General features: G+C 64.4%; 57 protein-coding genes and 1 riboswitch (2 of these 58 only partly in view). Of the genes, 31 read left to right on the top strand and 26 right to left on the bottom strand.

The window, feature by feature from the left end; genetic code table 11:
* The 3 genes in view from BM269_RS06205 to BM269_RS06195 are tightly spaced (at most 53 nt apart) and all read right to left on the bottom strand, a layout consistent with a single transcriptional unit that may run on beyond the window.
* Positions 1-1,630 carry the 5' portion of a long-chain-fatty-acid--CoA ligase gene (locus BM269_RS06205; RefSeq protein WP_090436144.1) on the bottom strand. 71 nt of this gene lie to the left of the window's left edge, so the window shows 1,630 of its 1,701 coding nt (coding positions 1-1,630); its start codon is at positions 1,628-1,630; its stop codon lies off the left edge, out of view.
* Positions 1,627-2,121 carry a winged helix-turn-helix transcriptional regulator gene (locus BM269_RS06200; RefSeq protein WP_090436143.1) on the bottom strand — a complete coding sequence of 165 codons (495 nt, stop codon included), beginning with the start codon at positions 2,119-2,121 and terminating at the stop codon, positions 1,627-1,629. Before BM269_RS06200 ends, BM269_RS06205 begins: the two co-directional genes overlap by 4 nt.
* 53 nt (positions 2,122-2,174) lie before the next feature.
* Entirely contained in the window at positions 2,175-3,485 is a 1,311-nt protein-coding gene (locus BM269_RS06195; protein WP_090436142.1) for a metal-dependent hydrolase family protein, read from the bottom strand.
* Between the two features lie 143 nt (positions 3,486-3,628).
* Between BM269_RS06195 and aqpZ the strand changes: the two genes are divergently transcribed.
* Together aqpZ and BM269_RS06185 are read left to right on the top strand one after the other, a co-directional pair.
* Positions 3,629-4,318 (top strand): aquaporin Z, encoded by a 690-nt coding sequence (gene aqpZ, locus BM269_RS06190; protein ID WP_090436141.1) that lies wholly within the window; start codon positions 3,629-3,631, stop codon positions 4,316-4,318.
* Between the two features lie 47 nt (positions 4,319-4,365).
* Positions 4,366-4,698: a cupin domain-containing protein gene (locus tag BM269_RS06185; protein ID WP_090436140.1), complete on the top strand. Its 333-nt coding sequence runs from the start codon at positions 4,366-4,368 to the stop codon at positions 4,696-4,698.
* Here BM269_RS06185 and BM269_RS06180 read toward each other — a convergent pair.
* The 5 genes from BM269_RS06180 to BM269_RS06160 all read right to left on the bottom strand — a co-directional run bounded on the left by BM269_RS06180 (position 4,679) and on the right by BM269_RS06160 (position 7,542).
* Positions 4,679-5,707, bottom strand: coding sequence for an NAD(P)H-dependent glycerol-3-phosphate dehydrogenase (locus BM269_RS06180; RefSeq protein ID WP_090436139.1), 1,029 nt, complete (start codon positions 5,705-5,707; stop codon positions 4,679-4,681). The two genes, BM269_RS06185 and BM269_RS06180, sit on opposite strands and share 20 nt — an antisense overlap.
* A gap of 5 nt (positions 5,708-5,712) precedes the next feature.
* Positions 5,713-6,159 (bottom strand): SH3 domain-containing protein, encoded by a 447-nt coding sequence (locus tag BM269_RS06175; RefSeq protein ID WP_090436138.1) that lies wholly within the window; start codon positions 6,157-6,159, stop codon positions 5,713-5,715.
* An 85-nt stretch (positions 6,160-6,244) separates the two neighbouring features.
* On the bottom strand, positions 6,245-6,736 hold the full coding sequence (gene secB, locus BM269_RS06170; RefSeq protein ID WP_090436137.1) for a protein-export chaperone SecB: 492 nt from the start codon (positions 6,734-6,736) through the stop codon (positions 6,245-6,247).
* Between the two features lie 139 nt (positions 6,737-6,875).
* Entirely contained in the window at positions 6,876-7,136 is a 261-nt protein-coding gene (gene grxC, locus BM269_RS06165; RefSeq protein ID WP_057265991.1) for a glutaredoxin 3, read from the bottom strand.
* Between the two features lie 4 nt (positions 7,137-7,140).
* Complete coding sequence (locus BM269_RS06160) at positions 7,141-7,542, bottom strand: rhodanese-like domain-containing protein (protein WP_090436293.1); 402 nt, start codon at positions 7,540-7,542, stop codon at positions 7,141-7,143.
* A 103-nt stretch (positions 7,543-7,645) separates the two neighbouring features.
* On the opposite strand from BM269_RS06160, the gene gpmA reads away from it, so the two are divergent.
* The 18 genes from gpmA to BM269_RS06070 are packed head-to-tail and all read left to right on the top strand — an operon-like array spanning position 7,646 to position 27,405.
* A complete protein-coding gene (gene gpmA, locus BM269_RS06155; RefSeq protein ID WP_090436136.1) occupies positions 7,646-8,392 on the top strand; it encodes a 2,3-diphosphoglycerate-dependent phosphoglycerate mutase in 747 nt (248 codons plus the stop codon).
* Positions 8,392-9,867, top strand: coding sequence for a murein hydrolase activator EnvC family protein (locus tag BM269_RS06150; RefSeq protein WP_373994383.1), 1,476 nt, complete (start codon positions 8,392-8,394; stop codon positions 9,865-9,867). The genes gpmA and BM269_RS06150 overlap by 1 nt, the downstream gene beginning before the upstream one ends.
* Positions 9,868-9,883: 16 nt before the next feature.
* Positions 9,884-11,293, top strand: a complete 1,410-nt coding sequence (locus tag BM269_RS06145; protein ID WP_090436135.1) for a S41 family peptidase — start codon at positions 9,884-9,886, stop codon at positions 11,291-11,293.
* Positions 11,294-12,064: a HesA/MoeB/ThiF family protein gene (locus BM269_RS06140; protein ID WP_090436134.1), complete on the top strand. Its 771-nt coding sequence runs from the start codon at positions 11,294-11,296 to the stop codon at positions 12,062-12,064.
* A gap of 15 nt (positions 12,065-12,079) precedes the next feature.
* On the top strand, positions 12,080-14,206 hold the full coding sequence (locus tag BM269_RS06135; RefSeq protein ID WP_090436133.1) for an amidohydrolase family protein: 2,127 nt from the start codon (positions 12,080-12,082) through the stop codon (positions 14,204-14,206).
* A 37-nt stretch (positions 14,207-14,243) separates the two neighbouring features.
* Entirely contained in the window at positions 14,244-14,678 is a 435-nt protein-coding gene (gene gspG / locus BM269_RS06130) for a type II secretion system major pseudopilin GspG (protein WP_090436132.1), read from the top strand.
* The gene (locus tag BM269_RS06125; RefSeq protein ID WP_229204516.1) at positions 14,602-15,156 is read left to right on the top strand and encodes a GspH/FimT family pseudopilin; all 555 of its coding nucleotides are present in this window, start codon (positions 14,602-14,604) and stop codon (positions 15,154-15,156) included. The genes gspG and BM269_RS06125 overlap by 77 nt, the downstream gene beginning before the upstream one ends.
* A 3-nt stretch (positions 15,157-15,159) precedes the next feature.
* The gene (gspI, locus tag BM269_RS06120) at positions 15,160-15,522 is read left to right on the top strand and encodes a type II secretion system minor pseudopilin GspI (RefSeq protein ID WP_090436130.1); all 363 of its coding nucleotides are present in this window, start codon (positions 15,160-15,162) and stop codon (positions 15,520-15,522) included.
* Positions 15,519-16,187, top strand: a complete 669-nt coding sequence (locus BM269_RS06115; protein ID WP_090436129.1) for a PulJ/GspJ family protein — start codon at positions 15,519-15,521, stop codon at positions 16,185-16,187. The genes gspI and BM269_RS06115 overlap by 4 nt, the downstream gene beginning before the upstream one ends.
* A complete protein-coding gene (gene gspK / locus BM269_RS06110) occupies positions 16,184-17,164 on the top strand; it encodes a type II secretion system minor pseudopilin GspK (protein ID WP_090436128.1) in 981 nt (326 codons plus the stop codon). The genes BM269_RS06115 and gspK overlap by 4 nt, the downstream gene beginning before the upstream one ends.
* Before the next feature lie 19 nt (positions 17,165-17,183).
* Complete coding sequence (gene gspL, locus BM269_RS06105) at positions 17,184-18,416, top strand: type II secretion system protein GspL (protein ID WP_090436127.1); 1,233 nt, start codon at positions 17,184-17,186, stop codon at positions 18,414-18,416.
* Entirely contained in the window at positions 18,416-18,934 is a 519-nt protein-coding gene (gene gspM / locus BM269_RS06100) for a type II secretion system protein GspM (protein ID WP_090436126.1), read from the top strand. The genes gspL and gspM overlap by 1 nt, the downstream gene beginning before the upstream one ends.
* A complete protein-coding gene (locus tag BM269_RS06095; RefSeq protein ID WP_090436125.1) occupies positions 18,931-19,704 on the top strand; it encodes a type II secretion system protein N in 774 nt (257 codons plus the stop codon). The genes gspM and BM269_RS06095 overlap by 4 nt, the downstream gene beginning before the upstream one ends.
* Positions 19,704-21,908 (top strand): type II secretion system secretin GspD, encoded by a 2,205-nt coding sequence (gspD, locus tag BM269_RS06090; protein ID WP_090436124.1) that lies wholly within the window; start codon positions 19,704-19,706, stop codon positions 21,906-21,908. The genes BM269_RS06095 and gspD overlap by 1 nt, the downstream gene beginning before the upstream one ends.
* The gene (gspE, locus tag BM269_RS06085) at positions 21,905-23,329 is read left to right on the top strand and encodes a type II secretion system ATPase GspE (protein ID WP_090436123.1); all 1,425 of its coding nucleotides are present in this window, start codon (positions 21,905-21,907) and stop codon (positions 23,327-23,329) included. The genes gspD and gspE overlap by 4 nt, the downstream gene beginning before the upstream one ends.
* Before the next feature lie 3 nt (positions 23,330-23,332).
* Positions 23,333-24,553 (top strand): type II secretion system inner membrane protein GspF, encoded by a 1,221-nt coding sequence (gspF, locus tag BM269_RS06080; RefSeq protein WP_090436122.1) that lies wholly within the window; start codon positions 23,333-23,335, stop codon positions 24,551-24,553.
* A gap of 15 nt (positions 24,554-24,568) precedes the next feature.
* On the top strand, positions 24,569-25,150 hold the full coding sequence (locus BM269_RS06075) for a type II secretion system protein N (RefSeq protein WP_090436121.1): 582 nt from the start codon (positions 24,569-24,571) through the stop codon (positions 25,148-25,150).
* Entirely contained in the window at positions 25,147-27,405 is a 2,259-nt protein-coding gene (locus tag BM269_RS06070) for a patatin-like phospholipase family protein (RefSeq protein WP_090436120.1), read from the top strand. The genes BM269_RS06075 and BM269_RS06070 overlap by 4 nt, the downstream gene beginning before the upstream one ends.
* On the opposite strand, the gene BM269_RS06065 is transcribed toward BM269_RS06070, so the two are convergent.
* From BM269_RS06065 to BM269_RS06025, 9 genes are all read right to left on the bottom strand, one after another.
* Positions 27,378-27,614 (bottom strand): hypothetical protein, encoded by a 237-nt coding sequence (locus tag BM269_RS06065; RefSeq protein ID WP_090436119.1) that lies wholly within the window; start codon positions 27,612-27,614, stop codon positions 27,378-27,380. The two genes, BM269_RS06070 and BM269_RS06065, sit on opposite strands and share 28 nt — an antisense overlap.
* 8 nt (positions 27,615-27,622) lie before the next feature.
* Positions 27,623-28,957, bottom strand: coding sequence for an ATP-dependent protease ATPase subunit HslU (gene hslU / locus BM269_RS06060; protein ID WP_090436118.1), 1,335 nt, complete (start codon positions 28,955-28,957; stop codon positions 27,623-27,625).
* Positions 28,954-29,496 carry an ATP-dependent protease subunit HslV gene (hslV, locus tag BM269_RS06055; RefSeq protein ID WP_090436117.1) on the bottom strand — a complete coding sequence of 181 codons (543 nt, stop codon included), beginning with the start codon at positions 29,494-29,496 and terminating at the stop codon, positions 28,954-28,956. Before hslV ends, hslU begins: the two co-directional genes overlap by 4 nt.
* Positions 29,497-29,559: 63 nt before the next feature.
* A complete protein-coding gene (locus BM269_RS06050) occupies positions 29,560-30,894 on the bottom strand; it encodes an STAS domain-containing protein (RefSeq protein WP_090436116.1) in 1,335 nt (444 codons plus the stop codon).
* Positions 30,895-30,998: 104 nt separating this feature from the next.
* A complete protein-coding gene (gene dksA / locus BM269_RS06045; protein ID WP_090436115.1) occupies positions 30,999-31,442 on the bottom strand; it encodes an RNA polymerase-binding protein DksA in 444 nt (147 codons plus the stop codon).
* 71 nt (positions 31,443-31,513) lie between these two features.
* The gene (locus tag BM269_RS06040) at positions 31,514-32,578 is read right to left on the bottom strand and encodes a CobW family GTP-binding protein (RefSeq protein ID WP_090436114.1); all 1,065 of its coding nucleotides are present in this window, start codon (positions 32,576-32,578) and stop codon (positions 31,514-31,516) included.
* Positions 32,579-32,670: 92 nt separating this feature from the next.
* On the bottom strand, positions 32,671-33,615 hold the full coding sequence (locus BM269_RS06035) for a tyrosine-type recombinase/integrase (protein WP_090436113.1): 945 nt from the start codon (positions 33,613-33,615) through the stop codon (positions 32,671-32,673).
* 4 nt (positions 33,616-33,619) lie between these two features.
* Positions 33,620-34,291: a DUF484 family protein gene (locus tag BM269_RS06030; protein ID WP_090436112.1), complete on the bottom strand. Its 672-nt coding sequence runs from the start codon at positions 34,289-34,291 to the stop codon at positions 33,620-33,622.
* A 99-nt stretch (positions 34,292-34,390) separates the two neighbouring features.
* Positions 34,391-35,485 carry a porin gene (locus BM269_RS06025; protein ID WP_090436111.1) on the bottom strand — a complete coding sequence of 365 codons (1,095 nt, stop codon included), beginning with the start codon at positions 35,483-35,485 and terminating at the stop codon, positions 34,391-34,393.
* A 298-nt stretch (positions 35,486-35,783) separates the two neighbouring features.
* Between BM269_RS06025 and BM269_RS06020 the strand changes: the two genes are divergently transcribed.
* The gene (locus BM269_RS06020; protein ID WP_090436110.1) at positions 35,784-37,037 is read left to right on the top strand and encodes an SEL1-like repeat protein; all 1,254 of its coding nucleotides are present in this window, start codon (positions 35,784-35,786) and stop codon (positions 37,035-37,037) included.
* Positions 37,038-37,054: 17 nt separating this feature from the next.
* On the opposite strand, the gene dapF is transcribed toward BM269_RS06020, so the two are convergent.
* Genes dapF through BM269_RS06005 form a run of 3 tightly spaced genes read right to left on the bottom strand, consistent with a single transcriptional unit; the run spans position 37,055 to position 39,668 of the window.
* Positions 37,055-37,918, bottom strand: a complete 864-nt coding sequence (gene dapF / locus BM269_RS06015) for a diaminopimelate epimerase (RefSeq protein ID WP_090436109.1) — start codon at positions 37,916-37,918, stop codon at positions 37,055-37,057.
* Positions 37,915-38,811: an LpxL/LpxP family acyltransferase gene (locus BM269_RS06010; protein WP_090436108.1), complete on the bottom strand. Its 897-nt coding sequence runs from the start codon at positions 38,809-38,811 to the stop codon at positions 37,915-37,917. Before BM269_RS06010 ends, dapF begins: the two co-directional genes overlap by 4 nt.
* The gene (locus BM269_RS06005; protein ID WP_090436107.1) at positions 38,808-39,668 is read right to left on the bottom strand and encodes a lysophospholipid acyltransferase family protein; all 861 of its coding nucleotides are present in this window, start codon (positions 39,666-39,668) and stop codon (positions 38,808-38,810) included. Before BM269_RS06005 ends, BM269_RS06010 begins: the two co-directional genes overlap by 4 nt.
* A 188-nt stretch (positions 39,669-39,856) precedes the next feature.
* On the opposite strand from BM269_RS06005, the gene metK reads away from it, so the two are divergent.
* Positions 39,857-41,020: a methionine adenosyltransferase gene (metK, locus tag BM269_RS06000; RefSeq protein ID WP_090436106.1), complete on the top strand. Its 1,164-nt coding sequence runs from the start codon at positions 39,857-39,859 to the stop codon at positions 41,018-41,020.
* Positions 41,021-41,076: 56 nt separating this feature from the next.
* On the opposite strand, the gene BM269_RS05995 is transcribed toward metK, so the two are convergent.
* Positions 41,077-41,604: a VPLPA-CTERM sorting domain-containing protein gene (locus BM269_RS05995; protein WP_090436105.1), complete on the bottom strand. Its 528-nt coding sequence runs from the start codon at positions 41,602-41,604 to the stop codon at positions 41,077-41,079.
* Positions 41,605-41,794: 190 nt separating this feature from the next.
* Positions 41,795-41,859, top strand: a riboswitch (S-adenosyl-L-homocysteine riboswitch).
* A 31-nt stretch (positions 41,860-41,890) separates the two neighbouring features.
* On the opposite strand from BM269_RS05995, the gene ahcY reads away from it, so the two are divergent.
* The 3 genes from ahcY to metF all read left to right on the top strand — a co-directional run bounded on the left by ahcY (position 41,891) and on the right by metF (position 44,567).
* On the top strand, positions 41,891-43,306 hold the full coding sequence (gene ahcY / locus BM269_RS05990) for an adenosylhomocysteinase (protein ID WP_090436104.1): 1,416 nt from the start codon (positions 41,891-41,893) through the stop codon (positions 43,304-43,306).
* 90 nt (positions 43,307-43,396) lie between these two features.
* Positions 43,397-43,747 carry a phage holin family protein gene (locus BM269_RS05985; RefSeq protein ID WP_090436103.1) on the top strand — a complete coding sequence of 117 codons (351 nt, stop codon included), beginning with the start codon at positions 43,397-43,399 and terminating at the stop codon, positions 43,745-43,747.
* Positions 43,740-44,567 (top strand): methylenetetrahydrofolate reductase [NAD(P)H], encoded by an 828-nt coding sequence (metF, locus tag BM269_RS05980; protein ID WP_090436291.1) that lies wholly within the window; start codon positions 43,740-43,742, stop codon positions 44,565-44,567. Before BM269_RS05985 ends, metF begins: the two co-directional genes overlap by 8 nt.
* Positions 44,568-44,645: 78 nt before the next feature.
* Here the strand turns inward: metF and BM269_RS05975 are convergent, their stop codons facing one another.
* Positions 44,646-45,230 carry a 5-formyltetrahydrofolate cyclo-ligase gene (locus BM269_RS05975; RefSeq protein ID WP_090436102.1) on the bottom strand — a complete coding sequence of 195 codons (585 nt, stop codon included), beginning with the start codon at positions 45,228-45,230 and terminating at the stop codon, positions 44,646-44,648.
* Between the two features lie 63 nt (positions 45,231-45,293).
* Here BM269_RS05975 and BM269_RS05970 point away from each other — a divergent pair, with 63 nt between their 5' ends.
* The 5 genes from BM269_RS05970 to BM269_RS05950 are packed head-to-tail and all read left to right on the top strand — an operon-like array spanning position 45,294 to position 50,565.
* Positions 45,294-47,234, top strand: coding sequence for a lytic transglycosylase domain-containing protein (locus tag BM269_RS05970; RefSeq protein ID WP_229204515.1), 1,941 nt, complete (start codon positions 45,294-45,296; stop codon positions 47,232-47,234).
* An 18-nt stretch (positions 47,235-47,252) separates the two neighbouring features.
* The gene (locus BM269_RS05965) at positions 47,253-47,972 is read left to right on the top strand and encodes a glutathione S-transferase family protein (RefSeq protein ID WP_090436100.1); all 720 of its coding nucleotides are present in this window, start codon (positions 47,253-47,255) and stop codon (positions 47,970-47,972) included.
* A 5-nt stretch (positions 47,973-47,977) separates the two neighbouring features.
* Entirely contained in the window at positions 47,978-49,069 is a 1,092-nt protein-coding gene (locus BM269_RS05960; RefSeq protein ID WP_090436290.1) for a tRNA nucleotidyltransferase/poly(A) polymerase-related protein, read from the top strand.
* 9 nt (positions 49,070-49,078) lie between these two features.
* Positions 49,079-49,759 (top strand): GNAT family N-acetyltransferase, encoded by a 681-nt coding sequence (locus BM269_RS05955; RefSeq protein WP_090436099.1) that lies wholly within the window; start codon positions 49,079-49,081, stop codon positions 49,757-49,759.
* Positions 49,760-49,770: 11 nt separating this feature from the next.
* Positions 49,771-50,565 carry a substrate-binding periplasmic protein gene (locus BM269_RS05950; protein ID WP_090436098.1) on the top strand — a complete coding sequence of 265 codons (795 nt, stop codon included), beginning with the start codon at positions 49,771-49,773 and terminating at the stop codon, positions 50,563-50,565.
* Here the strand turns inward: BM269_RS05950 and BM269_RS05945 are convergent.
* From BM269_RS05945 to BM269_RS05930, 4 genes are all read right to left on the bottom strand, one after another.
* Entirely contained in the window at positions 50,507-51,418 is a 912-nt protein-coding gene (locus BM269_RS05945) for a bile acid:sodium symporter family protein (RefSeq protein WP_090436097.1), read from the bottom strand. The two genes, BM269_RS05950 and BM269_RS05945, sit on opposite strands and share 59 nt — an antisense overlap.
* A 78-nt stretch (positions 51,419-51,496) precedes the next feature.
* Complete coding sequence (locus BM269_RS05940; RefSeq protein WP_090436096.1) at positions 51,497-51,844, bottom strand: hypothetical protein; 348 nt, start codon at positions 51,842-51,844, stop codon at positions 51,497-51,499.
* Positions 51,841-52,623 carry a hypothetical protein gene (locus tag BM269_RS05935; protein WP_090436095.1) on the bottom strand — a complete coding sequence of 261 codons (783 nt, stop codon included), beginning with the start codon at positions 52,621-52,623 and terminating at the stop codon, positions 51,841-51,843. Before BM269_RS05935 ends, BM269_RS05940 begins: the two co-directional genes overlap by 4 nt.
* Entirely contained in the window at positions 52,620-53,141 is a 522-nt protein-coding gene (locus BM269_RS05930; RefSeq protein ID WP_028103119.1) for an Lrp/AsnC family transcriptional regulator, read from the bottom strand. The genes BM269_RS05935 and BM269_RS05930 overlap by 4 nt, the downstream gene beginning before the upstream one ends.
* 127 nt (positions 53,142-53,268) lie before the next feature.
* On the opposite strand from BM269_RS05930, the gene hppD reads away from it, so the two are divergent.
* Positions 53,269-54,279, top strand: the 5' portion of a protein-coding gene (gene hppD / locus BM269_RS05925; RefSeq protein ID WP_090436094.1) for a 4-hydroxyphenylpyruvate dioxygenase. It continues 117 nt past the right edge of the window; only the first 1,011 of its 1,128 coding nucleotides appear in the window; its start codon is at positions 53,269-53,271; its stop codon lies beyond the right edge, outside the window.

The raw sequence follows: 54,279 nt of genomic DNA, 5'->3' as shown, positions 1-54,279 counted from the left end.
TGGGCAGGCTGTCGCGGAATTCAATGTGCTTGGGCTTTTTGTAGGCGGTCAACTGCTGCTTGCAGAAGTCCATCAACTGCTCGCTGGTGAGCAAGGTGTCCTTGCGCACGACGAACAGCTTCACGGCCTCGCCCGAGTTGGCGTCCGGCACGCCAACGCAGGCGCATTCGAGCACCATCGGATGCGCCGCCACCACGCACTCCACTTCGGTCGGATAGACGTTGAAGCCGGACACCAGGATCATGTCCTTCTTGCGGTCGACAATGCGCACATAGCCTTGTTCATCCATGATGCCGATATCGCCCGACTTGAAGTAGCCGGAAGGCGTCATCACGATGGCGGTTTCGCTTGGCCGGCGCCAGTAGCCGGCCATGACTTGCGGCCCGCGGATCGCAATCTCGCCAGGTTGGCCGAACGGCACCGGCTTGCCGTCATCGTCGAGAATCGCTACTTCGGTGGAGGGCACCGGCAAGCCGATGGTGCCGCTGAAGCCTTGCTGGTCCGGGCGGCATAGCGTGGCCGTGGGCGACGTTTCCGACAAGCCGTAGCCTTCCAGGATCGGGCTGCCGGTCAGTTTCAGCCAACGTTCGCTGACCACCTGCTGCACCGCCATGCCGCCGCCCAGCGTAATGCGCAGGCCGGAGAAGTCGACCTTGGCCAGCTCCGGCTGGTTCAACAGCGCATTGAACAGCGTATTCACGCCCGGGAAGAAGTTGACCCGATACTTGGCCAGCTCTTTCGCAAAGCCGGCCATGTCGCGCGGATTCGGCACCAGCAAGTTCATGGCGCCCCAGCGTGCGCCCATCAGCATGCAGGCGTTCAGCGCGAGGATGTGGTACAGCGGCAGCGCGCATACCGTGATGACCTGCCGGCCATCGCGCTCCTGGAGCAAGGCCGGCCCGGCCCACGCATCGTTCTGCAGCATATTGGCGATCACATTGCGGTGGGTCAGAACCGCACCTTTCGACAGCCCGGTCGTGCCGCCCGTGTACTGCAGGAAGGCGATGTCGTCATGTCCCAGGTCGGGCTTGCGCAATTCCAGCCCCGCGCCGGCGCGCAAGGCTGCGCGGAACGACACCGCATCCGGCAGGCTGAAGCCGGGCACCAGCTTCTTCACCTTGCGCACCACGAAATTCACCAGGGCGCCTTTGCCCAGGCCCAGCAGGTCACCCATGCTGGCGACCACGATGTGCTTGACCTGCGTGTGCGGCAGCACCTTCTCCAGCGTGGTAGCGAAGTTCTCGAGAATGAAAATGGCCTCCGCACCGGAGTCGGCCAACTGGTGTTCCAGCTCGCGTGCCGTATAGAGCGGATTGACGTTGACCACCGTGAAGCCTGCGCGCAGCACCGCTGCCACCGCGATCGGGTACTGCAGCACATTCGGCATCATCACCGCCACCCGCGCACCTTTCGGCAGGCCGCGCTGTTGCAGCCAGGCGGCGAGGTTGCGCGAATGGCGATCCCATTCGCGATAACCCATGGTGCTGCCCATGCAGGCGTATGCCTTGCGTTCGGAAAATCGGGAGAACGATTCTTCCAGCAGGTGCGGCAGGGAACCATACAGCTCGGGATCGATGGTGGCGGGAATGCCATCGGGGTAGGACTTCAGCCAGACTTTGTCAGCGGTCATGCAGTCTCCTCTCTTATGCGCACCAGGGCGTGCGTCTTGTCATCGGCGCCGGGGCCGGCCACCGTCTCGATCTGTTCGGGTTGCAGCGCGCGGCCATCCGCCGCGAGAATGCCGACGCCGGCCACCGGCAGTCCGGTAGTCTTTTCCACCATCGTCAGGCGTGCGCCTTGCGGGTTCGGCGCCCACTGCTCTCCCCACTGCGTCATGGCAGCCAGGATGGGGGCAAGCGCGCGGCCTTTTTCAGTCAGGCGGTAATGGACAATGCGCGCGTCGTCGGCCGAGGGCTGGCGCAACAGGATGCCGTTCTCCACCAGCTTTTCCAGCCGCCGCGCCAGGATGCTGGTGCTGATGCCCAGGTGGCGCTGGAAATCCTGGAAGCGGCTCATGCCGCAAAACGCATTGCGCAGGATGACAAAGGTCCACCACTCGCCCACCTGTTCAAGGGTTTGGGCGATGGGGCAGTTCATCTCCACGAACGAATTCTTGCTCATGGGTTGAATTTATTGCAATTACTTCGGTAACGCAAGCGAAATTTGGGCGCGTGCTATTCCTGCTTGAAGACTGTGCCGGCGGCCATCACGAACGGTACCTGCTTCAGGACTTTCACGTCCTTCAGCGGATCGCCGTTGACCGCAATAATATCGGCGGCCTTGCCCGCTTCCAGCGTGCCGGCCACGGCGGATACGCCCAGCAGGTCGGCGGCATTCACGGTGGCAGCCTTGATCGCTTCGGCCGGGCTCATGCCGAATTCCACCATGTATTCGAACTCGTCGGCATTGCGGCCATGCTTGGACACGCCCGCATCGGTGCCGAAGGCGATCTTCACGCCGTTCTTGTGCGCCAGCTTGAAGGACTTGCCGGTGATGCCGATGCGCCATTTGATCTTTTCCAGCACCGCAGGTTCGTAGGCATTCGGGTTGGCCGCCAGGCGTTCCTTGTAACCGTTCACGGTCGACATGGTGGAGACGTAGTAAGCGCCCGCTTTCAAGAACAGCTTGACGCTGCCTTCATCGAGCAAGGTTCCATGCTCGATCGAATCGGCGCCCATGGTCAGCGCCAGGTCGACCCCATCCTTGCCATGCGCGTGCACGGCGACTTTCTTGCCGTACAGGTGGGCGGTCTCGATCAGGGCCTTGGCTTCATCATCGAACATCTGCTTGTTGACGCCGGCGCCGATCTTGCTGTTCACGCCGCCGGTGGTGGCGATCTTGATCACGTCCACGCCGCGGCCGATTTGCAGGCGCACCGCTTTGCGGCATGCCTCGGCGCTATCGCACACATTGTCGGTGTGGATGGCTTCCTGCACCCAGTCGGCGTAGCCGAGGCGGCCGTCCATATGGCCGGAGGTGGTCGAGATCGGTGTGCCGGCATCGATGATGCGCGGGCCTTTGGCCCAGCCCTTTGCAATCGCGTCGCGCAGCGCCAGGGTGATGCCCTGGTCGCTGTCGCCCAGGTTGCGCACGGTGGTGAAGCCTGCGTTCAGCGTTTTGCCGGCGTTCATTTCCGCCTCGTAGGCCCAGGCCGCGGCACTGGTGGTGACACCGGCCAGCGCGCCTTCCATGCCGGCGCGGTCGGACACCAGGTGCACGTGGCTGTCGATCAGGCCCGGCAGCACGAAGCGCTGGCGCAGGTCGATCACCCTGGCGCCGGGATAGCGCTCGGCGCCGACAAAGCCGTCCAGTACGGCCTGGATCTTGCCGTCTGCCACCACCAGGGTCGAGTTGCCACGCGGCGCCTGGCCCGGTTTGTCCAGCAGGGTGCCGGCCTGGATCAGGGTTGGCGCGGCAGACGCCGCGCCGCAAGCGACGGTGAACGCTGCAGCAAGTGCGGTACGCAAGGTGAAGGAGGACGGCATGGCATTCCTATCGTGGTGAAAGTTCACAAATGTAGCACGCTGCCGGTCGTGTGTGTTCCGCATTGCAACACATTATATTGTTGTCATTTCCGCCATTTATAGTTAGTCTGTTTGTGGATTACCAACAGTCAACGGAGGTCGACATGCAAAAACTGGGTGCGGAATTCTTTGGTACGTTCTGGCTGGTATTGGGCGGTTGCGGCAGCGCGGTGCTGGCGGCGGCATTCCCCGGCGTGGGGATCGGCTTGCATGGCGTGTCGCTGGCCTTTGGCCTGACGGTGCTGACCATGGCCTTCGCCATCGGGCATATTTCGGGCTGCCACTTGAACCCGGCGGTGTCGGTCGGCCTGTGGCTGGGCGGCCGCTTTCCGGCCAAGGACTTGCCGGGCTATATCGTGGCCCAAGTACTGGGCGGTATCGCAGCAGGCGGCGTACTGTATCTGATCGCCAGCGGCAAGGCCGGCTTCGATGTCGCCGCCGGCTTCGCTTCCAACGGCTATGGCGAGCATTCGCCGGGCGGCTACAGCCTGATGGCGGCCCTGGTGACGGAAGTGGTGATGACGGCCTTCTTCCTGGTGGTGATCCTGGGTGCGACCGACCAGCGTGCGCCAGCCGGCTTCGCGCCGATTGCGATCGGCCTGTGCCTGACCCTGATCCACCTGATTTCGATCCCGGTCACCAACACCTCGGTCAACCCGGCGCGCAGCACCGGCGTGGCGCTGTATGTCGGCGGCTGGGCCGTGGCGCAGTTGTGGCTGTTCTGGGTCGCGCCGATCATCGGTGCCGGCGTCGGTGCCGGCATCTACCGCTTTATCAGCCGCGAACAGAAATAAGCCTGGCGGCGCCTGCTGCTATCATGGAAATTCTCCAGGGAGGGTATATGGCGCTACCACACGCATCATCCGGGCAAGTGGTCCGGATCAGCCGCGAGGCCGGTGAAAGCCTGTCGCAGTTTTCTTCGATTGCACTGGCCAAGACGGAACAGCTCGAATTGATCCGCATGACCGTGCCCGCGGGCCGCGCCTTGCCGGCACACGCGGTGCGCGGCCAGATCACGCTGCAATGCCTGGAAGGGGAAGTGTCCTTCGATGCCCATGGCCGCACCACCATCCTGCGTGCGGGCGAGCTGCTGTACCTGGAGGGCGGCGCGCCCCATGCACTGCAGGCGAACGCCGACTCCCTGTTGCTGCTGACTATTTTGCTGCCGGATTGAAGCTTTCGTAGCGCGGGTCGCGTGCCAGCAGGCCTTGCACCAGGTCGGCCGGGTGCAGGCCGTCGAACAGCACGCTGGCAACGGCATTCGTGATCGGCATTTCCACGCTGAGGCGGCGCGCCAGTTCGCGCACCGCTTTCGCGCAAGGCACGCCTTCGGCCACATGGCCCAGTTCATTGACCACGGTTTCCAGCGACTTGCCTTGCGCCAGGCCCAGGCCCACGCGGCGGTTGCGCGACAGGTCGCCGGTGCAGGTCAGGATCAGGTCGCCCATGCCGGTCAGTCCCATGAAGGTTTCGACATTGCCGCCCAGCGCGGTGCCGAGGCGGGTGATTTCGGCCAGGCCGCGCGTGATCAAGGCGGCGCGCGCGTTCAGGCCCAGTCCCATGCCATCGGCCACGCCGGTGGCGATGGCCAGCACATTCTTCACCGCGCCGCCCACTTCCACGCCGACGATGTCGTCGCTGGAATAGACGCGCATGGTGCCGCCATGCACGGCGCCCACCACCAGTTCGCACAGGGCGGCGTCGCCGGAGGCGATGGTCAGGGCGCAAGGCAGGCCTTTGGCGACTTCCTGCGCGAACGATGGGCCGGACAGCGCGCCGGCCGGCACGCCGTCGCCCAGCACTTCACGCACGATCTGGTGCGGCAGCATGCCGGTGTCGTATTCGAAGCCTTTGCACAGCCAGACGATGTTTGGAATCGGCTTGCCCTTGAGCGATTGCAACAGCGGGCGCAGGCCGGCGACCGGGCAGGCAGCGATCAGCAGGCCATCCTGGCCGGCATGGGCCACGGCGGCGTCGAAATCGGCACTGACCTGCAGCGCAGGCGGGAAAGGGTAGCCTTTCAGGTAGTGGGTGTTGTCGCGGGCGGCCGCCATTTCGGCCATGGCGGCGCCATCGCGTCCCCACAGCACCACGTCGTGGCGGGCGGCGACCGCGATGGCGACTGCCGTGCCCCAGGCGCCGGCGCCCAGCACGCTGATCTTGCGTTTGCTTTCTTGCTGCATCTTGCTCAATTACCCCAGATGTCGTTGCTGCGCACAAAGCCGACCAGGCCGTCGCGGTGCTTCACCTTGGTCCAGCCATTGGCGACCGAATCGGACAGCTCCAGCAGCACGCCCTTGTCGGCGATGAACACCACCGGCGAGGTATCGTCGGCGGCGCCGCGCACCTTGGTGTTGGCTGCGCGCACGATCACATGACGCTGTTTGTTGCTCAAGCCTTTGGCTTCGGTCCAGGCCAGGTCGCCGGCCATATCGCGTACCTTGACCCATTCGCCATACGTCAGCACCACTTCCAGCGGGGCGCCGGAGGGAACGATGTACTGCTTGGCAGCCCTGGTCGACGGGGCGCCGTACAGCACGGCAGGATTGGCGCCGACCGACCGGTAGTCGATCGCCTGGGCGCTGGCGCAGGCCAGCAGCGTTGCGGCAAGGGCGACAATGCGGCGTAAATTCATCGATTAGAACCTTAAAAATGCGCAAAGGCCCACTGGGGCCTTTGCATTCCGGGGAACCGTGGTTCCCCATAGTATCGCAGAAGTATTACTGAACGGTTGCCGAGCCTTCGACCGGGGTCGCGCCGGCTTCGGCAGCCTGCTGCTGGGCGATGGCTGCCAGGCGCTGCTGGTAGAACACTTCGAAGTTGATCTCGGCCAGGTGGATCGGCGGGAAACCGGCGCGGGTGATCATGTCGGCAATGTTCGAACGCAGGTATGGGTACACGATGTTCGGGCAGCCGATGCCCAGCAGTGGATCCAGCTGTTCGGCTGGAATGTTGCGGGCTTCGAAGATGCCGGCTTGTTTGCCTTCAACCAGGAAAGCGACTTTGTCCTTGATCTTGGCAGTCACGGTCACGGTGACGGTGGACTCGAAGATGCCTTCGGACAGCGGCTCAGCGCCAACGTCCAGCGCCACTTCGATCGAAGGGGCTTCCTGCTCCAGGAAGATAGCTGGGGAATTAGGCTGTTCCAGCGACATGTCTTTCAGGTAGACGCGTTGGATTTGGAACACAGGTTGCAGGTTTTCTTCAGACATGGAACGCTTTCGTATCAGTTATATAGTTAATGCTTGTCCAGGCCACGAGGGTCAGCCCAAGTCAAACGCGACGGCAATTGTAGCAAAACTAGTTTATTTTCCAACGTTTTACCGGTTTGTCCGTTGTATTTGGGGGCGTTTAACCTTTTAACAAGGGGTCGAGGCCGCCGGCCTGGTCCAGTGCATACAAGTCGTCAAAACCGCCAACGTGGGTGTCGCCGATATAGATCTGCGGCACGGTGCGGCGGCCGGTCTTTTCCATCATCAGCTGGCGCTGGGCCGGGTCGAGGTCGACGCGGATCTTGTTGATGGCGGTGACACCCTTGCTTTCCAGTAAACGTTCGGCGCGCACGCAATACGGGCACACCAGGGTGCTGTACATGGTAACGTTGGCAGTCATTTTCTTAGCTCCGTGTCAGTGGCAGGTTTTGCGACTTCCAGGCATCGATGCCGCCTTCCATCACGACAACGTCGGAGAAACCGGACTTTTCCAGCATGCGGGCAGCGCTGAAGGCACTGGTCCCTTTATCGCATACCACCACCAGGGTCTTGTTCTTGAACTTGTCCAGTTCGCCCATGCGGTTGCCCAGTTCGGCCAGCGGAATATGCTTGGAATCGATGATACGGCTTTCCGCCTTGTCCTTGGCGCGCACATCGAGGATGCCGGCTTTGCCGCGGTTGATCAGCAGGGTGACTTCGGCCGGGGAGGCTTTTTTGCCGCGTTGGGTCAGGACTGGGAACAGCAGGGCGCCGCCGGACAACAGGACGATGGCGATCAGAAAAATATTGTCGATGATGAATTTCACGGTAATCCAATGGTTGAACTTAATCTGCGCATTATAAAATAGATGCTTGTTCGTGGCTTCGGCGGCGATTTTCACCCATTTCCAACTCTATTGTTATAGCTCTATGTATAAAATCGTATTCATGCGTCACGGCGAGTCCACCTGGAACCTGGAAAATCGCTTCACCGGCTGGACCGACGTGGACCTGACCGAAAAAGGCGTCAACGAGGCCAAATCCGCCGGCAAAATCCTGAAAGATGCCGGCTTCTCCTTCGACCTGTGCTACACCTCCGTGCTCAAGCGCGCCATCCGCACCCTGTGGCTGACCCTGGACGGCATGGATGAAATGTACGTGCCGATCAAGCATGATTGGCGCCTGAACGAGCGTCATTACGGCGCGTTGCAAGGCCTGGACAAGGGCGAAACCGCTGCCAAGTTCGGCGACGCGCAGGTGCTGGTATGGCGCCGCAGCTACGATATCCCGCCGCCAGCCCTGGAAGCCGGCGACGACCGCACCTCGTTCAACGATCCGCGCTATGCCGGCCTGCCGCAGGATGCGATCCCGCTGACCGAATGCCTGAAAGACACCGTGGCGCGCGTGATGCCAGCCTGGGACGATGACATCGCCCCGGCCATCAAGGCTGGCAAGCAGATCCTGATTTCGGCCCACGGCAACAGCCTGCGCGCCCTGATCAAGATGCTGGACGGTATCAGCGACGCAGAAATCGTCGGCCTCAACATCCCGAACGGCCAGCCGCTGGTGTACGAACTCGATGCCGACCTGAAGCCGATCAAGCACTATTACCTGGGCGACCCGGCTGCCATCGCCGCAGCGCAGGCTGCCGTGGCCAACCAGGGCAAGGCCAAGTAATTCCCGTGGCGCTGCATCCGATTCGCCGGGGGCGCGTCCGGTATTGGCGCGGCCTGGCGCTGGCTGTGCTGCTGGCGCTGGGCACGGCGCAGGGCGCCTACGCCGCCCGCGCCGCCAGCAAGCCGACCGAACGCAGCAAGCAAAAGGCTGCTGCCGAGACGGAGCGCGCGGCACTGTCGCGCAAGCTGGCCACCCTGAAGGCGGAAATCGGCAAGACCGAAAGCGCCAAGGAAGACGCGGCCGATACGCTGGCCGAGTCGGAGGAAGCCATTTCCGACGCCAATCGCACCCTGCGCGATTTGGCGGCGGAGCAATCCCAGCTCAATAGCAAGGTGGCCGAACTGGCCGCCGAGCAGTTGCGCCTGTCCGCCACGGTGGCGGCGCAGAAGCAGCAACTGGCCAAGCTGCTGCGCGAGCAGTACGTGGCCGGCAACGAGGACCGCATCAAGCTGCTCCTGTCGGGCGACAATCCCAACCGCATCAACCGCGAATTGCAGCTGATGGCCTATGTGTCGCAGTCGCAGGCGCGCCTGCTCGATTCGCTGCGCGCCAACCTGAAAAAGGTCGAGGAAAACCAGGCCGAGGCCCAGAACGCCAAACAGGAACTGGACGAAATCGCCGAGGAAGAGCGCCAGCAAAAGGTCAAGCTGGAACAGGAAAAGGGCCGCCGCGCCGCCGCCCTGGCCAGCCTGTCGAAGAAGCTGGTGGCCCAGCGCAAGGAAGCCGGCCGCATGGAGCAGGACGCCCAGCGGCTGGATGCACTGGTCGACAAACTGAACAAGCTGATCGAAGAGCAGGCGCGCATTGCCGCCGCCGAAAAAGCCCGCCAGGAAAAGCTGGCCGCCGAACGGGCCGCCAAGGCCAAGGCGGACGCCGAAGCGCGTGCGCTGGCCCGCGCCAAGGCGCAGGCCGAGCGCGAGCGCCTGGCGCAGGAGGCGAAAAAGGCGGGCAAGCCGGCGCCCAAACCGCTGCCGGCAGAAGAAGAGCCGAAGGCCGCCGCCAAGCCGGAAACCTCCGACCAGCGCGACGAGAAGTCGCCGCGTCCATCCGAGGTGGCGCTGGCGCCGGTGGTGCCGGACGGCGTGTTCGCCAGGCTGAAAGGGGCCTTGCCGATGCCGGTCAACGGCAAGGTGGACAAGCGCTTCGGCAGCAAGAATGCCGACGGCGTGGCCTGGAAAGGCATGGTAGTGAAGGCCGCGGCCGGCGCCGAAGTGCGTGCCGTGGCGGCAGGCCGCGTGGTGTACGCCACTTCGCTGCGCGGCTACGGCAATTTCATTATCATCGACCACGGCGGCCAGTACTGGAGCGGCTACGGCTACAACGAGTCTGTGCTGAAACGCGCCGGCGACGTGGTGAAAGCGGGCGAGGTGATCGCCACCGTCGGAAATACCGGCGGTTACGAAGAATCGGGTTTATACTTTGAGATGCGCCACCAGGGCAAGCCGATAGATCCGGCCGGGTGGGTCAAGTTCTAGCGGCGGAAAGCAATCAATGGGCAACAAAACGAAGAGTCTCGGCCTGGTCGGCCTTGGTATGGTGGCTGGCGTAGCCGTCTCGATGCAGTTTTCCGCCCTGGCGCAAAAGGCTGCCACGCCTTTGCCGCTGGAAGAACTGCGTACCCTGTCCGAAGTTTTCAGCCTGATCAAGTCCGACTACGTCGAACAGGTCGACGACAAGAAGCTGCTGCAGGACGCCATCGCCGGCATGGTCTCTTCGCTCGATCCCCATTCCACCTATCTCGATAAGACCGCATTCAAGGAAATGCGCGAATCGATCCACGGCAAGTTCGTCGGCATCGGCATCGAAGTCGGGGTGGAAGACGGCTACATCAAGGTAGTGGCGCCAATCGAGGATTCACCGGCCTGGCGTGCCGGCATCAAGGCGGGCGACCTGATTACCCGCCTCGACAGCCAGCCGCTGAAAGGCCTGTCGCTGGACGACGCGATCAAGAAAATGCGCGGCGAACCGCGCACCAAGGTAGTGCTGACGGTATCGCGCAAGGATGAAGAGAAGCCGCTGCTGATTCCTATCGTGCGCGAAGAGATCCGCGTGCAGAGCGTGAAGGTGAAGATGGTGGAGCCGGACTACGCCTGGCTGCGCATCTCGCAATTCCAGGAACCGACGGTGGAAGACATGGCGAAGAAGCTCAGCGCCCTGTACGCCAGGAACCCGCATATCAAAGGCCTGGTGCTGGACCTGCGCAACGACCCGGGCGGCGTGGTGCAGGGCGCGGTCGGCGTCTCGGCCGCCTTCCTGCCGAAAGATGCGTTGGTGGTGTCCACCGACGGCCAGTTGGCCGATTCCAAGCAGGCTTTCCACGCCACCTCGGAAAACTACTCCAGCCGCAGCGGCGGCGACCCGCTGGCCAAGCTGCCGGCCGCGCTGAAGACGGTGCCGATGGTGGTGCTGGTCAACGGCGGTTCCGCCTCGGCTTCCGAGATCGTGGCCGGCGCCCTGCAGGATTACAAGCGCGCCATCGTGATGGGCAGCCAGACCTTCGGCAAGGGCTCGGTGCAGACGCTGCGCCAGATCACCGCCGATTCGGCCGTCAAGCTGACCACCGCGCGCTACTTCACGCCGCACGGCCGCGGCATCCAGGCCAAGGGCATCGTGCCCGACGTGCTGGTGGACGAGACCTCGGAGGGCGACGCCATCAACAGCCTGCGCCTGCGCGAAGCCGATTTGCAGAAGCACCTGGCCAACAGCGAGGGTGAAGAGGACAAGCAAGGCCGCATCCGCCGCGACGAACTGGAAGAAGAGCAGCGCCTGCTGGCCGCCGCGAAAAAACAGAAGCCTTTCGAATTCGGCGGCAAGGACGACTTCCAGCTGGAACAGGCCCTGCGTCATTTCAAGGGCTTGCCGGTCAAGACAGCTTCCAAGCCCGAGTTGGCAGCGAAGTAAATGAACGACCAGCAGCTGCTGCGTTATTCGCGCCATATCCTGCTCGACGAAATCGGCATCGAGGGGCAGCAGGCGATCTTGCAGGGCCGGGCGCTGGTGATCGGCGCCGGCGGCCTCGGCTCGCCGGCAGCGCTCTACCTGGCATCGGCCGGCATCGGCCAGCTGACCATCGTCGACCATGACAGCGTCGACCTGACCAACCTGCAGCGCCAGATCGCCCATACCACCGAACGCGTCGGCCAGCCCAAGGCTGAATCGGCGCGTACTACGCTGAACGCCATCAATCCGGAATGCCGGGTGAGCGCCCTGGTCGAGCGGGTCGACGACGCGCGCCTGGCGGCGCTGGTGGCGCAGCACGACGTGGTGCTGGACTGCACTGACAATTTCAAGACCCGCCATGCCGTCAACCGCGCCTGCGTGGCGCACCGCGTGCCGCTGGTGTCCGGCGCCGTGATCCGCTTCGACGGCCAGGTCAGCGTGTTCGATACGCGCCGCGCCGATGGCGGGCAGCAGCTCGGGCCTTGCTACTCCTGCCTGTTCCCGCAAGACCAGCCTTTCGAGGACGTGGCCTGCTCCACCATGGGCGTGTTCGCGCCGCTGGTGGGCGTGGTCGGCGCCATGCAGGCGGCCGAAGCGCTCAAGCTGGTGATGGGCATCGGCGAATCGCTGTCCGGCCGTCTGCTGCTGCTGGATGGATTGCGCATGGAGTGGAGCAGCATTAGCATCACCCGCAACGAAGCCTGTCCTGTCTGCGGGACACAACATCCATAATCAGGAGATCCAACAATGAAGCGAGTTTCCGCCGTCCTGGCGCTGGCCATTGCGAGTGCGTTCAGCGCACAAGCAGCAGTCACGCAAACCACCCGCTACGTCATCATTTCCGAGAACAACGGCAAGCAGATGGGCGAGCAAGTGGTGGAAAGCCACGACGACGGATTGACCAAGGTTCGCTACATCTACAAGGACAACGGCCGCGGCCCGGAACTGACGGAGGAATTCCGCCTGGCCGCCGACGGCACCATGTCCTACTACCACTCCAAGGGCACGTCGACCTTCGGCGCGGTGGTGGACGAGTCCTTCGAACGCAAGGGCGGCAAGGCGCAGTGGACATCCACCACCGAGCAGGGCGCGCAAGACGTCAGCGGCCCGGCCGTCTATGTGGCGCTGAACGGCAGCTTCGAAGTCGATTCGCGCGCGATCGCCGCGCTGGCCAGGACGCCCTCGGCCAGCATCCCGCTGCTGCCCTCCGGCACCCTGAAACAGGTGGTGCTCGATGAGGCGCAGGTTGCCGGCCCCAAGGGCCAGTCGCAACAGGTGCAACTGGTGGCGCAGACCGGCCTGGGGCTGAGCCCGAAATTCCTGTGGATCACCAAGGGCGCCCATCCTTCCCTGTTCGCAGTGGTGGAACCGGGCACTTACGTGTTCGCCATCGAAGGCTGGCAGGACAACGGCAAGCTGCTGGCCGAGCGCCAGAAAGTCGCCGAGGCGAAAATGCTGAACGATATGGCGGCCAAGCTGCAGCACCCGCTGCAAGGCCTGACCGTGGTGAAGAACGCCCGCATCTTCGACAGCAACAAGGCCACTGTCGGGGCGCCGTCCGACGTGTACGTGCTGCGCGGCCGCATCGCCGCCATCCTGCCGGCCGGCGCGCCGGTGCGCGGCGCCGTCAACGAGATCGACGCCGGCGGCCGCATCATGCTGCCGGGCCTGTTCGACATGCACGGCCACATCGGCCGCTGGGAAGGCGCGCTGCACGTTGCCGCCGGCGTGACCACGCTGCGCGACATGGGCAACGACAACGCCCAGCTGCAGATGATGATCGACGAAACCGCCGACGGCGAGCTGCTGGCGCCGCAAATCGTGCCGGCCGGCTTCCTGGAGGGCGAAAGCGCGTATTCCTCCAACGGCGGCTTCGTGGTGAAGACGCTGGAGCAGTCCAAGCGCGCCATCGACTGGTATGCCGAACATGGCTATCCGCAGCTCAAGATCTACAACTCCTTCCCGAAAGAGATCCTGAAGGACACCGTGGCCTATGCCCACTCGCGCGGCATGCGGGTGTCCGGCCACGTGCCGGCCGGGCTGCGCGCGCAGCAGGCGCTGGATGCCGGCTATGACGAACTGCAGCACATCAACCAGGTCATGCTGAACTTCCTGTTCAAGCCGGGCGTGGAAACCCGCAGCCTGGAACGCTTCTACCTGCCGGCCGAGAAAGTCGCCGGCCTGGACTTCAACTCGAAGGAAGTGAAGGACTTCGTCGCCACGCTCAAGAAAAAGCAGATCGTGATCGACCCGACCCTGGCCACCTTCGCCTTCCTGAAGCAGAAGGACGGCGACGTCAACGAGCCGTGGGCGGCAGTGGAAGGCAATATGCCGCCCGACGTGGCGCGCGGCTTCCACGTCGGCACCATGAAGATCCCGGATGCGGCGACCCAGGCGCGCTACGAGAAATCGTTCGCCAAGATGGTGCAGTTCGTCGGCATCCTGCATAAGGCCGGCGTGCCGATCGTGGCCGGCACCGACGACCTGGCCGGCTTCACCCTGCATTCGGAGCTGGCGCTGCTGGTCAAGGCCGGCCTGACCCCGGCCGAAGCAATCCAGGTGGCGACCCGCAACGGCGCCCGCTACACCCGCACCAGCGCCGACCGCGGCAGCATCGAGACCGGCAAGCTGGCCGACCTGGTGCTGGTCGACGGCGACCCGACCAGGGATATCGAAGACCTGCGCAAGGTGTCTGCCGTGATCACCCGCGGCCAGGTGATCTATCCTAAGGAAGTGGACGAGGCGCTGGGCATCAAGCCTTTCGTCGCCAACGTGCCGGCGGTGAAGCCGCTGGAAGCCGTGCCGGCCAATATCGCCGGCTCGAACGACGGCGTGTTGCGCCGCGCTGGCGCAATTGGCCGCAAGCACGATTGAATCACTTATACTGCCAGTTTAATTTTTAGTGAATCTTATGCAAAAACCAAGCAAACGCCGCTCCGGCGGCTTCACGCTGATTGAAATCATGGTGGTTGTCGTGATCATGGGCGTGCTGGCGGCACTGGTGCTGCCTAAGGTGCTGGACCGCGTCGGCCAGTCCAAGACTGCCGCTGCCAAGGTCGAAATCTCCACCATCATGCAGGCGCTGAAGATGTACAAGCTGGATAACCAGCGCTACCCGACCACCGAGCAGGGCCTGCAATCGCTGATGGCCAAGCCGACCGCCGGCCCCGCCGCCAACGGCTGGAAGGCGCCGTACCTGGAAAAAATGCCGAAGGACCCGTGGGGCAACCCGTACCAGTTCCTGTCCCCGGGCGTAAAAGGTGAAATCGATGTGTTCTCCTATGGCGCCGACGGCCAGCCAGGCGGCAGCGGCGACGATGCAGATATCGGTTCCTGGGAAATCTAAGCGTTCGGCCGCGCGTTGGGCCGCGCATCGGGACGGCTTTACGCTGATCGAGCTGCTGGTGGTGCTGGTCATCATCGGCATCACGCTCGGCCTGACCGTGATGAATGTCGCGCCGTCCCAGGCGCAAGCCATGCAGAAGGAAGCGCAGCGCATCGCGCTCCTGATGCAATTGGCGCGCGATGAAGCCATCGTGCGCAACCGGCCGATCGCCTTCGAGGCAGGACCGGACAGTTACCGCTTCCTGGTGCGTAACGACAAGACCTGGGAAACGCTGCCGCAGGACGACCTGCTGCGCGAGCGTCCTTTTCAGTTCAGCCCCATGACCCTGCTGCTCGACCCGCCGACCAATGTGCCGGGCAGCATGCGCATCGTGTTCGGCCGCGAGCCGGTCGACCGGCCTTTCGCGCTGACCATGGCCAGCGGCGACCTGCGCGCCGTCATCCGTGCCGACGGTGTCGGCCATTTCACGGTGGACTGAACTATGCGGCAACGAGGCTTTACCCTGCTGGAAGTGCTGGTGGCGCTGCTGATCGTCTGCACCGCGCTGGGCGCCGCCTTGCGCGCCATGGGCAGCCTGACCCAGAACAGCGAAGGCCTGCGCACCAATATGATGGCCATCTGGTCGGCCGAAAACCGCATGGTGCAGGTGCGCCTGGCCAAGGTGTGGCCGGCGCCGGGCAAGACCACCTTCGAGTGCCCGCAAGCCGATTTCAACTTCATTTGTGAAGAAGTGGTGTTCACGCTGCCGAACCCGCGCATGCGCCGGATCGAAGTGAGCGTCTTCGAAGCGAGCGCGCCGCAACGCCGCATCACGTCCCTGAACCAACTGGTGCTGCAGGAATGAACAGCGCGCGCGGCTTTACCCTGATTGAACTGCTGGTGGCGATCACCGTGCTGGCCATCGTCGCCGTGCTGGGCTGGCGCGGGCTGGACGGCATCGTGCGTTCGCGCGAGCAGTTGACGCAGAACATGGAGCAGACGCGCGGCACCCAGCTCACCTTCGCCCAGCTGCAAAGCGACCTGGAACAGATCGCCGACAAGACGCTGCTGCGCGAACGCCAGAACATGCTGGCCGAAAGTAACCGCCTGGTCTTTGTGCGCACCGTGCTGGTCGAGAATGCGGCGTCGCAGCTGCAGGTGGTCAGCTACACCATCCGCGACGGCCTGCTGGCGCGCACCGAGTCGCAGGGTGCGCGCGACCTGCTGCAACTGGACGCGCTGTGGAAGGCCGCCCTCGAACAAAGCACGACGCAGTCGATGGTGGGCTTGCAGGCCGGCGTGGCCAATATGGAATTCCGGGTGTGGGAAGGCGGCGGCTGGCGGCAGCCGAACAATGCCGCCAGCGAGCCTGCCGCACCGAAATGCGAAGATCCCGACCCGAACAAGTGCAAGGACTTCACCCCCAAGCCAGCGAACAAGGCGGAAGGCCCGACCGGGCTGGAAATCTCGCTGCAGATCCAGGGCCAGCCGGCGCCGCTGGTCAAAGTTTTCCTGCTGGGGTCCGTATGAAACCACGCTTTGCGGCCCGCCAGCGCGGGGTAGCTGTTGTTACGGCGCTACTATTGACCACCCTGGCCGTGACCATCGTGGCCAGCCTGTTCTGGCAGCAGCAGGTGCAGGTACGCTCGATCGAAAACCAGCGCCTGCATTCCCAGACGCGCTGGATCGTGCGTTCCGGCCTTGATCTGGCGAGGCTTATCCTGCGCCAGGACATGCTGGATAGCCGTACCATGACGCGCGCCGACGGCCTGTGGGCCACGCCGTTGGCCGAAACCCGGCTCGACGACTTCGTCAAACGCGAAAAGATCGAAGGCGAAACTTTCGACGCTACCATTTCTGGACAGAATTACGACGCACAATCGCGCTACAATCTTGTAAATCTGGCCAGTACGACCGGGGCTGGCGGCATCAACAAGAAGCAGATGGCGGTCTTTGCGCGGCTGCTGCAGATCCTGCAGCTGGATCCGGCGCTGGCCAAGGCGGTCGCGACCCAGGTGGCGCGCAGCGAGGGCGCCGGCTTGCTGCAGCCGCCGCCGGGAACCCCGCCCACGCCGGACATCGAGCCGGTGCTGCCGGGCAGCGGACAGCCGATGAAGATGCTGCGGGCCGAGGACCTGCTGTCGGTGTCGGGTTTCGACCAGAAAGCCATCGACAAGCTGCGCGATTTTGTCGTCGTGCTGCCGGCGGCGACGCCGGTCAACGTCAACACGGCGCCGGCGGAAGTGCTGGCGGCCCTGATCAACGGCTCGCTGTCGGAGGGGCAGAACCTGGTGGTGGCGCGCAAGCGCGCCCCGTTCCTCAACGTCGGCAACTTCAAGCAGAACGCGGGTAAGCCGCCGCTGCTGCAGGACAGCGATATGGATTGCCGCAGCGATTACTTCCTGGTGATGAGCCGGGTCAAGCTGGATCGGGCGGAACTGGTGTCGTGGTCGCTGATCCATCGCGACCAGAACGGCACCCAGGTGGTGTGGATACGGGAAATTTAAGGAATAGGGAAGGCCAGCTTTGACAACACTCTACATTCGGTATCCGGCCCGCGCCGCGGCCGCCGACAACGGCGTGCCGGCGAGTTGCCAGTTCGCGCTGGTGGGCGATGGCGGCAACGTGATGCAGCAGGGCGCCGGTGCGCTGGGCAACCTGGGCCAGCTGGTGTCGGGCGCGCGCCGCGTGGTGCTGCTGCTGGCCGCCGCCGATGTCTCGCTGCTGAAAGTCAAAATGCCGCCGCTGTCGGGCGCCCGCTTGAAGGCCGCCCTGCCGAACCTGGTGGAAGAACAAGTGCTGGGCGATCCGGCCGACTGCGTGCTGGCCTTGGCGCCGGCCAGCGGCGACAGCGACGAACGCGTGGTGGCGGTGGCCAACCGCGCCTGGCTGGAAGTGCTGGTCAAGGCCCTGGTGGCGCAAGGCGCGCACGGCGTATCCGCGCTGCCGGTGCAACTGAGCCTGCCGCTGGCGCCGGGCAGCGTGTCGGCCGCCCTGGGCGTGGACGACGCCGGCCTGGAACTGACCTTGCGCAGCGCCCCCAATGAAGGCCTGGGCCTGACCCTGCCGAATGCCGCCGAAGCGGCGCTGCACACCCTGCGCGCACTGGCCGGCGAGGCTCCGGTCACGCTGTACGTGGCGCCGGCCCAGCGTGCCGAATATGCGGCGGCAGCGGCCAACGTGCCCGGCATCACGCTGGAAGAAGACAACTGGGTGCACCGCATCGCCGCTGCGAAAGCGGTACCGTTCGACCTGGCGGCCGGCCTGGGCGCCGTCAGCGGCGCTACCGCGCGCGCCTGGGCGCGCTGGAAATGGCCTTACCGCATCGCCGTCGCCGCCGTGCTGGTCAATATCGTCGGCATGAACTGGGAATGGATGCGCCTCAAGCGCGAGGAAAGCGCGCTGCGCCAGAACATGACGCAGGTGTTCCGCTCCGCCTACCCGAACCTGCCGATGATCGGCGACCCGGTTGAGCAAATGCGGCGCAATATCGCGGTGGCGCGCGCCGGCAGCGGCGGCGGCACGGCCGACGAATTCACCACGATGAGCGCGGTGCTGGGCGAAGCGCTGGCCGTGCTGCCCAACCGCGAAGCGGTGGCGGGCATCGATTACAAGGAACGCAGCATGACGGTCAAGTTCAAGCCGAACAGCGTCGACGCCAACGCGCTGGCGCAAGTGCAGGCCGCGCTGGCCCAGCGCAAGATGAGCGCCACCGAAAGCGGCCCGGGCGTGTGGCTGGTGAAGGCAGGGGGCAAGTAATGGCGCGCCTGAACGACAAGATCAACGGCTACCGCGCGGCGGCCGCCGCCTGGTGGGGCGCGCGCAACGAACAGGAGCAGCGCATGCTGGCCATCGGCGGCATCGTGGTTGCCCTGGGCCTGGTATGGGGCGTGCTGATCGACCCGGCCTTGACTGGCCGCGCCAGGCTGCAAAAAGACCTGCCGCGCATGAACCAGCAATTGGCGGAGCTGCAGGCGCTGGCCGGCGAGGCGACCCAGTTGGCGGCCCAGCCGCCGGTCCAGCCGCAGCCTTTGAGCAAGGACGGTGTGGCGGCGCGGCTGCAAGCGGCCGGCCTGGCCACGCAAAACCTGGCAGTCACGGGCGATTACATTAAAGTGGAATTCAAGGGTGTGCCGTTTCCCGGCCTGGTGACCTGGCTGGACGCGATGCGCCGTGAGCAGCGCGTGGTGGTGCAGGAAGGCAGCGTGACGCAGCAAGGCCCCGCCGGCCAGGTGGATGCCAACCTGACCCTGCGCCAGGAGTCTTCCGCACAATGAAGCGCGCGGTCTTGTGGTTGCTGGCCATTGTGCTCAGCGCAGGCCTGACGGTGCTGGTTTTCCTGCCCGCCAGCTGGATGGGGCAAGTGGTGGAAAGCCAGAGCGGCGGCCGTTTGACCCTGGGCGATGCGCAGGGTACGCTGTGGCGCGGTTCCGCCTTCATCGGCGGCGCCGCCAGCAAGGATGGCGCGGTGACGCCGCTGCTGCCCGGACGCTTCAGCTGGCGCTTGTCGCCGTTGGTGCTGTTCGGCAGCGTGGACGTGGAATTGCAAAATCCGGACGCGCTGACGCAGCCGGTGTCGCTGCGCGGTGGCTGGAGCAGCTGGGACGTCAGCCCGGCCGCCCTGATGCTGCCGGCCGACGGCCTGGCCGGACTGGGCGCGCCCCTGAACACCCTGGCGCCGAGCGGCCGCATGAAATTGTCCTGGTCGTCGCTGCACCTGGCGCGCGCAGGACAGGCGGTGTCGCTGAACGGGCGCACCACGCTGGAAATGCAGGACATGTCGTCGCGCCTGACGCCGGTGAAGCCTTTGGGCAGTTACCAGCTGGCCTTCGACTGGAAAGGCCAGCAAGCCGCGCTGGCGCTGAATTCGCAACGCGGCCCGCTGCTGTTAAGCGGTGCGGGAAAGTTCGCGCAGGGCCGCTTGGAGTTTTCCGGCCAGGCGGAAGCGGCAACAGGATTTGAAGACCAGCTTGGCGGCTTGTTAAGCATGCTGGGCCAGCGTAAGCCAAACAGCGTTAAAAACGTCATTGCACTAGAGTTCCGATAATGAAAACACACACTGCAAGCCCAACCTCCTTCCCGGCGCTGCGCCGCCTGAGCGCTGCCGCGCTGTTGTGCTGTGCGCTGGCGCCTGCCGCCGCTCCGGTGCCGGCCTGGGCCCAGCCCAATGACGAAGCCGCGCTGAATTTTGTCGGCGCCGACATCGAATCGGTGATCAAGGCCGTCGGCCACTACACCAACATCACCTTCCTGATCGACCCGCGCGTGAAAGGCACGCTGACCCTGGTGTCGGAAAAATCCATCACCAAATCGCAAGCCTTCCAGCTGCTGGCCTCCGCGCTGCGCCTGCAAGGCTACGCCATCGTCAGCGGCGACGGCTACGCCAAGGTGGTGCCGGAAGCGGAAGCCAAGCTGCAGGCGTCGCCGACCGTGATCGGCGGCCAGAAAAGCCCGCAGGGCGACCAGATCGTGACCCAGGTGTTCCACCTGAACCACGAAAACTCGGCCAACCTGGTGACCGTGCTGCGGCCCCTGATCACGCCGAACAACACCATCAACGCCAACCCGGGCAACAACACCCTGGTGATCACCGACTATTCGGACAACCTGAAGCGCCTGGCCAAGATCGTGGCTTCGCTCGATGCGCCGTCGTCGGCCGACCTGGACGTGGTGCCGGTGCGCTACGCCATCGCCAGCGACCTGGCGGCCATGATCAACAAGCTGATGGAACCGGGCGCCGGCGGCGACTCCGGCCGCGTCACCCTGGTGCCGGACCCGCGCACCAATTCGCTGGTGGTGCGGGCACCGTCGGCGGCACGCGCCAACCTGGCCAAGTCGCTGATCGCAAAGCTGGACCAGCCGACCGCGCAGGCCGGCAATGTGCACGTGGTCTACCTGAAGAATGCGGAAGCCACCAAGCTGGCCGAGACCCTGCGATCCGTGGTGTCGGGCGATGGCGGCAGCAGCCAGTCCGGCAGCAATAGCGGCAGCCTGTCCTCGCTGGGCGGCGCCGGCGCCGGCAACAGCCAGATGGGCCAGTCCGGCCTGGGCGCATCCTCGCAGTCGGGCAGCGGCCAGAATGGCCCGAGCAATCCTGCGCTGCAAAGCGGCAGCCGCAGCGGCTCGCAGGGCGGCGGCGGCGGTTCGGCCGGCTATATCCAGGCGGACGCCACCACCAACACCCTGATCATCACCGCGCCGGAAGCCGTTTACCGCAACCTGCGCAGCGTGATCGACCAGCTGGACGTGCGCCGCGCCCAGGTCTATATCGAATCGATGATCGTCGAAGTCAACGCCGACAAGCTGTCCGAATTCGGCGTGCAGTGGGCCGGCCTGAGCGGCAACTCCAACAGCAGCTACCGCATCGGCGGCGGCACCTCGTTCGCCACCGATTCCGGCAACAACATCATCAGCCTGAACAACCTGTCCAACGGCGCCACCGGTACCACGCAGCCGACGCCGCCGGGCGCCGGCCTGACGCTGGGCGTGTTCAAGCAGCTCGCGAACGGCAAGCTGGGCCTGGGCGCGATCGCCCACGCGCTCGGTTCGGACGGCGACAGCAACATCCTGTCCACGCCGAACATGATCACGCTGGACAACGAAGTGGCGACCATCAAGGTCGGCCAGAACGTGCCGATCGTGACCGGCTCCTACAACACCACGGCCGGCACCACCAGCAATCCGTTCACCACGGTGGACCGCAAGGACGTCGGCATCACGCTCAAGGTGCGGCCGCAGATTTCCGAAGGCGGCACCATCAAGCTGGCCATTTATAACGAGAGTTCGAGCATCGATGCCAGCGTGACCTCGACCAGTGGCCTGATCCTGAAGAACCGCGTGATCGAAACCAATATCCTGGCCGACGACGGCCAGGTGCTGATCCTTGGTGGCCTGATCCAGGACGACACCAGCGACGGCGTGGAAAAAGTGCCGGGCCTGGGCGATCTGCCGATCATCGGCAACCTGTTCAAATACCAGAAGCGCAGCCGCAAGAAAACCAACCTGATGGTGTTCCTGCGTCCGGTGGTGGTGCGCAACCGCGAACAGCAAATGAGCCTGACGGCCGACCGCTACGACTTCATCCGCGCCTCGCAGGAAGCGTCCAAGCCGGAATCGAGCATGGTGGTGCAGGACCTGGGCCGCCCGACCTTGCCGGAACTGGTGAACGGCGAGCCGAATGGCGGCGGCCAGATGGTCCGTCCGATTCCACCGGCGCCGCGCACCGTGCCTGAACAGAAGCAACAGCAATGAGCAACCTGCTGCCCTACGCCTTTGCGCGCGACTTCCTGGTGCTGGCCCAGCCCAGCGCCGAAGCCGAGCACGCGGTCGATGTGATGATGTCGGCCGCCACGCCTGCTTCCGCGATTGCGGAGGTGTCGCGCCGCTTCGGCCGCATCAACCTCAAGCACCTGTCGCGCGCCGACCTGGAAGCGGCCATTGCCACCGCCTATGCCAGTGCCAGCGGCGACGCTTCGCAGGTGGCGGAAGAATTCGACGCCGACCTGGACCTGACCAAGCTGCTGCAGGACGTGCCGGCGATTGAAGACCTGCTGGAATCGTCCGACGACGCGCCGGTGATCCGCATGATCAATGCGCTGCTGACGCAGGCGTTGCGCGATGGCGCATCGGACATTCACATCGAACCGTTCGAACAGACCTCGGTGGTGCGTTTCCGTGTCGACGGCGCGCTGCGCGACATCGTGCGCCCGCGCAAGGCGATCCACGGTTCGCTGATTTCGCGCATCAAGATCATGGCGCAGCTCGACATCGCCGAAAAGCGCCTGCCGCAAGACGGCCGCATCACGCTGCGCGTGGGCGGCAAGCCGGTGGACGTGCGCGTCTCCACGCTGCCGACCGGCCACGGCGAACGCGCCGTGCTGCGTCTGCTGGACAAGGAAGCGGGCCGGCTCGACCTGTCCCACCTCGGCATGAGCGAGAAGATGACGGGGCAGTTCAATAGCCTGATCAACCAGCCGCACGGCATCGTGCTGGTCACCGGCCCGACCGGCTCCGGCAAGACCACCACGCTGTACGCCGCGCTGTCCATGCTGAACAACACCTCCACCAACATCATGACGGTGGAAGACCCGGTCGAATACGACCTGCACGGCGTCGGCCAGACCCAGGTCAACGCGCGTATCGACATGACCTTCGCCAAGGCCTTGCGCGCCATCCTGCGCCAGGACCCGGACGTGATCATGATTGGCGAGATCCGCGACCTGGAAACCGCGCAGATCGCGGTGCAGGCTTCGCTGACCGGCCACCTGGTGCTGGCGACCCTGCACACCAACGACGCGGCTGCCGCCGTGACGCGTTTGCTGGACATGGGGATCGAGCCGTTCCTGCTGTCCTCGTCCCTGCTCGGCGTGCTGGCCCAGCGCCTGGTGCGCAAGCTGTGCCCGAGCTGCAAGAGCTTCGACGGCACGCAATGGAAAGCCGTGGGCTGCGAGCATTGCGGCAATACCGGCTACCAGGGGCGGGTCGGCATCTACGAGCTGCTGCAGACGGACGAACATATCCGCGCCCAGATCCACGACCGCACCTCGGAAGCCGAGATCCGCGTCACCGCGCAGCAGCATGGCGGCATGATCACCATGCGCGAAGACGGCGAACGCTGGCTGCAGCAGGGCGTGACCACGCCGGCCGAATTGCTGCGCGTGACGAAGGACTAAGCGATGCCGGCCTTCCGTTATGAAGCCGTCGACGCGGCAGGCGCCACCAAGAAGGGCGTGGTCAACGCCGACAGCGCCCGTTCCGCGCGCGCCGACCTGCGTTCGCAAGGCCTGGTGCCGATCAAGGTCGACGCCATTGCGGCGCAGGTCGACGCCAGCGGCGCCACCTCGCGCCGCGGTTTCGGCGAAAAGCTCAGCACTACCGAGCTGGCGCTGTTCACGCGCCAGCTGGCCAGCCTGCTGGAAGCCGGCCTGCCGCTGGAGCAGGCCTTCACCGCGCTGCTGGAGCAGGCCGAACGCCCCTACGTGCGCGACCTGGTGGCCTCGATCCGCTCGGAAGTGATGGGCGGCTCCTCGCTGTCGGACGTGCTGTCGCGCCATCCGCGCGACTTCCAGGAAATCTACCGCGCGCTGGTCGCGTCGGGCGAACAGATCGGCCAGCTGTCGCGCGTGCTGTCGCGCCTTGCCGACTACATCGAACGCCGCAACGCGCTGGTGCAGAAGGTCAAGCTGGCCTTCACCTACCCGGCCATCGTCACCGTGGTGGCCTTCCTGATCGTGATCTTCCTGCTCACGTATGTGGTGCCGCAGATCGTGTCGGTGTTCGCCAACACCAAGCAAAAGCTACCGCTGCTGACGGTGATCATGCTGGCCATTTCGGACTTCGTGCGCAGCTACGGCTTTGCCATGCTGGGCATCCTGGTGGCCGGCGGCTTCGTGGTGCGGCGCATGCTGCAGAATCCCGAGATCAAGCTGCGCTGGCATACCTGGCTGCTGACCGCTCCGCTGTACGGCAAGTTCGAACGCAGCCTGAATACCTCGCGCTTCGCCAGCACCCTGGCGATCACCACCGGTTCCGGCGTGCCGATCCTGCGCGCGCTGGAAACCAGCCGCGACACGCTGTCCAATGTGGCCATGCGCGACCTGGTCGAGCAGGCCAGCGACTCGGTGCGCGAAGGCGCCAGCCTGGCCCGTTCGCTGTCGGCGCAAAAGCACTTCCCGCCGATGCTGATCCACATGATCCGCGCCGGCGAAATCACCGGCGAACTGCCTGCCATGCTGGACCGCGCCGCCAGCGCCCAGGAAGCCGACCTGGAACGCCGCACGCTGACCATCGCCGGCCTGCTGGAGCCGATGCTGATCCTGGCGATGGGCGTGGTGGTGCTGCTGATCGTGTTGGCCGTGCTGATGCCGATCATCGAAATCAATCAGCTCGTGCGCTGAACCTGGAGAATTGAATTGAAACGTTTGCCTTTGATCTGCAGTGTGGCCGCCGTCGCGGTGCTGTCTGCCTCGCTGGCCTACTGGGGCATGCAGCTATTCAGGCCGAAGCAGCGCCCGATCGCCGCAGTGCCGGTGGCGCAGGTGCCGGAAGCGAATATGGATGCCGCGCGCGGGCTGTTTGGCGGGAATACCGCGCTGGCCGCCGTCAGCAATTACCAGTTGCGCGGCGTGGTGGCCGATACCCGCGGCCATGGCAGCGTGGCAATCATTTCGGCCGATGGACAGCCGGCCAAGGCCTTCCCGGTCGGTTCCGAACTGTCGCCGGGCGTCAGCGTGAAGGAGGTGCAGCCACGCCATGTGATCCTGATGGAAGGCGGGGTGCAGAAGCGCCTTGACCTGATGAGCGACCAGGGTGTGAGTTCGAGCGGCGGCATCGCGTCGCCGCTGGGCATGGGCGGGCCGCAAGAACCGCCGCAGCCGCCGCCATTGGGCACGCCCGCGCCGCCGCAGATGGCGCCGCCGCCGGTGCAGATGGCACCGGCCCAGCCGCCCACCACCTCCGCGCAGCCAACCGGCGGAGCACAGCAAGCGCGATGAGGCGCGTAGTCCTAGCCCTGCTCCTTTGCGCAGGTCTTGCTTGCGCTGCCGACCAGCCGTACCCCGATACGCGACTGCTGCAGGCTGGTGTCGGACCCAGTGGGTCTGACACCGGGGTACCGGTTCAAAAGCGCCCAAAAGTCGCCCTGGTCCTAAGTGGCGGCGGCGCCCGCGGCTTCGCCCACGTCGGCGTCCTGCGCGCCCTGCAGGAAATGCGCATCCCGGTCGATATCGTGGTCGGCACCTCGATGGGCAGCGTGATCGGCGGCGCCTGGGCCGCCGGCGCCTCGGTCAAAGACCTCGAGCGCATGGCGGCCACCACCGACTGGGACAGCGTAGTGGCCGACCGTCCCGCGCGCGACGAACTGCATTTCCGCCGCCGCGACGAAGACATCCAGATCCCGTCCCGCATCGAGTTCGGCATCACCCGCAACGGCGTGCTGGGCCCGCCCGGCGCCGCCAGCAATGCCGCACTGGAAATGGCCCTGCAGCGCCTGCTGCCGCGCGGCACGCGCGACCTGCCTGTCAGCCAGTTGCCGCTGCCGTTCCGCTCGGTGGCCTCCGACCTGCTGACCGGCGAGCTGGTGGTGCTCGACAACACGCCCCTGTTCCAGACCATCCGCGCCTCGCTGGCCGTGCCGGGCGTGTTCGCGCCGGTGCGCATCAAGGACCACCTGGTGGTGGATGGGGGCCTGGTACGCAACCTGCCGGTCGACATGGCGCGCGCCATGGGCGCCGACATCGTCATCGCGGTCAACGTCGGCACCACGCTGGCGCCGGAAAAGGAATTGGGCAGCGCGCTGGGCGTCGCCAACCAGATGCTGCAGATCCTGACCGAGCAGAACGTGCAGCGCTCGCTCAGCGAATTGCGCAAGGACGACATCCTGATCGCACCCAAGCTCGATGGCATCACCTTCCTCGATTTCTCCACCTGGGACAAGGCCATGGCCGCCGGCGAAGCAGCCGCGCGCGAACTGGCGCCGCGCCTGGCTGCGCTGGCCCTGCCCGAACGCGACTACATCGGCATGGAAAGCCTGCGCCTGGCGGCGCCGGTGGATTCCGACCGGCCGGTGAAATTGGCCAAGGTGCAGATCCAGGGCACGCGTGAAGTCAATCCCGAAGTGCTGGAAAAGCAGTCCGGCCTGGAGCCCGGCAAGCCGACCACGCGCGAGCAGGTGCGGCAAGCGGCCATGGCGCTGTACGGCCGCGGCGACATGGCGCGGGTGGAAACCGATATCGACGACGTGGACGGCGAGCGCACGGTCACCATCCGCACCACGGAAGCCGAATGGGCCCGCAGCCGCATGCGCGTCGGGCTCGAACTGGCCAGCGACTTCCGCGATTCGAACAACTTCGCCATCAAGGTGATGCATGTGCTGTCGGCCCTGAATAGCTGGGGCGGAGAACTGCGTACCGAAGGGCGGCTGGGCAATGAGCGCGGCCTTGGCGTGCAGTGGTGGCAGCCGCTGGGCGCCGGCTCGCAATGGTTCGTGATGCCGTCGGCCCAGGTCGGCAGGATTGCCGGCGATATCTTCCAGAAGGAGCAGCGCATGGCGCGCGTGGCTTACAGCACGCGTGCCGCGTCGATTGCGCTGGGGCGCCAGTTCGGCAACTGGGGCGAATTGTCGGTGGGCGTGACGCGCCAGGCCAATTCGGTGCGGCGCCTGATCCCGCAAGACCCGACCTTGCCGGTGGAGCGCGTCTACGACAGCAAGAGCTTTGCCCGCTTCCGCGTCGATACGCTCGATTCGCTGGCCTTCCCGACGCGCGGCACGCTGATCACCATCGGCCGCGAGCAGACGCCGGGCAGCGGCAGGGGCGTCGGTACCGGTGGCGTCAACTGGGGCGCGACCGCGCTGCAGGCTTTTGCCTGGAATGACTGGGCCGGCCACGTGTCGCTGGAATGGGCCAAGGCGCAAGCCGGCGCTTCGCCGGTCACGCTGGGCGGCTTCCTGCGCCTGTCGGGCACGCCGACCGATTCGATCCAGGAGCCGACCATCCTGTTGGGCCGCCTGGTGCTGGCGCGCCGTATTGCTTCGCTGCCGAGTGCTTTCGGCGGCAATATGCGGGCCGGCTTCTCGCTGGAGACGGGCGGCGGCTTCGACCGCGGGGTGAGCGCCACCGGGCGCGCCTTGAAACAGGCAGGCAGCGCTTTCCTGTCGGTGGAAACCCGTTTCGGCCCCCTGTTCCTCGGCGCCGGCGCCACCCGCGACGGCGAACAGACGCTTTACCTGTTCCTCGGGCCGATCTGGTAAGGCTCTTTGCCCTCGTCGTCGCCGTCCAGCTTCTTGTCGATCAGCTTCTTGGCGGCCTGGCGTTCGGCAGTGCTGCGGTTCTTGTCGTGCGGACCCGCCGCACGCGCCTTGGCCAGCGCCGCAATCGGGTTGCGGGGCTTGCCAAAGTTCTGCGAGGGCTCGACGCGGATCCGCATCTTCTGCCGGGTTGCCAGCTGCTTGTTAGCCATGACAGTACTTACAGTACATAACGCGACAAGTCTTCGTTGACGGCCAGCGCATCCAGCCGTTGGTTCACATAGGCGGCATCGATGGCAAGGGTCTGGTCGCCGGTTTCGGTGGCAGTGTAGGAGATCTCCTCCAGCAGCTTTTCCATCACCGTGTACAGGCGGCGCGCGCCGATGTTTTCGGTGCGCTCGTTGACCTGGAAAGCGATTTCCGCCAGGCGGGTGATGCCGTCCGGCGCGAACTCCAGGTGCACCCCTTCGGTCGCCAGCAAGGCCTGGTACTGCTTGGTCAGGCAAGCGTCGGTGCTGGTCAGGATACGCTCGAAATCGGCGATCGCCAACGATTCCAGTTCGACGCGGATCGGGAAGCGGCCCTGCAGCTCGGGGATCAGGTCGGACGGCTTGGCCAGGTGGAAGGCGCCTGAGGCGATGAACAGGATATGGTCGGTGCGCACCATGCCGTACTTGGTGTTGACGGTGGTGCCCTCCACCAGCGGCAGCAGGTCGCGCTGCACGCCGGCACGCGACACGTCGGCGCCGCCCGCCTCCGAGCGCGAGGCGATCTTGTCCACCTCGTCCAGGAACACGATGCCGTTCTGTTCCACGTTGGTGAGGGCCTTCTGCTTCATTTCGTCTTCGTTGACCAGCTTGGCCGCTTCCTCGTCCAGCAGGAACTTCATGGCTTCCTTGATCTTGACCTTGCGCGCCTTCTTGCGGCCGCCGCCCATGCCGGAGAACATCGACTTGATCTGCTCCGTCATCTCTTCCATGCCTGGCGGCGCCATGATTTCCATGGTCGGGCTTTGCTCGGCCAGCTCGATCTCGATTTCCTTGTCGTCCAGCTCGCCCTGCCGCAGGCGCTTGCGGAAGGTCTGGCGGGTAGTGTCGTCGGCGCGCGGTTCGGCCGAAGCATTGGCAAAGCCGAAATCGCGCGGCGGCGGCAGCAGGATGTCGAGGATGCGGTCTTCCGCCGCATCTTCGGCGCGCGCGCGCACCTTGGCCATTTCCGACTGGCGGGTCTGTTTCACGCCGATGTCGATCAGGTCGCGGATGATGGTGTCGACGTCGCGGCCCACATAGCCCACTTCGGTGAACTTGGTGGCTTCCACCTTGATGAAGGGCGCATCGGCCAGCTTGGCCAGGCGGCGCGCGATCTCGGTCTTGCCGACGCCGGTCGGGCCGATCATCAGGATGTTTTTCGGGGTGATCTCATGGCGCAGCGGTTCTTCCACCTGCTGGCGGCGCCAGCGGTTGCGCAGCGCAATGGCGACCGCCTTCTTGGCCTTGCCCTGGCCGACCACATGTTTGTCGAGTTCGCCGACGATTTCTTGCGGGGTCATGTTCATGCTTGGTCCAGGGTCTCGATGATGTGGTTCAGGTTGGTGTAGATGCACAGCTCGCCAGCGATGGTGAGCGACTTCTTCACGATGTCGGTCGGCGACAGGTCGGTATTCTCGATCAGGGCCTTGGCGGCCGATTGGGCGTAGCTGCCGCCGGAGCCGATGGCGCCGACGCCGCCTTCCGGTTCCAGCACGTCGCCGTTACCGGTGATGACCAGGGTGGCATCCTTGTCGGCCACCAGCAACATGGCTTCCAGGCGGCGCAGCACGCGGTCGGTGCGCCAGTCCTTGGCCATCTCGACCGAGGCGCGCAACAGGTGGCCCTGGTGTTTTTCCAGCTTGGCTTCGAAGCGGTCGAGCAGGGTGAAGGCGTCGGCAGTACCGCCGGCAAAGCCGCACAGGACTTTGTTCTGGTACAGCTTGCGCACCTTGCGGGCGGTGCCCTTCATGACGATGTTGCCCAGCGTGACCTGGCCATCGCCGCCGATCGCGACATCCGTGCCGCGACGCACGCACAGGATGGTGGTGCCGTGAAATTGTTCCATGTTAATGCCTTTGTATGAGGATTAACGCGGTATTTTGGGGCCGCAGCCCCAAAATTCAACTGCTCAGTACTTGTGGGGGAAGAGCCGCGCTATTTCAGCATAGCCCAGCAGGCGCATCAGTGCGGCGACCAGGTGGTTCAGGTCGCGGAACTCGACGCGGCGCTCGCCGCTGGCCAACTCCGCCACCTTGTTCTGCAGCGCGCTGGCCGCGCCAAACTCCATGCGCGCCAGGCGGCCGCAATCGAATACCACCACCGGGTTTTCGCTGGCGTAGGCATCGATGGCGCTCAGCAGGCCGCCGATGTCGCCTTCGATCAAGGCCGGCAGCATGAAGCGGTCGGAAGCGGCCGCCGTGGCCTGGCGCGGGGCATTGGCAACCTTCTTGGGCGCGACGAACGGCGGCGGCGACACCTCGAAGGTGACGCAGTAGTCCATCGACGCTTCCTCGAATTCCTTTTCCTGGTTCAGCAGGCGCAGTAGTTCGAGATACAGCAGCCACGGTCCCTCGCCCACGTCGCGGTTGCCGATGCTCAGGATATCGCGCACCTGTTCGGCCAGTTCGGCGGCACCGACCACGATCAGTTCGCGGTCGCTGGCCTGCACCTTCTTCAGCGCTGCCAGCAGCAGGGCGCTGCCGTCCGGATCGACGCCGTTGACGCGCGAGAAGTCCAGCCGCAGCGGCTTCTTCTCGTCCATGCTGTCGAGCCGTTCCAGTTGCGGCGCCACCGAAGCGTTCAGCACGCCGCTCAGGCCCAGGGTAGGCGCCACGCCGGAGTAGCCGCGCGCCACTTCCGGCTTCTTGCTGTCGGCGCTGGCGGGCGGAATCCAGGACGGCGGCGAGGTTTCGTACTGGCTGGCGTAATCGATCGATACGTTCTCGAACGATTCCTGCCGGCCCAATACCTGGTAGAGGTCGAACAACATCCACCACACGGTGCGGTCCTGCGCCGAGTCCGGCAGGCTGCCCAGCAGCATCTGTTCGGCCACTTCCGCCTGGCCATTGGAATACAGGATCGCGATCTCTTCCACGATCGGCGCGCTTTCGGCGGCCGCCGCTTCCAGAGGCACATCCTCATCGCCCAGCAGTTCGGTGGTGTATTGGTCCAGCAGGGGCAGGGTGGCGCCGTCGTTGGCGGCAGCGGCCGAAGCTGGCTGCAGCGTGCGCGGCTTGCGGGCCCAGGCTGGTTCCGGTTCGTTAAAGATGTCCGCCGCCATCGCCGCCTCGATGGCGTCGATCTTCATCGCGGTGGCGCGGGCGATTTCGCGTTGCAGGTCCGACTGTTGCGCGCGTTGGCGCTCCAGTTCGCTGTTCGCGGCCAGGCGTGCAGCGTCCGCATCGTCAGTTTCGACGACGCTTTCCTCAACCTTGCCTTTTTTAAAGATGGAGAACAGTCCCATAGGATCACTAGTGTAGCCCAACGGAAAATTATAAGGGCGTACCGTACGTGTAAAGAAAAGAAAAAAGCACGCCTAAGCGTGCCTTTTTCTCGTTTTGTGGCAGATCAGTCGCCGTACAGCTTCTGTTTCAGCTCGCGACGCTGCTGTGCTTCCAGCGACAGGGTAGCCGTTGGCCGTGCGATCAGGCGTGGAATGCCGATCGGTTCGCCCGTTTCCTCGCAATAACCATAGTCGTTATTGTCGATGGCCGCGATCGATTGCTGCACTTTCTTCAGCAGTTTGCGTTCGCGGTCGCGGGTACGCAATTCCAGTGCGTGCTCTTCTTCGATGGTGGCGCGGTCGGCGGGGTCCGGCACCAGCACGGTTTCGCGCAGGTGTTCGGTGGTTTCGCCAGCGTTTTTCAGCAATTCTTTTTCAAGGTTTTGCAGCTTGTTCTTGAAAAACGCCATCTGGGCCGGGTTCATATAGTCCTTTTCGCTCATCTTCAGAATTTCTTCTTCGGTGAGCAGGACATCCGCGGCGGGGGTCGATTTATTTGCTTTTGTCATGACTTCGCTTACCTTCGATACGACGGAGTTTTCAAATTTCTGCGTGGGTGGCGCCAAAAAAACGCCTTAGTTTATACCAAACATTGTTCAAGGCCAGTAATAAAGATGTCTTTCGGGAGATTTTTGCCAATAAACACCATTTTGCTGGCCCGTGTCTCGTTTTCGCCCCATTTTGCACCCAGGTCGCTGCCCATCAATTGATGCACGCCCTGGAATACCACTTTCCTTTCTGCGCCCTGCATCAACAATACGCCTTTGTAACGCAACATGCGAGGACCGTACACATCTACCAGACCGCCCAGGAATTCATCCAGCTTGGCCGGGTCAAACGGGCGTTCGCTCTTGAACACGAAGGCCGCGATATCGTCGGTGTGATGGGCGTGGTGGTGGTCGTGATGGCCGCAGTGCTCGTCGTGCACATGGCCGTGCTCAGGGTCGTGCCCGCAGTGCTCATGGTCGTGCTCGTGGCCGTGCTCGTCCTCGGCCAGGAAGTCGGGGTCGATTTCCAGCTTTTCGTTCAAGTTGAAGCCGCGCAGGTCCAGCACCTCGGCCAGCGGTGCCTTGCCGAAATCGGAACGGCCGATCGGCGCGCGCGGGTTGATGCGCTTCAGGCGCGCGCTCAGCGCGTCGACCGCGGCGGCATCCACCAGGTCGGTCTTGGACAGCAGGATCTTGTCGGCAAAGCCGACCTGGCGCTGGGCTTCTTCGTGTTCGTCAAGCTGCTGCATGGCGTGGCGCGCATCGACCACCGTGACCACGGCGTCGAGCATATAGTGAGCGCCTACTTCCTCGTCGATGAAGAAAGTCTGGGCCACCGGACCGGGATTGGCCAGGCCGGTGGTTTCAATCACCACGCGGTCGAATGCGATCTCGCCGGCGGCGCGGCGCTTGGCCAGGTCGCTCAGGCCGACGATCAGGTCGCCGCGCACGGTGCAGCAGATGCAGCCGTTGTTCATCTCCACGATTTGCTCGCGCGATTCCTGCACCAGGATCTCGTTGTCGATATTCTCCTGGCCGAATTCGTTTTCAATCACGGCGATCTTCATGCCATGCTCTTCGCGCAAGATGCGGTTCAGCAGCGTGGTTTTGCCGGCGCCAAGAAAGCCGGTCAGGATGGTGGTTGGGATCATGGCCATAGTGGTACGGGAAGCATTGGGAATCGGTCGATTATGCCGGAATTCTGGAAATGCTGGCAAATGGGCAAACTTGAGCAGGATCAAGTTCCCGGCTATTTAATTTTAGCCCTTGGGTGGGCCTTGTCATAGACCAGCGCCAGGTGCTGGAAATCCAGCGCGGTGTAGACCTGGGTCGAGGTAATGCTGGCGTGGCCCAGCATTTCCTGCACCGCGCGCAGGTCGCCCGACGACTGCAAGACATGCGAGGCAAACGAGTGGCGCAGCATGTGCGGGTGCACCGCGACCGGCGCGCCGGCCTGGATGCCATGCGCCCTCAGCCGCAACTGCACCACGCGCGGCGTGACGCGGTTGCCGCGCTCGTTGACGAACAGTGCGCTGCTGCCATCGGCCGGCGCGGGGCGCACCGCCAGCCAGGCTCGCAGCGCCGCGAGGGCGGCGCTGCCGACCGGGACGCGGCGCATCTTGCTGCCCTTGCCGGTGACCACCACTTCGGCGTTGTCCAGTTCCAGCCAGCCCAGCGAAGCGGGCTGGCCGTCGCCGGCCTTGCGGAATTCGCGGTCCAGGCCGGCCAGTTCGGACACCCGCAAGCCGCTCGAGTACAGCAATTCGAACATGGCGCGGTTGCACAGCCGGGCCGGTTCGCCCGCGCCCGCCTGCGGCGCAGCGGGGGCCACCAGTTGCACCGCATCGTCCACCGACAGGGCCTTGGGCAGGGTCTTGGCGCGTTTCGGGGCGCGCACGCCTTCCACCGGATTGGCCGCCAGCGTGCTGTGCTGGCCGAGCCAGGCGAAGAAGCCGCGCCAGCCGGACAGCTTGCGCGCAATGCTGCGCGCATCCAGGCCGCGGCCATGGAGCTGGGCCGCATAGCGGCGGATATCGAAGTGGGTGAGGGCGTGCCAGGCCTTGCCGTCGGACAGGGCGGCCAGCTCGCGCAGGTCGCGGCCATAGGCGGCCACCGTGTGCGCGGACAGTTTGCGCTGGGTGGCCAGGTGGGCCAGGTAGGCGTCGGCCTGTTCCAGCTTGCCGGCGCCGCTCATGGCATCAAGCGAGCAGGGGGGCCAGGGCCACGCTGGCGGTTTCGCCGATGTGGACCAGGAAGTCGGTCGCCATCAGGGAAGTGAAACGTTCCGGGTCGGGCGAACCCATGATCAGCAGGCCGAAGGCCGGGCCCTTGGAGCCTGGCTTGCGCAGCGGCAGGATCACGGCGGACTTGACCTGCTCCGCCTGGTCCAGCCAGCGCACGGCTTCGAAATCGTTATTGCTGCCGCAGTACGGTGTCAGCAGGCTGTTGGCGAACAGGCGGGCGTCTTCCGACACGCCGCTGGCAAACCATTCGCCGGCGAATTCCGGCGCCACGTTGAACAGGCGCAGGGTGGCCGCCGGCACGGTGAAGCTGTCGACCAGGCCTTGCGCCACGGCGCGCGGCACGGCGGCATCGTCGCGCGTTTGCAGGATGGCCCGGTTCCAGCTGTGGAAACGGTTGGCGATGGCGGCGTTGGCCTCGGCATGGCGGGTCAGGTCGGCCATGCGCAATTCCAGCGCTTTATATTTGTCGCGCATGACTTCCATCTGGCGCTCCTGCAGCGACACCGCGCGCCCGGTCAGCGGGCTGGACAGCCTGACGTCGCCCAGCAGGTTGGCGTGTTCTTCGAAGAAATGCGGATGGTCGGCCAGGTACTGCGCGACGATTGCGGAATCCAGGGTGTCGGTCATTGTTGATGTCACATCGAATATTGCAGGCGTGGACATTTTAACCGAAGGGGCAGGCGCTTGGTGGACCAGGCCCTGCGGGCCCGGCCGCCATGTGCAGGTTCAGAAGTTGTGGTGGATGCCCAGCGCGTAATGGTTCTGGTTGACGTCCGAGGTCGACGCCGCGGTGAGCGGCAGTTTCTTCTGCGACAGGTCGAGGTACAGGTAGGTGCGCGGCGAGAGGTTGTATTCGTAGCCGACCGAGAACTGTTTGGTCTTGAGCTGGCCGTCCGGATCCTTCTGGCCGTAGCCCACGCGGAACATGCCGGGACCATAAGTGTAGTTGGCGCCCAGCATCCAGGCAGTGATGCCGTCGTTGGCGGCCATGATGTGGCCCAGGTCCTGCTTGCCGTAATTGGCCATCAGCTTCAGTTCCGGCATCGGACGGAAGTAGGCGCCGACCGAATGCCACTTGACCTCGGTCGCATTGCGTTCGGTACCGGCATAGATGGCCCACTGCGGCGCGGTGCCCGGCGCCATATAGGTGGCGCTGACCGAATACGGATAGGCGCCGGCCAGCGAGCCCACCGGATACTGCGGCGCCGCCACGGTGCCGCGGCCGACGATGGCCGTGGGCAGGCCATTGTTTTCCTTGCTGCCGATGTTGACGTTCAGCTGGAAGCCGTTGAAGACCGGCGTGTTGTACCAGATCGCGTTGGAGAAGCGGTTGCCGGAGTTGCCGGCCTGGCCGAACGGATCGGAGCCGCTGCCGGACAGGGAGGTGCGGTAGCCGGAGACCATGATGTCGGTCTGGAAGCCGGCCTGGTTCGGCATGCCGGACCATGGTTCGAACTGGGTGCTGGTTTCCTGCAGCGAGGTCAGCGCGCGGCCGGCGCGGATGGTGCCGAAGCCGCCTTGCAGGCCGACCCGGCTCTGGCCCTGGAACAGCGGACGGTTGACGCCTTCGATGGTGCCGGTGTCGGGTTCGAAGCGGATCTCCAGGTGGAACAGGGCCTTCAGGCCGCTGCCCAGATCTTCGACGCCGCGGAAGCCCAGCCTGTTGTTGTCGCGTTTGGCTTCCTGAATGGCGGTGTTCGCCGTATTGGTGGTCTTGGTAATGCCGGCATCCAGCGTGCCATAAATGGTGACGGAGGATTGCGCAAAGGCAGCACTGCTGAAGGCGCCCATCAAGGCCAGGGCCAATAACGATTTCTTCATGTGTTCGTCCTTTTGATAAGTCAAACCGGGTACGGGGATGGTTATACGATAAGTGCAGATCGCGCCGCATCCGGGCCGATTGGTCATGTAGCTGCACGAAAAATGGTCAAAAGCGGGCGCCCCTGTTGTATTTTTGAAACGCTTGCCAGCCTGCTCATTTCGTGCAAGACCTGTAAGGAAGCCGAAAGCTAGGCCTGTCACATTTGTCACACATCAAAAAGTCCGGGAGTCATGCGCCACCCTTTGGTGGGGCGGCTACACTGGACATGCAGCTTATTCCTTGGAACCGGATACATCGATGGCAAATCGAGACGAGCTGGTGATCATCAGGGGAGCGCGGTCAGGAGACGCCGCAGCCCAACTCGCGTTGGGCAAGCTCTACCTTTTCGGCGGGGCCAGCCTGCCACAAAACATGCCGACAGCCTTGCATTGGCTCTGCCGCGCCGCGACCCAGGGCGTGGAAGAAGCCTGGCGACTGATTGGCGCCCATATCCCCTTCGAAGTGGCGCAGCCTGCGCGGGCCCAGGCCTTGCAGTGGTTCGTGCGCGCCGCGCAGGAAGGCATCCCGGCAGCGGTGCGGGTGCTGGGGCAGTTGCGGCGCGTCGAGCCGGCGCCGCCCGCCGCGGCCGGCCAGTCGCGCCAGGCCGCCATGCCGGCCGCGCCGCCACGTGCGGCGCTGCCCGGCCCGGAGCTGCCGGCCAGCGTGCCGGAGGCCTGGCGCGCACTGGAGGCCGAGCCGGACGCCGACCAGGACGAACTGCTGCGCTTGCGCACCCTGGCCGCCCAGGGCGGCGACCGCGATGCCCAGCTGACGCTGGGCCTGCACCTGGCGCGCATGAACAGCGAGGGCGACCGGGTGGAGTCCAGCAGCGGCACGGTCAACTTCAAGCGCGCCCTGCGCTGGCTGGCGCAGGCCGGCGAACAAGGACTGGCGGACGCCTGGTTTGCCATGTCGCGCATTTATATCCGCCCCGAATTTTCCCAGCGCAGTGCGAGCGAGGCCCATGCCTGCCTGGAGCGCGCGGCGGACATGGGCCATAGCGGCGCGCAGCTCGAATGCGGCATCCATGCCTGGCGCGCGCGCCGTGGCGCCGAAGACAATGATGTCCGGGCGGTGTACTGGCTGCAGAAAGCAGCGGCGCAGGGCAGTGCCGAAGCACAGCAGGCGCTGGAGCGGATCGCGCCGCCACCGCCGCCGGCCGGCTGGGCCGATCCCTTGTTGCCTTTGCTGACGCGTGAAATCCTCAGCAGCCAGCCGTTGCTGGCGGCGCGCATCGAACTGGCGGCCATGTTCCGCCTGACGCGGGCCGAAGCGTTGCTATTGGATGTGAAGGCGGCCGACCAGGGCCATTGCCTGGTGGTCGATATCCGCGCCAGCTATGGGCGCAGCAAGCGCCGCCTGGTGTTGGTGCGCACCGCGGCGGAGCGGCAGAAGCTCGATCGCATCGTACGGCTGTTCGAGCAGGTCGATGCGGATATGGAAGGAAACTACCGCCAGCGCCTGTACCGGCTCAAGAGCTGGCTGGGCGCCGACATGATGGCGGCTGCGTGAAACCCGCTTGACCGGTTTTAGACGGTGATCTCACCCTCAAAGACCGTCACCGCCGGCCCTGTCAGGTAGACCGGCCGGCCTTCGCCGGCCCAGGCAATCGACAGCTGGCCGCCGCGCGCATCGACCCGCACCGGTGAATCGAGCAAGCCGCGGCGGATGCCCGCCACCACCGCGGCGCAGGCGCCCGTGCCGCACGCCAGCGTTTCGCCGGCCCCGCGTTCGAACACGCGCAGCTTCACATGTTGGCGCTCCAGCAGTTGCATGAAGCCGGCATTGACCCGCTTCGGGAAGCGTGGATGGTGCTCGATCAGCGGGCCCACCAGTTCCACCGGCGCACTGTCCACATCGGCCACCACCTGCACCGCATGCGGGTTACCCATCGACACCACCGACACCTGCACCGACTCGCGCTGGCCGCCCAGTTCCAGCACCAGCGGCCACAGGGTTTCGCGGCCTTCCGGCTGGCCCTGCAAGCCGTCGGCATCGAACGGCACTTGCGCCGGCTCCAGCACCGGCGCGCCCATGTCGACGGTAATGCTGCCATCGTCCTCCAGGCGCGGTTCAATGATGCCGGCCAGGGTTTCCACCCTGATCTTGCGCGCCGCGGTCAGGCCTTTTTCCACCACGAACTTGACGAAGGCGCGCGAGCCGTTGCCGCACTGCTCCACTTCGCCGCCGTCGTTGTTGAAGATGCGGTAGCGGAAATCGCAACCCGGCACGCTCGACTTTTCCACCACCAGCATCTGGTCCGCACCCACGCCGAAACGGCGGTCGGCCAGCGCCTGCCATTGGGCCGGGCTGAAGTCGACTTGCTGGTTGATGGCGTCAATGACCACGAAGTCATTGCCGGCGCCGTGCATCTTGGTGAATTTGAGTTTCATCGTTTCTTCGAATAGAAGGAAGGCTGGCCTTCCGGGCGGGTCTTGAAGCGCTTGTGGGTCCAGAAGTATTCGGCAGGCGCTTCCCTGACGCGTTCTTCAATGAATTCGTTCATGCGGCGCGTTGCCGCCACCATGTCGGGCCCCGGGTAATTCTCCCACACCGGATAGAACTTCACACGGTAACCCGCATAATCGGGCAGGAAGGTGGCGATCACCGGCATCACCTGGCCGCCGGTTGCGGCGGCGATGCGCGCGGTGGCAGTCAGGGTGGCGGCAGGCACGCCGAAAAAGGGCACGAATTCGGCATCCTTGTCGCCGAAGTCCATGTCCGGCAGCATGAAGTAGGGCAGCTTGTCCTTCAGCGCACGCAGGATGGGCTTGATGCCGTCCTGGCGGGTGAACAGCCTGACCGGCTTGAAACGCGCGCGGCCGGCGCGCAGCACTTCATCGAAGACCTTGTTCTTTTGCGCGACGTACATGGACGATGCCGACGCTTCCATGGCGATCGCGGCACCGCCCACGTCGAGGCAGACGAAATGCGGGCACAGCAGGATAGTCGGCTGTTGCGTCATCGCGGCCACCGGCACCTGGCCGGCCGGCATGCCGGCGCTGGTTTCCACCTTGATCAGCTTGCGCAGGCGTGGTTCGGAGGCCCACCACAGGATCGAACGTTCCAACACGCTGCGCGAGTAAGCCTGGAAGTGCCGGCGCGCGATGTCGCGACGCTGCGCTTCGGTCAATTCCGGCATGGTCAGGCGCAAGTTGGTCAACGCGATCTCGCGGCGCGGGCCCATCACCACAAACAGCAGGTTGCCGACCGCCTTGCCGAGCCGGCCCAGCACCGGCAGCGGCAGCCAGTGCAGCAGCCACATCATCCCAAGCAAGAGCCTCATGCCGACGCCTCCTGCGCCGCGGCGCCCGGACCGGCCACGCCGGCCGGTACCTTGTAGCGGTTATAGCTCCAGTAATACTGGGCCGGGCAGCGCGCGATCAGTTTTTCCATTGCGGCGTTGATGGCACGCGCCTGGGCTGCGGAATCGCCAGCCAGCGAGCCTTCGAACGGCACGAAGCGCACCACATAGCCTTTGCCGCCGGGCAGGCGTTCGGCGTAGACGATCAGGATCACGGCATCGCCCAGTTGCGCCATCTTGGCCGGCAAGGTCATGGTGTAGGCAGTGCGGCCAAAGAAGTCGGCCCACACGCCTTCGCCTTCCTGCGGCACCTGGTCGGGCAGCAGGCCGATCGGCCGGCCCTTCTTCAGGAACTTGGCCAGCATGCGCACCCCGCTCATATTGGCTGGCGCCAACAACAGGTTCTTGCGGGCACGGGCGCCTTCGATCAGCGGCTTCATCGCTTCCTTGCGCGGCGGGCGGTACATCACCATCAGCTCGGTGCGGTGGGCGATTTCCTGGGCGGTGATTTCAAAGCAGCCCAGGTGCGGCGTCAGGAACACGATGCCTTGGCCGGCATCCAGGTATTGCTGCACCAGGTCCCAATTCTCCACGGTGGCGCGGTCGGTCACGCGCTGCGGGTCGGCACACCAGATGAAGGGCAGTTCGGCAATGGCCTTGCCGGCTTCGCCGATAGCGCTGCCGAGTTGGGCGGAAAAGCCGGCCTGGGTCAGGTTGGCGCGCATGCGGCGCCGGTACGCAGGAGACAGCAGGTAGACCAGCCAGCCGAGCCCGACGCCCAGGGCGTGCAGCAGCGGCAAGGGGAAGATGGAGAAAAAGCGAAATATTCTTAACAGCATTTCTTAATTTATAAGAGCATTTTTACGTTGCTCTGCACAAAAATTTTTTAAGAAGCGTAAAATACCACGTTGCAGTAGCCGCTGAGTTAACAGACAACTTGCGAGGCGGGATACAAACTTCGCTAAAGCGTCGCAAGCTATATTGGTTTTGCGACAATGTTATTTAGAACCAAAGTCAGGAGCTTGCGATGTCCAACGATTTCCTTTTCACTTCCGAATCCGTTTCTGAAGGCCACCCGGACAAGGTAGCCGACCAGATTTCCGATGCGATTCTGGATGCCATCCTCAGCCAGGACCCACGCGCCCGCGTCGCCGCGGAAACGCTGTGCAATACCGGCCTGGTGGTGCTGGCAGGTGAAATCACCACCCACGCCAACGTGGATTATATTCAAGTAGCGCGCGATACCATCAAGCGTATCGGCTACGACAACACCGAATACGGTATCGACTACAAGGGCTGCGCCGTGCTGGTTGCTTACGACAAGCAATCGCCGGACATCGCCCAGGGCGTCGACGAAGGTGCCGGCATCGACCTGGACCAGGGCGCCGGCGACCAGGGCCTGATGTTCGGCTACGCCTGCGATGAAACCCCGGAACTGATGCCGGCGCCGATCTACTACTCGCACCGCCTGGTCGAGCGCCAGTCGCAGCTGCGCAAGGATGGCCGCCTGCCATGGCTGCGCCCGGACGCGAAATCGCAGGTCACCCTGCGCTACGTGAATGGCCGCCCGGTTGCCGTGGATACCGTGGTGCTGTCGACCCAGCACGCGCCCGAGATGAGCCACTCGCAAATTGAAGAGGCGGTGATCGAAGAGATCATCAAGCCGGTGCTGCCGGCCGAATGGATCAAGGACACCAAGTTCCTGGTCAACCCGACCGGCCGCTTCGTCATCGGCGGCCCGCAGGGCGACTGCGGCCTGACCGGCCGCAAGATCATCGTCGACACCTACGGCGGCGCAGCCCCGCACGGCGGCGGTGCGTTCTCCGGCAAGGACCCGTCCAAGGTGGACCGTTCGGCAGCCTACGCCGCCCGCTACGTGGCCAAGAACGTGGTGGCTTCCGGCCTGGCGCGCCAGTGCCAGGTGCAGGTGTCGTACGCGATCGGCGTGGCACGCCCGATTAACATCACCGTGTACACCGAAGGCACCGGCGTGATCTCCGACGAGAAGATCGCCCAGCTGGTGCAGGAGCACTTCGACCTGCGCCCGAAAGGCATCGTGCAGATGCTGGACCTGCTGCGCCCGATCTACGCCAAGACCGCGGCTTATGGCCACTTCGGCCGCGAAGAGCCGGAATTCAGCTGGGAGCGTACCGACAAGGCAGCGATCCTGCGCGCTGCGGCCGGCCTGTAAAGCAATTGTCCCGAGCAAAAAAAAACCGGCCAATGGCCGGTTTTTTTTATCCTGCTTCAGGCCTTGCGGCGGCGCACCAGGGCCAGGGCGGCCAAACCGATGGCGGTCAGCAGCGGGGTGGCTGGCAGCGGAACGTCGTTAGGCGGGGTGCCCCGGTCGACGCTGATTTCCAGTGCCTGGTAGGTACGGTTGCCGCCGCCGGCGTAGTCGACGATGATTTTGCTGTCGTCACGCACGAAGAAGCCTTGGCCGAAACTGTTCTTGATGGCGGCCATGGTGGTCGGGAAGCCGGCGATGTTGTTCGTCACGAAGCTGTCGGTCGCGGAATTGAAATTCAGGTAGTTCCAGACGGTGAAATTGCCGGAGTTGATGAAAGCCAAATCATAGCTCGAGGTCGAGGCACCCTGGAAGGTCAGGTTGAAAGCGCTCAGATCGGAATAGTCGATCAGCGTGCCATCCAGGCTCGAATCATAGGTGAACGAACCGGTCGCCACGTTGGTGAATGCGAAGGAGACGTTGATAGGCGAAGCTTGGGCGGCAATGGATGCGCCCATCAGGACTACGGAGGCCAACAGTTTTTTCATGTATTTCTCATTGACAAGGTTGAACGGACTTCCTTGCTAAGCAAGTTGCAGGCCAGGAACGTAAGTAATTGAAAACATTCAATTCTTGTTTCATCTGAGAACTTGAGTGTAAATATTTTCGACAGTCAACTTTTAGTGCCGCAGGCCGCTGCTGTGTGCTTGGGAACGTTTGAGTGATACAATCCCGCATCTCCGAGGAGCGCTGCGACCAGCAAGCCTGGCCAGGCTCGGAATCATCAACACCGCGCTCACGTTACTTTTTTCAACACACTGAAAGGAGGGCGTGATGAACGCCGTACTCAAAGACTCCCAAGACTACATCATCGCTGACATCGGCCTGGCCGCCTGGGGCGAAAAAGAGATCAAGATCGCCGAAACGGAGATGCCGGGCCTGATGGCCATCCGTGAGGAATTCGCCGCTGCGCAGCCGCTGAAAGGCGCACGCATTACCGGCTCGCTGCACATGACCATCCAGACCGCAGTGCTGATCCGCACCCTGGAAGCACTGGGCGCGCAAGTGCGCTGGGCGTCCTGCAATATCTACTCGACCCAGGACCACGCCGCCGCGGCGATCGCTGCCGTCGGCACGCCGGTGTTCGCTGTCAAGGGCGAAACCCTGGCCGACTATTGGGACTACACCCACCGCATCTTCGAATGGCCAGGTGAAGGCGTGTACTCCAACATGATCCTGGACGACGGCGGCGACGCCACCCTGCTGCTGCACCTGGGCGCCCGCGCCGAGAAAGACATCTCCGTGCTGGACAAGCCGGGTTCGGAAGAGGAAATCTGCCTGTTCAACTCGATCAAGGCCCACCTGGCCAAGGATGCGACCTGGTACTCCAAGCGCCTGCCGCACATCCTGGGCGTGACCGAAGAGACCACCACCGGCGTGCACCGCCTGTACCAGATGCACAAGGAAGGCAAACTGGCCTTCCCTGCCATCAACGTGAACGATTCCGTCACCAAGTCCAAGTTCGATAACCTGTATGGCTGCCGCGAGTCCCTGGTGGACGGCATCAAGCGCGCCACCGACGTGATGGTGGCCGGCAAGATCGCCGTCATCGCCGGCTACGGCGACGTGGGCAAGGGTTCGGCGCAAGCCATGCGCGCCCTGTCGGCGCAAGTGTGGGTGACCGAGATCGACCCGATCTGCGCCCTGCAGGCCGCCATGGAAGGCTACCGCGTGGTGACCATGGATTACGCCGCTGAACATGGCGACATCTTCGTGACCTGCACCGGCAACTACCACATCCTGACCGAACAGCACATGCTGAAGATGAAGGACCAGGCGATCGTCTGCAACATCGGCCACTTCGACAACGAGATCGATGTCGCTTCCCTGAAGAAGTACCAGTGGGAGAACATCAAGCCGCAGGTCGACCACGTGATCTTCCCTGACGGTAAGCGCATCATCCTGCTGGCCGAAGGCCGCCTGGTGAACCTGGGTTGCGGCACCGGCCACCCTTCGTACGTGATGTCGTCCTCGTTCGCCAACCAGACCATCGCCCAGATCGAACTGTTCGCCAACACCAAGGCTTACCCGGTCGGCGTGTACACCCTGCCGAAGCACCTGGACGAGAAGGTCGCGCGCCTGCAGCTGAAGAAGCTGAACGCGCAGCTGACCACCCTGACCGAAGAGCAGGCGGCGTACATCAACGTCAAGGTCGAAGGCCCTTACAAGCCTGAACACTACCGTTACTAAAACCAGTAAAGCGGAACTGCCGCGTTTCAGGTGCCTGACCCTGCGGGGCAGGCACCGGTTCCCCGGTTTTCAAGAAGCGAGAATGAATATATGCGTTTGGTCCTCACCTGGATAATCAATGCCGCCGCGCTGTTCGCGGTGCCTTACCTTATGCATTCCGTCAGTGTCACAAGCATTGGCGCCGCTTTGGTTGCTGCCCTCCTGCTTGGCCTGGTCAACACCCTGGTGCGCCCGCTGCTGCTGCTGCTGACATTGCCGGTGACGGTGCTGTCGCTCGGCCTGTTCATCTTCGTCATCAACGGCCTGATGTTCTGGCTGGTGGCGAAAGTGGTGGACGGCTTCCACGTCGACAGCTTTGGCTATGCCATCCTTGCCGCGCTGCTGTACAGCGTGATTTCCTGGGCCTTGTCTACCCTCCTGTTGAAAGACAATGATGGCTAACCATAATTTCAGTATCGAGTTCTTCCCGCCCAAGACGGCGGAAGGGACGGAAAAGCTGCGCGTCGTGCGCGCCAAACTGTCCGAGCTGCATCCCAAGTATTTCTCCGTGACCTTTGGCGCCGGCGGGTCGACCCAGCAGGGTACCCTGGACACCGTGCTCGAGATCATGGAGGCCGGCGAACAAGCCGCGCCGCACCTGTCCTGCATCGGCGGCACCCGCGAATCGATCCGCGCCATCCTGCAGCAATACAAGGCGCACGGCATCAAGCGCCTGGTGGCGCTGCGCGGCGACCTGCCTTCGGGCTACGGCATGTCGGGCGAGTTCCGCTACGCTAACGAGCTGGTGGAATTCGTGCGCGCCGAAACCGGCGACTGGTTCCATATCGAAGTGGCGGCCTATCCTGAAGTGCATCCGCAGGCCCGTTCGCCGCAGGACGATATGCAGGCCTTCGTGCGCAAGGTGAATGCCGGCGCCAATGCCGCCATCACCCAGTACTTCTACAATGCCGACGCCTACTTCCATTTCGTCGACGCGGCGCAGAAGGCCGGTGTCAATGTGCCGATCGTGGCCGGCATCATGCCGATCACGAACTACACGCAGCTGATGCGCTTCTCGGACATGTGCGGTGCCGAGATTCCGCGCTGGGTGCGTTTGAAGCTGGCGTCGTTCGGCGACGATTCGGCCTCGATCAAGGCGTTTGGCCTGGACGTGGTATCGGACCTGTGCGAACGCCTGCTGGCCGGCGGCGCACCGGGGTTGCACTTCTACTCGATGAACCAGGCCGTCGCCACCACGGCGTTGTGGAACCGGCTGGTCTAGAACCGGCAAACCCGTGTCGGGCCCGCAGGGTCTGACACGGGGGGCTGACACGGGGGCGGCGGCCGCCGCAGGCCGGTGTCAGTCTTCGGTGATGATGCGGTCGAGCGCAACATCGTGCTCGCCCGCCCCGAATTCCACCGTCAAGCAGCGATAGGCCACCCCCACGGTGACCGGGCGCGGTTGGCGCGCCAGCGTGCGGTCGTAGAAACCGCCGCCATATCCGAGCCGGTAGCCCTGTGGGTTATAGCCCAGGCAAGGTATCAGCAAGGCCGGCGGATAGTGCTCCGCCAGCCGCAACGTGGCCGGCACCGCCACCCCCATCGCATCCTTCACCATCGGCTCGCCGATCGTCCATTCCGCGAACGCCAGCGGCGCATCCTTCTCCAGCACCACCGGCAGCAGCAGTTTCACGCCAAGTTGCGCCAATTCCGCATAACAGGCATGCAGGTGCGGCTCGTCGCGCAAGGGCCAATACACCCCCAGCGCGCCGACACCGGATGCGCGCCACCACTGGACCACTTTCGCACCAATTTCACGGTCCCACCGCGCCCGCGTTTCCGGCGCCAGCGCGCGGCGCGCCGCCAGCATCAGCTTGCGCAATTCCGCCTTGCCGGATGCTGGCTGGCCGTCGGGGTTGCGTGGTATCCTAGTTGGGCTGGTCATATCGTGAATTACCTTGAGAGTCGTACATTGATTTCCACCTCGAAATGGATAGCCGGCGCACTGATGGTTGCAGCATGCGCCGCCGCGCCACTGGCCATGGCGCAGGATAACGCAAGCGACAGCCGCAAGGAAGACGATGCCTTCCTCCTGCTGCGCGATTCGGTACGGCGCGACGACGCCGCCAAAGCCGAGTTTTACGCCGCCCGCCTGGCCGATTACTCGATTCCTTCCTACGTCGACTACTATCGCCTGAAAGCCCGCTTCAAGGAAGCGACCGATCCCGAAGTGCGCGCCTTCCTGGGCAAATACCAGGGCAGCGCCATCGCCGACCGCATGCGCAACGACTGGCTGCTGGAACTGGGCCGCAAGCGCGAGTGGGCCACCTTCGATGAACAGTTCCCGCAGTTCGTGCTGCAGGACGATACCCAGGTCAAGTGCTACAACCTGCTGTCGCGCCTTTCCAAGGGCCAGAACGTCGCCGCCGACGCGCGCGTGCTGCTGGTGTATCCGCCCTACTATGGCGAAGGCTGCGGCGCGCTGATCGCGGCGCTGGCGCAGGCCGGCCAGTTCACCGAGGAAGACTTGTGGACCCAGGTGCGCCTGGCCGGCGAAACCAATGCCACCGGCCCGGCCAAGCGCGTCGTGATGCTGCTGAATGGTTCGGACAAGAAAATGGGCCAGGCAGTGGACTTGCCGACGCTGGCGCTGGCCAAAGGCGCAGGCAGCACGCGCGCCGACCACGAGATCTTCCTGGTGGCGCTGGGCCGCGCTGCCCGCACCAGCATGAACCTGGCGCGGATGGCGCTGGAAAAGAATGCGCCGCACCTGACGCCGCAGGAGCGCGCCATCGGCTGGGCCAACCTGGCGCTGGTCTCGTCCTATTCCTTCTCGCCCGACACGGCCGGCTACTGGGCCAAAGCGGCGGGAGCGCCGTTGTCCAGCGACCAGATGCAATGGAAGACCCGCATCGCCCTGCGTGAACGCGACTGGAAAACGGTGAAGGCCACCATTGCCGCCATGCCGCCGCAACTGCGCAAGGATCCGGCCTGGACTTACTGGAACGCGCGCGCCAATGCCGCCGAAGCCGGCAGCAATACGCCGGAGGTGCTGGCCGCCTACCGCAGCATTGCCGAGCAGTCCAGCTACTACGGCATCCTGGCCGGCGAAGAGCTGGGCCAACTGGTGACCATCCCGCCGCCGGGTCCGGCGCCGACGCCGGCCGAAATGGCAGCCATCGCCACCAATCCGGGCCTGCAACGCGCGCTCAAGTTCTTCGAAATGCGCCTGCGCTTTGAAGGCACGCGCGAGTGGAACTGGGAAACGCGCCGCCTGAACGAACGCGAACTGATCGCCGCCGCCGAATTCGCGCGTGCCAGGCATGTGCTGGACCGCATGGTGTATACCTCCGAAAAGACCCGCCTGCAGGCCGACTACACGCACCGCTATCCGGTGCCGCACGACGACATCATGCAGCCGACCACCAGCACCCTGGGCCTGGACCGCGCCTGGGTGTATGGCCTGATCCGGCAGGAATCGCGCTTCGTGATGGACGCGCAATCCTCGGCCGGCGCCTCGGGCCTGATGCAGGTGATGCCATCCACGGGGCGCTGGGTGGCGCGCAAGATCGGCTTGACCGATTTCGTGCAGGGCATGTTGACGGACGTGAAGACCAATATCCTGCTGGGCGCGAACTACATGAACATGGTCCTGGGCAGCATGGACGGCTCGCAAGTGCTGGCCACCGCGGCCTACAACGCCGGGCCGGGCCGGCTGCGCTCCTGGCGCACGCAGTTGACCAAGCCGATGGACAGCACCATCTTCATCGAATCGATTCCATTCTCGGAAACGCGCGGCTACGTGAAAAACGTGATGGTCAACGCCACCTACTATGCAGCGTTGTTCGATGGCCGCCCGCAATCGCTGAAGGCGCGCCTGGGCAGCACCGTCACGCCGAAGGGCTACACCGAGCAGGAACAACAGGAAGCCGCCTACGGCGGCCGTTAATACCAGACCAGAGGAACCATGCAGACCACAGAACTCGACCCGAAACTTGCCGAAACCCTCGCCGCGGCGCGTGCGCCGGGCTTGACCCTGATCATCGGCAACAAGAACTATTCCTCGTGGTCGATGCGCCCGTGGGTTGCGATGAAGGCCTTCAATATCCCGTTCACCGAAGTGCGCGTGCTGCTCGACCAGCCCGACACCTCCAACAATATCGCCAGGTACAGCGCCAGCGGCCGCGTGCCGGTGCTGCTGGCCGGCGACCTCGCGATCTGGGACAGCCTGGCGATCTGCGAATACCTGGCCGAGCAGTTCCCCGACAAGCCGATGTGGCCGCGCGACGTGGCGGCGCGTGCACTGGCGCGCTCGGTCTGCGCCGAAATGCACAGTTCCTTCGGCAGCCTGCGCAGCACGATGTCGATGAACATCAAGGGCAGCTACCCGGGCAAGGGCCGCACGCCGGCCACCCAGGCCGATATCGGCCGCATCAGCGAAATGTGGGAGGAGTGCCTGAGCCGCTTCGGCCACAATGAATTCCTGTTCGGCGAGTTCTCGATTGCCGACGCCTTCTTCGCACCGGTGGTGTGCCGTTTCAAGACCTACGGCGTAGTGCTGCCGCCGGCGCTGGCGGCCTACTGCGAGCGTATGCGCAGCCACCCGGCGGTCGAGGCCTGGATTGCCGGCGCGCTGGCTGAAACTGAAACCGCGCCACTGCACGACGCGGAGATGCCGGACGATTGATGGTGATGAAGACTTACGTGGTCGGCGGCGCGGTGCGCGATGAATTGCTTGGCCTGCCGGTCAAGGACCACGACCACGTGGTGGTTGGCGCTACGCCGGAAGATATGGTGAAAGCCGGCTTCCGCCCTGTCGGCAAGGATTTCCCGGTGTTCCTGCACCCGCAAACGCAGGACGAATATGCGCTGGCGCGTACCGAGCGCAAGACGGCGCCCGGCTACAAGGGCTTCGTGTTCCACACCTCCAGCGACGTGACGCTGGAGGAGGACCTGGTGCGGCGCGACCTGACCATCAACGCCATCGCGCGCGGCGACGACGGCACGCTGGTCGATCCCTACAACGGCCGGCAGGACATCAAGGACCGCATTTTCCGCCACGTGTCGGACGCTTTCGCCGAAGACCCGGTGCGCATCCTGCGCCTGGCGCGCTTTGCCTCGCGCTACCCGGATTTTCGCGTGGCGCCCGAAACCAACGCGCTGATGCAGCGCATGGTGGAAGAGGGCGAGGTCGATGCGCTGGTGCCTGAGCGCGTGTGGCAGGAAATTGCGCGCGGGCTGATGGAGCAGAAGCCTTCGCGCATGCTGGAAGCGTTGCGCGATTGCGGCGCCCTGGCGCACATCATTCCTGAAATCGGCGACGGCTTCGCCGTGGCGCCGGTCATCGACCGTGCGGCGGCAGCGGACGTCGACTTGCCGGTGCGCTTTGCCGCGCTGACGTTGGCGCTGGCGGTGGCGCAGGTCGAGCAGGCCAGCAAGCGGCTGAAGGTGCCGACCGAATGCCGCGACCTTGCGGTGATGACTGCGCGCGAGCGCGGCAGCGTGGATCGGGCCCTGGCACTGGACGCCGCGCAGCTGGTCGGCCTGTTCGAGCGCTGCGATGGTTTCCGCAAGCCGGCGCGCTTCGCGCAAATGGTGGCGGCCGCCGAATGTGCCGGCGGCGCATCGTCCGCCCAGCGCGCGTTGCTGGCCAAGGGGCTGGACGCCGCGCGCGCCGTCAACGCAGGTGACATCGCGCAAGGCTGCGCGGGTCAACCACACATGATTCCTGAACTGGTGCGTGCGGCGCGCGTGCAAGCGGTGCGAGCGACGATCGGCGCGTAGGAGACCCCGATGACCAGCCTTAACTTCTTCCGCAATCCCTTGCGCGGCCTGTTCGGCGGCCGGGACCGGCCGACCGTGCCGGTCAAGGAATTGCGCGAACGCGACCGCCGCCGCATGCTCAAGCACTTCCTCGCGCTGGAGCGCCACGACCGCCTGCTGCGTTTCGGCTCGCCGGTCAACGACGAGCAGATCACGCGCTACGTGGGCGGCATCGATTTCGACCGCGACCTGGTGTTCGGCGTCTACAACCGCGTGTTCACGCTGGTGGCGGTCGGCCACCTCGCCTTTGCCGAGCGCGACGCGGACAAGCACAAGGCCACCGCCAAGGACCAGGTGGCGGAATTCGGCGTGTCGGTCTCCAGGTCCGCCCGCGGGCTCGGCATCGGCTCCCGGCTGTTCGAACGCGCCAACATGGCCTGCCGCAACAACGACGTCGACACCCTGTACATGCACTGCCTGTCGTCCAATGCCACCATGATCCATATCGCCAAGAAGGCCGGGATGGAAATCCACCGCGACTACGGCGAAGCGGACGCCTACCTCAAACTCGGCCCTGCCGACCCGGCCAGCGTGTTGCAGGAAGCGATGGAAGAGCAGCTCGCATCGTTCGATTACGCCCTGAAAGCCAACGTCCGGGCCGCCACTAAACTACTCGACAAGATCCCTGGAGTAAAATCGGACGAAAAGTAGAGGAGGCTTTCATGCCATTCGCCCTGCGCAGCATTGCTTTAGCCGTCACCATGGCCGCACCGCTGGCGTTGGCGCAGGCGGCGGGCGCGCCCTTGAAATTCTGCTATGAAGACATCCCCCAGGCGCCGTGGACCATGCCGGACGGTACCGGCCTGAATATCGAATTGCTGAAACGCGCAGCCAGGATCACCGGCGACCAGATCAATTTTGTCGCCCGGCCGTGGAAGCGCTGTGAAGAGGAAACCCGCACCGGCGTGATCGACGCCATGGTGGGCCCGTCCGACAATCCCCGCCGGCGCACCTACAGCCGGCCGCCGACCAAGGCCGATGGCTCCCAGGACCCGGAGCGCGCCATGTACCGCGATCACGTCGACCTGTACCTGCGCGTCGACAGCGCTGCCAGCTGGGACGGCAAGACCCTGGTCAACCCGCGCAAGCTGGTGGTGGCGCAGCGCGGCTATTACATCGTGGACATGCTGCAGGCGCGCGGCCAGACTGTGATCGACACGCCCAAGACGGCGGAAGAGGGTTTGCGCCTGCTGGCTGCCGGCAGCGCCGACGTCGCTGTGCTGATGGGGCGCGATGCGGAAAACCTGCTGAAGGAAGACCCCCGCTTCCTGGGCCGCGTGGTGCTGGCCAAGCAGCCGTTCGCCACGTTCGACTTCCACCTGATGGTGGGGAACAAGGCCTACGACAAGGAGCCCAAGCGTTTCGAGGCGATCTGGAATGCGATCGCCAAGGTACGTGCTACGGCGGACTACCAGCGCCTGGAGCAACCGCTGGTTCGCCAGCATGAACACGATTGACCGCGCGGCGCATGCCATAGGCGAACGCCAGCCCGCTGACGTACATCAGCACCCCGTACAAGGCGCCCGGCAGGGCGAATGCATCCTGTTTGAGCACACTGCTGCCTATCACCATCGCCAAGGTGCCGTTCTGGATCGCCGTTTCGATACCGAGCGTGACCGATTGCTGGCGCGAGAGACGGGCCAGCCAGGCCATGCCGAAGCCGCAGGCCAGCATGGTGACGTTCAACGCCAGGGCGAACGGCGCCAGGGTATGGAAGTTGTCACGCAAGAGCACCCAGTTCTTCGCTACCGCCGCCACGACAATGAGGATGAACAGGACCGACGCGATCTTCGTGCAAGTGCCTTCGATGCGCTGGCCCAAACCAGGCTTCCAGTAGCGCAGCGTCATGCCGATGGCAACCGGCAGGCCGAGCATCAGCACCATCTGCTTCATCATGGCGCCCACCGGCGCCGCCACCTTCTGGCCGCTGCCGGCAAAAAACTCCAGCGCGAAGGAGACGATCAGCGGCAGCGTGAAGATGGTCAGCACGCTGGCCACGGCGGTAAAGCTGAGGGCCAGCGCCACGTCGCCGCGCGCGATGTAGGTGAGCAGGTTGGAGGTGGTGCCGGTGGGGCAGGCGGCCAGGATCATGAAACCCACCGCGAAGGCGCCGCCGATACCCGCTACCTGCAGCATGCCGAAGCAAGCCAGCGGCAGCAGGATGAAGTGGCATGCCACTCCCACCAGCAGGGCGCGCGGCTGCCGCACGATGCGGCCAAAGTCGGCCGGCGTCAGGCCCAGCCCAAGGGAAAACATGATGAAGGCGAGTGCTAGCGGCAGCAGCACGGTTGAGACGATGTCTCCTTGCATGGCGGGGTCTCCTTGTTGCCCGCGTATGGCGAGCTTGTCATTGTCTTAATATTGACACGACCCGGGCGGCGCCGGCAACTACCTGGTGAGCAAGGCGAAGGAAAGCAGGCCGATGATGGCGGCGCCCAGCAAGGCCAGCACGTTTACGCTCCATGTCATCAGGCGGTGGCGCGGCTTCCTGAGCCAGATTGCGCCTGCCACCGCGCCCAGGATGGCCGCGGCCAATTGGCCGGCGAGCAGGAACAGGACCACCACGGCGCCGAAGCCGGTGCCGGCATAGCCCGACGGGGCCGGCCCGAGAACGCGGTCTCCCGCCAGGATCAGCACTGGCAGCGCCAGCATGGGAGCGGCCAGCGCCCCTTTCAGCATGGCAAGCCACAGGGAAGGCCCGGCGCCGGCGTTCATTGCGCGCGCCGGCTTGCTCATTTACCGGACACCATGCACAGCTGGTTGCATTTGCGGTCCTGCATGGCCTGCACCACTTGCGCCAGAAGCTTTGCCTGTTCGGCGGTGACCATGCCCTGCGCGGTGCTCGCCAGGCTTTTCAGCTGGTCGCGCATGGCCAGGGGCAGGATCGATGCATACGCCGGCGCCGACATGGCGACGCTGCGTGTGATGCGCACCAGTTGAGCCTCGTCCATCTCCTTGTGCGCCAGCATGGCAACGGTGCCGCGCACGGTATCGAATACTCCCTGTTGCATCTGGCGCACGCCGGCAAGGCGCGGCTCGTTGACCTGTTCCGGGGGCAACTTGGCGATGAACGCCTCGGTGACCGGGACGAGGTGTGCATTGCAACGGGCGGCGAAGGGAATCAACTGCGACAGTTCGTCCTGGAACACCCTGGTGTTTCGCGTTGCCTGCGCGATGACCGCGGCGTTGGCCTTTTGCTGGTCCTTGCCCGCAGCCGCGGCGGCGGCCTGCGTACCTTCCAGCATGTAGGCCGCCATCAGGTTTGCCGACGTCCCGCACATGTCCCGCAGTTTTGCCATGTCGGAAGCCGCAAAGCTGCGGCTCTCGAGGAAGCGCCGGCTATCCGTCAGAATCGCAAACAATGGCGCCGCTTTCGGCGAGGCAGCCCGGGCCGGTTGCGGCAACGCACGGAATTGCGTGGCGGCCAGTTTGTAAGCTGCAAATTCATCGGCCGACGCCAGGGACGTGGCGCCGCACAACAGGATGGCAAGGGTGAGTTTGAGTTTTTTCATCATACGAGAGGCAGGGCGGTGGTGTCTTTGATGCGTTGCAGGGCGAAGGAAGACTTCACGTCCAGCACGGCCGGGTGGCGCAGCAGGGTCGCCATCATGAAGCGCGAGAAGTGGTCCATGTCTTCCACGTGCACGCGCAGCAGGTAATCCATTTCGCCGGTCATGGCATAGCAGGCCACCACTTCCGGCCACTGTTCGACGGCCACCGCGAAGTCGGCGCGCGGCGAGGTGCCGGTCGGGTTCACGCCCAGCGCGCGCGCGTTGCTGTGTGCGGCGGCGTCGCTGTGCTTTTCGAGGCGCACATTGACGTAGGCCAGCAGGCCCAGGCCGATCTTGTCCGGATCCAGCAGCGCCACGTACTGGCGGATCACGCCTTCCTCTTCCAGGCGCTTGATGCGGCGCAGGCAAGGGGAGGGGGAGAGGTTGACTTGCTCTGCAACATCCTGGTTGGACAGCCGGCCATCCGTCTGCAAGATGGACAATATCTTGCGATCCGTTTTATCCAGCGCAATCTTGGTCATAAATTCCTCTTTCGATCGGTGTTCTCGCAATATTATTGCTCAATCCAAGCAATGTTGGGAAATGTTTGCAATTAAATGTCGCATGCAGGGGACTATACTGTGCGCAATTCTAATAGGGAGACGCACCATGAAATTCACCCCCTGGGAAAACCCCATGCGCACCGACGGCTTCGAGTTCGTCGAGTTCGCGGCACCCGATCCAAAAGCCCTGGGCAAGCTGTTCGAAAACATGGGCTTCACCGCTATCGCCCGTCACCGCCACAAGGACGTGACCCTGTACCGCCAGGGCGATATCAACTTCATCATCAACGCCGAACAGGATTCGTTTGCCCAGCGCTTCGCCCGCCAGCACGGCCCGTCCGTGTGCGCCATCGCGCTCCGCGTGGACGATGCTGCCTTCGCGTACCAGCGCGCGCTGGAACTGGGCGCGTGGGGTTTTGACAACAAAACCGGCCCGATGGAGCTGAATATCCCCGCCATCAAGGGCGTGGGCGACTCCCTGCTGTATTTGGTCGACCGCTGGCGCGGCAAGAATTCGGCCGACGGCAAGCCGACCGGCGCCATCGGCGATATCTCGATTTACGACGCGGACTTCGTGGCCATTCCAGGCGCCGCAGCCAACCCGGTCGGCAATGGCCTGACCTATATCGACCACCTGACCCACAATGTGCACCGCGGCCGCATGAAGGAATGGGCCGACTTTTACGAGCGCCTGTTCAACTTCCGCGAAGTGCGCTACTTCGATATCGAAGGCAAGCTGACCGGCCTGAAGTCGAAGGCCATGACTTCGCCATGCGGCAAGATCCGCATCCCGATCAATGAATCGTCGGACGACAAGTCGCAGATCGCCGAGTACCTGAATGAGTACCACGGCGAAGGCATCCAGCACATCGCGCTGGGCACGGATGGCATTTACGATTCGGTGCAGGGCCTGCGCAACCAGGGCATCGTGTTCCAGGACACGATCGAGACCTACTATGAGCTGGTCAACCGCCGCCTGCCCAACCATGGCGAAAACGTGGAAGAGCTGCGCCGCCTGCGCATCCTGATCGACGGCCATTCGAATGAAACCGAGCGCGAACTGCTGCTGCAGATCTTCACCCAGAACGTGATTGGGCCGATCTTCTTCGAGATCATC

It is taken from the genome of Duganella sp. CF458, from assembly GCF_900113115.1.
Classification (GTDB): Bacteria; Pseudomonadota; Gammaproteobacteria; order Burkholderiales; family Burkholderiaceae_D; genus Rugamonas.
This window is presented reverse-complemented; position numbering and strand designations above follow the sequence as displayed.

Excerpts from the sequence above, each read along its gene's own strand:
- secB (WP_090436137.1), bottom strand. The coding sequence starts at position 6,736 with ATGTCTGAAGAAAACCTGCAACCTGTGTTCCAAATCCAACGCGTCTAC.
- dksA (WP_090436115.1), bottom strand. The coding sequence starts at position 31,442 with ATGACAAAAGCAAATAAATCGACCCCCGCCGCGGATGTCCTGCTCACC.
- BM269_RS06135 (WP_090436133.1), top strand. The coding sequence starts at position 12,080 with ATGAAGCGAGTTTCCGCCGTCCTGGCGCTGGCCATTGCGAGTGCGTTC.
- dapF (WP_090436109.1), bottom strand. The coding sequence starts at position 37,918 with ATGAAACTCAAATTCACCAAGATGCACGGCGCCGGCAATGACTTCGTG.
- BM269_RS06095 (WP_090436125.1), top strand. The coding sequence starts at position 18,931 with ATGAAGCGCGCGGTCTTGTGGTTGCTGGCCATTGTGCTCAGCGCAGGC.
- gspI (WP_090436130.1), top strand. The coding sequence starts at position 15,160 with ATGCGGCAACGAGGCTTTACCCTGCTGGAAGTGCTGGTGGCGCTGCTG.
- BM269_RS06030 (WP_090436112.1), bottom strand. The coding sequence starts at position 34,291 with ATGACCGACACCCTGGATTCCGCAATCGTCGCGCAGTACCTGGCCGAC.
- gspK (WP_090436128.1), top strand. The coding sequence starts at position 16,184 with ATGAAACCACGCTTTGCGGCCCGCCAGCGCGGGGTAGCTGTTGTTACG.
- gspG (WP_090436132.1), top strand. The coding sequence starts at position 14,244 with ATGCAAAAACCAAGCAAACGCCGCTCCGGCGGCTTCACGCTGATTGAA.
- BM269_RS05995 (WP_090436105.1), bottom strand. The coding sequence starts at position 41,604 with ATGAAAAAACTGTTGGCCTCCGTAGTCCTGATGGGCGCATCCATTGCC.
- grxC (WP_057265991.1), bottom strand. The coding sequence starts at position 7,136 with ATGACTGCCAACGTTACCATGTACAGCACCCTGGTGTGCCCGTATTGC.
- gpmA (WP_090436136.1), top strand. The coding sequence starts at position 7,646 with ATGTATAAAATCGTATTCATGCGTCACGGCGAGTCCACCTGGAACCTG.
- BM269_RS06035 (WP_090436113.1), bottom strand. The coding sequence starts at position 33,615 with ATGAGCGGCGCCGGCAAGCTGGAACAGGCCGACGCCTACCTGGCCCAC.
- gspF (WP_090436122.1), top strand. The coding sequence starts at position 23,333 with ATGCCGGCCTTCCGTTATGAAGCCGTCGACGCGGCAGGCGCCACCAAG.
- BM269_RS06185 (WP_090436140.1), top strand. The coding sequence starts at position 4,366 with ATGGCGCTACCACACGCATCATCCGGGCAAGTGGTCCGGATCAGCCGC.
- BM269_RS06040 (WP_090436114.1), bottom strand. The coding sequence starts at position 32,578 with ATGGCCATGATCCCAACCACCATCCTGACCGGCTTTCTTGGCGCCGGC.
- BM269_RS05935 (WP_090436095.1), bottom strand. The coding sequence starts at position 52,623 with ATGATGAAAAAACTCAAACTCACCCTTGCCATCCTGTTGTGCGGCGCC.
- gspM (WP_090436126.1), top strand. The coding sequence starts at position 18,416 with ATGGCGCGCCTGAACGACAAGATCAACGGCTACCGCGCGGCGGCCGCC.
- metK (WP_090436106.1), top strand. The coding sequence starts at position 39,857 with ATGTCCAACGATTTCCTTTTCACTTCCGAATCCGTTTCTGAAGGCCAC.
- BM269_RS05955 (WP_090436099.1), top strand. The coding sequence starts at position 49,079 with ATGACCAGCCTTAACTTCTTCCGCAATCCCTTGCGCGGCCTGTTCGGC.
- gspE (WP_090436123.1), top strand. The coding sequence starts at position 21,905 with ATGAGCAACCTGCTGCCCTACGCCTTTGCGCGCGACTTCCTGGTGCTG.
- BM269_RS06005 (WP_090436107.1), bottom strand. The coding sequence starts at position 39,668 with ATGCTGTTAAGAATATTTCGCTTTTTCTCCATCTTCCCCTTGCCGCTG.
- BM269_RS05930 (WP_028103119.1), bottom strand. The coding sequence starts at position 53,141 with ATGACCAAGATTGCGCTGGATAAAACGGATCGCAAGATATTGTCCATC.
- gspD (WP_090436124.1), top strand. The coding sequence starts at position 19,704 with ATGAAAACACACACTGCAAGCCCAACCTCCTTCCCGGCGCTGCGCCGC.
- metF (WP_090436291.1), top strand. The coding sequence starts at position 43,740 with ATGGCTAACCATAATTTCAGTATCGAGTTCTTCCCGCCCAAGACGGCG.
- BM269_RS06050 (WP_090436116.1), bottom strand. The coding sequence starts at position 30,894 with ATGGGACTGTTCTCCATCTTTAAAAAAGGCAAGGTTGAGGAAAGCGTC.
- BM269_RS06020 (WP_090436110.1), top strand. The coding sequence starts at position 35,784 with ATGGCAAATCGAGACGAGCTGGTGATCATCAGGGGAGCGCGGTCAGGA.
- BM269_RS06115 (WP_090436129.1), top strand. The coding sequence starts at position 15,519 with ATGAACAGCGCGCGCGGCTTTACCCTGATTGAACTGCTGGTGGCGATC.
- hslU (WP_090436118.1), bottom strand. The coding sequence starts at position 28,957 with ATGAACATGACCCCGCAAGAAATCGTCGGCGAACTCGACAAACATGTG.
- BM269_RS06180 (WP_090436139.1), bottom strand. The coding sequence starts at position 5,707 with ATGCAGCAAGAAAGCAAACGCAAGATCAGCGTGCTGGGCGCCGGCGCC.
- BM269_RS06125 (WP_229204516.1), top strand. The coding sequence starts at position 14,602 with ATGTGTTCTCCTATGGCGCCGACGGCCAGCCAGGCGGCAGCGGCGACG.
- BM269_RS06175 (WP_090436138.1), bottom strand. The coding sequence starts at position 6,159 with ATGAATTTACGCCGCATTGTCGCCCTTGCCGCAACGCTGCTGGCCTGC.
- aqpZ (WP_090436141.1), top strand. The coding sequence starts at position 3,629 with ATGCAAAAACTGGGTGCGGAATTCTTTGGTACGTTCTGGCTGGTATTG.
- BM269_RS05965 (WP_090436100.1), top strand. The coding sequence starts at position 47,253 with ATGCAGACCACAGAACTCGACCCGAAACTTGCCGAAACCCTCGCCGCG.
- BM269_RS05945 (WP_090436097.1), bottom strand. The coding sequence starts at position 51,418 with ATGCAAGGAGACATCGTCTCAACCGTGCTGCTGCCGCTAGCACTCGCC.
- BM269_RS05940 (WP_090436096.1), bottom strand. The coding sequence starts at position 51,844 with ATGAGCAAGCCGGCGCGCGCAATGAACGCCGGCGCCGGGCCTTCCCTG.
- BM269_RS06145 (WP_090436135.1), top strand. The coding sequence starts at position 9,884 with ATGGGCAACAAAACGAAGAGTCTCGGCCTGGTCGGCCTTGGTATGGTG.
- BM269_RS06140 (WP_090436134.1), top strand. The coding sequence starts at position 11,294 with ATGAACGACCAGCAGCTGCTGCGTTATTCGCGCCATATCCTGCTCGAC.
- BM269_RS06010 (WP_090436108.1), bottom strand. The coding sequence starts at position 38,811 with ATGAGGCTCTTGCTTGGGATGATGTGGCTGCTGCACTGGCTGCCGCTG.
- ahcY (WP_090436104.1), top strand. The coding sequence starts at position 41,891 with ATGAACGCCGTACTCAAAGACTCCCAAGACTACATCATCGCTGACATC.
- BM269_RS06200 (WP_090436143.1), bottom strand. The coding sequence starts at position 2,121 with ATGAGCAAGAATTCGTTCGTGGAGATGAACTGCCCCATCGCCCAAACC.
- BM269_RS06065 (WP_090436119.1), bottom strand. The coding sequence starts at position 27,614 with ATGGCTAACAAGCAGCTGGCAACCCGGCAGAAGATGCGGATCCGCGTC.
- BM269_RS05960 (WP_090436290.1), top strand. The coding sequence starts at position 47,978 with ATGAAGACTTACGTGGTCGGCGGCGCGGTGCGCGATGAATTGCTTGGC.
- BM269_RS05970 (WP_229204515.1), top strand. The coding sequence starts at position 45,294 with ATGGTTGCAGCATGCGCCGCCGCGCCACTGGCCATGGCGCAGGATAAC.
- BM269_RS06195 (WP_090436142.1), bottom strand. The coding sequence starts at position 3,485 with ATGCCGTCCTCCTTCACCTTGCGTACCGCACTTGCTGCAGCGTTCACC.
- BM269_RS05985 (WP_090436103.1), top strand. The coding sequence starts at position 43,397 with ATGCGTTTGGTCCTCACCTGGATAATCAATGCCGCCGCGCTGTTCGCG.
- BM269_RS06070 (WP_090436120.1), top strand. The coding sequence starts at position 25,147 with ATGAGGCGCGTAGTCCTAGCCCTGCTCCTTTGCGCAGGTCTTGCTTGC.
- hslV (WP_090436117.1), bottom strand. The coding sequence starts at position 29,496 with ATGGAACAATTTCACGGCACCACCATCCTGTGCGTGCGTCGCGGCACG.
- BM269_RS06025 (WP_090436111.1), bottom strand. The coding sequence starts at position 35,485 with ATGAAGAAATCGTTATTGGCCCTGGCCTTGATGGGCGCCTTCAGCAGT.
- BM269_RS05950 (WP_090436098.1), top strand. The coding sequence starts at position 49,771 with ATGCCATTCGCCCTGCGCAGCATTGCTTTAGCCGTCACCATGGCCGCA.
- BM269_RS05975 (WP_090436102.1), bottom strand. The coding sequence starts at position 45,230 with ATGACCAGCCCAACTAGGATACCACGCAACCCCGACGGCCAGCCAGCA.